Origin of the sequence: Streptomyces sp. NBC_01198 (assembly GCF_036010485.1) — a bacterium.
Taxonomy (GTDB): domain Bacteria; phylum Actinomycetota; class Actinomycetes; order Streptomycetales; family Streptomycetaceae; genus Actinacidiphila.
The window spans coordinates 970709-1028379 of the sequence record NZ_CP108568.1 but is presented as its reverse complement, the minus strand read 5'-3'; the positions used below and the strand labels follow the sequence as shown (position 1 = coordinate 1028379).

The 57671-nt window shown below is 70.0% G+C and carries 52 protein-coding genes and 2 pseudogenes (2 of these 54 running past the window's edge); 35 read left to right on the top strand and 19 right to left on the bottom strand.

The window, feature by feature from the left end:
* The 5 genes and pseudogenes from OG702_RS04635 to OG702_RS04620 form a co-directional block, all read left to right on the top strand.
* Positions 1–749: the 3' portion of an arabinofuranosidase catalytic domain-containing protein gene (locus tag OG702_RS04635; RefSeq protein WP_327293082.1), read on the top strand. The gene continues 640 nt to the left of window position 1, outside the view; only the last 749 of its 1389 coding nucleotides appear in the window; its start codon lies beyond the left edge, outside the window; its stop codon occupies positions 747–749.
* Between the two features lie 34 nt (positions 750–783).
* On the top strand, positions 784–1893 hold the full coding sequence (locus tag OG702_RS04630) for a ricin-type beta-trefoil lectin domain protein (RefSeq protein WP_327287596.1): 1110 nt from the start codon (positions 784–786) through the stop codon (positions 1891–1893).
* Positions 1894–2010: 117 nt separating this feature from the next.
* Entirely contained in the window at positions 2011–2367 is a 357-nt protein-coding gene (locus tag OG702_RS04625) for a PRC-barrel domain containing protein (RefSeq protein WP_327287595.1), read from the top strand.
* A gap of 703 nt (positions 2368–3070) precedes the next feature.
* Positions 3071–3562: pseudogene (locus OG702_RS35365) on the top strand (cellulose binding domain-containing protein); the annotation flags it as partial.
* Positions 3554–4552, top strand: a pseudogene (locus OG702_RS04620) (non-reducing end alpha-L-arabinofuranosidase family hydrolase); the annotation flags it as partial. The pseudogenes OG702_RS35365 and OG702_RS04620, both read left to right, overlap by 9 nt.
* Positions 4553–4718: 166 nt before the next feature.
* Here OG702_RS04620 and OG702_RS04615 read toward each other — a convergent pair.
* A complete protein-coding gene (locus tag OG702_RS04615; RefSeq protein ID WP_327287593.1) occupies positions 4719–5327 on the bottom strand; it encodes a hypothetical protein in 609 nt (202 codons plus the stop codon).
* 516 nt (positions 5328–5843) lie between these two features.
* Between OG702_RS04615 and OG702_RS04610 the strand changes: the two genes are divergently transcribed.
* Complete coding sequence (locus OG702_RS04610; protein ID WP_327287592.1) at positions 5844–7586, top strand: RICIN domain-containing protein; 1743 nt, start codon at positions 5844–5846, stop codon at positions 7584–7586.
* Positions 7587–7667: 81 nt separating this feature from the next.
* Here the strand turns inward: OG702_RS04610 and OG702_RS04605 are convergent, their stop codons facing one another.
* Positions 7668–8687, bottom strand: a complete 1020-nt coding sequence (locus OG702_RS04605; protein ID WP_327287591.1) for a LacI family DNA-binding transcriptional regulator — start codon at positions 8685–8687, stop codon at positions 7668–7670.
* Positions 8688–8951: 264 nt separating this feature from the next.
* Here OG702_RS04605 and OG702_RS04600 point away from each other — a divergent pair, with 264 nt between their 5' ends.
* From OG702_RS04600 to OG702_RS04550, 11 genes are all read left to right on the top strand, one after another.
* Entirely contained in the window at positions 8952–10919 is a 1968-nt protein-coding gene (locus tag OG702_RS04600) for a glycoside hydrolase family 127 protein (protein WP_327287590.1), read from the top strand.
* A 68-nt stretch (positions 10920–10987) separates the two neighbouring features.
* A complete protein-coding gene (locus tag OG702_RS04595) occupies positions 10988–12232 on the top strand; it encodes a sugar ABC transporter substrate-binding protein (RefSeq protein ID WP_327287589.1) in 1245 nt (414 codons plus the stop codon).
* A 216-nt stretch (positions 12233–12448) separates the two neighbouring features.
* Positions 12449–13435 carry a carbohydrate ABC transporter permease gene (locus OG702_RS04590; protein WP_327287588.1) on the top strand — a complete coding sequence of 329 codons (987 nt, stop codon included), beginning with the start codon at positions 12449–12451 and terminating at the stop codon, positions 13433–13435.
* Complete coding sequence (locus tag OG702_RS04585; protein WP_327287587.1) at positions 13432–14256, top strand: carbohydrate ABC transporter permease; 825 nt, start codon at positions 13432–13434, stop codon at positions 14254–14256. The genes OG702_RS04590 and OG702_RS04585 overlap by 4 nt, the downstream gene beginning before the upstream one ends.
* 161 nt (positions 14257–14417) lie before the next feature.
* Entirely contained in the window at positions 14418–15935 is a 1518-nt protein-coding gene (locus tag OG702_RS04580) for an alpha-N-arabinofuranosidase (RefSeq protein WP_327287586.1), read from the top strand.
* Positions 15936–16030: 95 nt separating this feature from the next.
* Positions 16031–17041, top strand: coding sequence for a LacI family DNA-binding transcriptional regulator (locus OG702_RS04575; protein WP_327287585.1), 1011 nt, complete (start codon positions 16031–16033; stop codon positions 17039–17041).
* A gap of 305 nt (positions 17042–17346) precedes the next feature.
* Positions 17347–17946, top strand: a complete 600-nt coding sequence (locus OG702_RS04570) for a hypothetical protein (protein WP_327287584.1) — start codon at positions 17347–17349, stop codon at positions 17944–17946.
* Positions 17947–18414: 468 nt separating this feature from the next.
* Positions 18415–19602 carry a polyprenyl synthetase family protein gene (locus OG702_RS04565; RefSeq protein ID WP_442814297.1) on the top strand — a complete coding sequence of 396 codons (1188 nt, stop codon included), beginning with the start codon at positions 18415–18417 and terminating at the stop codon, positions 19600–19602.
* The gene (locus OG702_RS04560) at positions 19599–21158 is read left to right on the top strand and encodes a phytoene desaturase (protein WP_327287583.1); all 1560 of its coding nucleotides are present in this window, start codon (positions 19599–19601) and stop codon (positions 21156–21158) included. Before OG702_RS04565 ends, OG702_RS04560 begins: the two co-directional genes overlap by 4 nt.
* Positions 21155–22147 carry a phytoene/squalene synthase family protein gene (locus OG702_RS04555; protein WP_327287582.1) on the top strand — a complete coding sequence of 331 codons (993 nt, stop codon included), beginning with the start codon at positions 21155–21157 and terminating at the stop codon, positions 22145–22147. The genes OG702_RS04560 and OG702_RS04555 overlap by 4 nt, the downstream gene beginning before the upstream one ends.
* Positions 22144–23160 carry a DUF5914 domain-containing protein gene (locus OG702_RS04550; RefSeq protein ID WP_327287581.1) on the top strand — a complete coding sequence of 339 codons (1017 nt, stop codon included), beginning with the start codon at positions 22144–22146 and terminating at the stop codon, positions 23158–23160. The genes OG702_RS04555 and OG702_RS04550 overlap by 4 nt, the downstream gene beginning before the upstream one ends.
* A 34-nt stretch (positions 23161–23194) precedes the next feature.
* Here OG702_RS04550 and OG702_RS04545 read toward each other — a convergent pair whose 3' ends face one another.
* Positions 23195–24754: an FAD-dependent oxidoreductase gene (locus tag OG702_RS04545; RefSeq protein WP_327287580.1), complete on the bottom strand. Its 1560-nt coding sequence runs from the start codon at positions 24752–24754 to the stop codon at positions 23195–23197.
* Between the two features lie 40 nt (positions 24755–24794).
* Entirely contained in the window at positions 24795–26060 is a 1266-nt protein-coding gene (locus tag OG702_RS04540) for a lycopene cyclase family protein (protein ID WP_327287579.1), read from the bottom strand.
* Between the two features lie 257 nt (positions 26061–26317).
* On the opposite strand from OG702_RS04540, the gene OG702_RS04535 reads away from it, so the two are divergent.
* From OG702_RS04535 to OG702_RS04525, 3 genes are all read left to right on the top strand, one after another.
* Entirely contained in the window at positions 26318–27028 is a 711-nt protein-coding gene (locus OG702_RS04535) for an SDR family NAD(P)-dependent oxidoreductase (protein ID WP_327287578.1), read from the top strand.
* A 167-nt stretch (positions 27029–27195) separates the two neighbouring features.
* The gene (locus tag OG702_RS04530; protein WP_327287577.1) at positions 27196–27753 is read left to right on the top strand and encodes an RNA polymerase sigma factor; all 558 of its coding nucleotides are present in this window, start codon (positions 27196–27198) and stop codon (positions 27751–27753) included.
* Positions 27740–28549: an anti-sigma factor gene (locus OG702_RS04525; protein ID WP_327287576.1), complete on the top strand. Its 810-nt coding sequence runs from the start codon at positions 27740–27742 to the stop codon at positions 28547–28549. The genes OG702_RS04530 and OG702_RS04525 overlap by 14 nt, the downstream gene beginning before the upstream one ends.
* A 324-nt stretch (positions 28550–28873) precedes the next feature.
* Here the strand turns inward: OG702_RS04525 and OG702_RS04520 are convergent, their stop codons facing one another.
* From OG702_RS04520 to OG702_RS04490, 7 genes are all read right to left on the bottom strand, one after another.
* On the bottom strand, positions 28874–29065 hold the full coding sequence (locus OG702_RS04520; protein WP_327287575.1) for a CsbD family protein: 192 nt from the start codon (positions 29063–29065) through the stop codon (positions 28874–28876).
* A gap of 149 nt (positions 29066–29214) precedes the next feature.
* Positions 29215–29385, bottom strand: a complete 171-nt coding sequence (locus OG702_RS04515; protein ID WP_327287574.1) for a hydrophobic protein — start codon at positions 29383–29385, stop codon at positions 29215–29217.
* A gap of 257 nt (positions 29386–29642) precedes the next feature.
* Positions 29643–30596 (bottom strand): C45 family peptidase, encoded by a 954-nt coding sequence (locus OG702_RS04510; RefSeq protein WP_327287573.1) that lies wholly within the window; start codon positions 30594–30596, stop codon positions 29643–29645.
* A 154-nt stretch (positions 30597–30750) separates the two neighbouring features.
* On the bottom strand, positions 30751–30990 hold the full coding sequence (locus OG702_RS04505; RefSeq protein ID WP_327287572.1) for a hypothetical protein: 240 nt from the start codon (positions 30988–30990) through the stop codon (positions 30751–30753).
* 369 nt (positions 30991–31359) lie between these two features.
* Positions 31360–31653 (bottom strand): DUF1330 domain-containing protein, encoded by a 294-nt coding sequence (locus tag OG702_RS04500; protein ID WP_327287571.1) that lies wholly within the window; start codon positions 31651–31653, stop codon positions 31360–31362.
* 111 nt (positions 31654–31764) lie between these two features.
* Positions 31765–33219 (bottom strand): MFS transporter, encoded by a 1455-nt coding sequence (locus OG702_RS04495; protein ID WP_327293080.1) that lies wholly within the window; start codon positions 33217–33219, stop codon positions 31765–31767.
* A 26-nt stretch (positions 33220–33245) separates the two neighbouring features.
* Entirely contained in the window at positions 33246–33608 is a 363-nt protein-coding gene (locus tag OG702_RS04490; RefSeq protein ID WP_327287570.1) for a MarR family winged helix-turn-helix transcriptional regulator, read from the bottom strand.
* A 278-nt stretch (positions 33609–33886) separates the two neighbouring features.
* Here OG702_RS04490 and OG702_RS04485 point away from each other — a divergent pair, with 278 nt between their 5' ends.
* Entirely contained in the window at positions 33887–34252 is a 366-nt protein-coding gene (locus tag OG702_RS04485) for a VOC family protein (protein WP_327287569.1), read from the top strand.
* Positions 34253–34424: 172 nt separating this feature from the next.
* On the opposite strand, the gene OG702_RS04480 is transcribed toward OG702_RS04485, so the two are convergent.
* Positions 34425–35075 (bottom strand): TetR family transcriptional regulator, encoded by a 651-nt coding sequence (locus tag OG702_RS04480; protein WP_327287568.1) that lies wholly within the window; start codon positions 35073–35075, stop codon positions 34425–34427.
* A gap of 71 nt (positions 35076–35146) precedes the next feature.
* Here OG702_RS04480 and OG702_RS04475 point away from each other — a divergent pair, with 71 nt between their 5' ends.
* Positions 35147–36130, top strand: a complete 984-nt coding sequence (locus OG702_RS04475) for a quinone oxidoreductase family protein (protein ID WP_327287567.1) — start codon at positions 35147–35149, stop codon at positions 36128–36130.
* 297 nt (positions 36131–36427) lie between these two features.
* Here the strand turns inward: OG702_RS04475 and OG702_RS04470 are convergent, their stop codons facing one another.
* Complete coding sequence (locus OG702_RS04470; protein ID WP_327287566.1) at positions 36428–37276, bottom strand: alpha/beta fold hydrolase; 849 nt, start codon at positions 37274–37276, stop codon at positions 36428–36430.
* A 139-nt stretch (positions 37277–37415) separates the two neighbouring features.
* Here OG702_RS04470 and OG702_RS04465 point away from each other — a divergent pair, with 139 nt between their 5' ends.
* Positions 37416–38048 (top strand): TetR/AcrR family transcriptional regulator, encoded by a 633-nt coding sequence (locus OG702_RS04465; protein ID WP_327287565.1) that lies wholly within the window; start codon positions 37416–37418, stop codon positions 38046–38048.
* A gap of 22 nt (positions 38049–38070) precedes the next feature.
* On the opposite strand, the gene OG702_RS04460 is transcribed toward OG702_RS04465, so the two are convergent.
* Entirely contained in the window at positions 38071–40854 is a 2784-nt protein-coding gene (locus tag OG702_RS04460; RefSeq protein ID WP_327287564.1) for an AAA family ATPase, read from the bottom strand.
* A 500-nt stretch (positions 40855–41354) separates the two neighbouring features.
* Here OG702_RS04460 and OG702_RS04455 point away from each other — a divergent pair, with 500 nt between their 5' ends.
* Positions 41355–42128 (top strand): IclR family transcriptional regulator, encoded by a 774-nt coding sequence (locus OG702_RS04455; RefSeq protein WP_327287563.1) that lies wholly within the window; start codon positions 41355–41357, stop codon positions 42126–42128.
* A gap of 85 nt (positions 42129–42213) precedes the next feature.
* Here OG702_RS04455 and OG702_RS04450 read toward each other — a convergent pair whose 3' ends face one another.
* Positions 42214–43014: an SDR family NAD(P)-dependent oxidoreductase gene (locus OG702_RS04450; RefSeq protein ID WP_327287562.1), complete on the bottom strand. Its 801-nt coding sequence runs from the start codon at positions 43012–43014 to the stop codon at positions 42214–42216.
* Positions 43015–43485: 471 nt separating this feature from the next.
* Here OG702_RS04450 and OG702_RS04445 point away from each other — a divergent pair, with 471 nt between their 5' ends.
* Entirely contained in the window at positions 43486–43941 is a 456-nt protein-coding gene (locus OG702_RS04445; RefSeq protein ID WP_327287561.1) for a hypothetical protein, read from the top strand.
* Positions 43942–44092: 151 nt separating this feature from the next.
* Positions 44093–44944, top strand: a complete 852-nt coding sequence (locus OG702_RS04440; RefSeq protein ID WP_327287560.1) for an alpha/beta hydrolase — start codon at positions 44093–44095, stop codon at positions 44942–44944.
* 188 nt (positions 44945–45132) lie between these two features.
* On the opposite strand, the gene OG702_RS04435 is transcribed toward OG702_RS04440, so the two are convergent.
* Positions 45133–46107 (bottom strand): alpha/beta fold hydrolase, encoded by a 975-nt coding sequence (locus tag OG702_RS04435; RefSeq protein WP_327287559.1) that lies wholly within the window; start codon positions 46105–46107, stop codon positions 45133–45135.
* 342 nt (positions 46108–46449) lie between these two features.
* Between OG702_RS04435 and OG702_RS04430 the strand changes: the two genes are divergently transcribed.
* Positions 46450–46695, top strand: coding sequence for a Smr/MutS family protein (locus OG702_RS04430; protein ID WP_327293079.1), 246 nt, complete (start codon positions 46450–46452; stop codon positions 46693–46695).
* Between the two features lie 112 nt (positions 46696–46807).
* Here the strand turns inward: OG702_RS04430 and OG702_RS04425 are convergent, their stop codons facing one another.
* Complete coding sequence (locus tag OG702_RS04425; RefSeq protein WP_327287558.1) at positions 46808–47074, bottom strand: rhodanese-like domain-containing protein; 267 nt, start codon at positions 47072–47074, stop codon at positions 46808–46810.
* A 97-nt stretch (positions 47075–47171) separates the two neighbouring features.
* Between OG702_RS04425 and OG702_RS04420 the strand changes: the two genes are divergently transcribed.
* Together OG702_RS04420 and OG702_RS04415 are read left to right on the top strand one after the other, a co-directional pair.
* A complete protein-coding gene (locus OG702_RS04420; RefSeq protein WP_327287557.1) occupies positions 47172–47789 on the top strand; it encodes a TetR/AcrR family transcriptional regulator in 618 nt (205 codons plus the stop codon).
* 126 nt (positions 47790–47915) lie between these two features.
* The gene (locus tag OG702_RS04415) at positions 47916–48368 is read left to right on the top strand and encodes an SRPBCC family protein (RefSeq protein WP_327287556.1); all 453 of its coding nucleotides are present in this window, start codon (positions 47916–47918) and stop codon (positions 48366–48368) included.
* A 54-nt stretch (positions 48369–48422) separates the two neighbouring features.
* Here OG702_RS04415 and OG702_RS04410 read toward each other — a convergent pair whose 3' ends face one another.
* The gene (locus tag OG702_RS04410) at positions 48423–49565 is read right to left on the bottom strand and encodes a Gfo/Idh/MocA family protein (RefSeq protein WP_327287555.1); all 1143 of its coding nucleotides are present in this window, start codon (positions 49563–49565) and stop codon (positions 48423–48425) included.
* A gap of 102 nt (positions 49566–49667) precedes the next feature.
* Here OG702_RS04410 and OG702_RS04405 point away from each other — a divergent pair, with 102 nt between their 5' ends.
* The 4 genes from OG702_RS04405 to OG702_RS04390 all read left to right on the top strand — a co-directional run bounded on the left by OG702_RS04405 (position 49668) and on the right by OG702_RS04390 (position 54723).
* Positions 49668–50291, top strand: coding sequence for a TetR/AcrR family transcriptional regulator (locus OG702_RS04405; RefSeq protein ID WP_327287554.1), 624 nt, complete (start codon positions 49668–49670; stop codon positions 50289–50291).
* 1355 nt (positions 50292–51646) lie between these two features.
* Complete coding sequence (locus tag OG702_RS04400) at positions 51647–52768, top strand: HesA/MoeB/ThiF family protein (protein ID WP_327287553.1); 1122 nt, start codon at positions 51647–51649, stop codon at positions 52766–52768.
* Positions 52765–54045: a PqqD family protein gene (locus OG702_RS04395; protein WP_327287552.1), complete on the top strand. Its 1281-nt coding sequence runs from the start codon at positions 52765–52767 to the stop codon at positions 54043–54045. Before OG702_RS04400 ends, OG702_RS04395 begins: the two co-directional genes overlap by 4 nt.
* A gap of 162 nt (positions 54046–54207) precedes the next feature.
* Complete coding sequence (locus OG702_RS04390) at positions 54208–54723, top strand: hypothetical protein (RefSeq protein WP_327287551.1); 516 nt, start codon at positions 54208–54210, stop codon at positions 54721–54723.
* A 158-nt stretch (positions 54724–54881) separates the two neighbouring features.
* Here OG702_RS04390 and OG702_RS04385 read toward each other — a convergent pair whose 3' ends face one another.
* Positions 54882–55781, bottom strand: coding sequence for an NAD-dependent protein deacetylase (locus OG702_RS04385; RefSeq protein ID WP_327287550.1), 900 nt, complete (start codon positions 55779–55781; stop codon positions 54882–54884).
* A gap of 450 nt (positions 55782–56231) precedes the next feature.
* Between OG702_RS04385 and OG702_RS04380 the strand changes: the two genes are divergently transcribed.
* Together OG702_RS04380 and OG702_RS04375 are read left to right on the top strand one after the other, a co-directional pair.
* Positions 56232–57506, top strand: coding sequence for a hypothetical protein (locus tag OG702_RS04380; protein ID WP_327287549.1), 1275 nt, complete (start codon positions 56232–56234; stop codon positions 57504–57506).
* Positions 57507–57596: 90 nt separating this feature from the next.
* Positions 57597–57671, top strand: partial view of a hypothetical protein gene (locus tag OG702_RS04375; RefSeq protein WP_327287548.1) — the beginning only. The gene runs 1206 nt beyond the window's last position; only the first 75 of its 1281 coding nucleotides appear in the window; its start codon is at positions 57597–57599; its stop codon lies beyond the right edge, outside the window.

Below are 57671 nucleotides of genomic sequence, written 5' to 3'. Positions count from 1 at the left end.
CGTGCGTGATCACCACCGTCTACGACCAGTCCGGCCACGGCAACAACGTGGGCTACCAGGGACCCGGCGGCGTCGGTGGGTCCGACACCGCCGCCAGCGCGACCTCCGAGTCGCTCACCGTCGGCGGCTCCAAGGCGTACTCGCTCTACATCAAGCCCGGCAACAGCTACTGGCGTGACGGCCACCTGACCGGCGTCCCCACCGGGAGTGCCCCCGAGGGCGCCTACATGGTGACCAGCGGCACCCACGTCAACAGCGGCTGCTGCTTCGACTACGGCAACAGCGAGACCGACCGCAGGGCCGACGGCGCCGGCGCAATGGACGCCATCTACTTCGGCACCAGCTGCTGGTTCGGCGGCTGCTCCGGCTCCGGACCGTGGGTCCAGGCAGACCTCGAATACGGGCTCTACTCCGGCGGCAGCCAGTCCTGGAACAGCAACCAGCGCGCCTTCACCAGCAAGTACGTCACCGCCATGCTGAAGAACAACGGCACCTCCAGATTCGCGATCAAGGGAGCCAACGCCCAGTCGGGAGGTCTGAGCACCCTCTGGGACGGCTCACTACCTCCCGGCTACAGCCCCATGAAGAAGCAGGGGGCCATCATCCTCGGCAGCGGCGGCGACTGCTGCAACGGCAACACCAACCAGTCCCAAGGGACCTTCTACGAAGGGGCCATCGTCGCGGGCTACCCCTCGGACGCCACCGACAACGCCGTCCAGGCCGACATCGCCGCGGCCGGCTACCGATGACCCCCATGCCCGCACCGGATCGGAGCGTGAACCGATGAGCAGACCACTGTCCGCCCTGCTGGTCGCCCTCGTCACCGCCGCACTCGGCGCGGCGGCCGGCCTGACCACGGCAGCCGCCGCCCCGGCGGCGTCGACGACAGCCTTGAGCGTGATGCCGCTGGGTGACTCGATCACCTGGGGGGTCGGGAGCAGCACCGGCAACGGCTACCGGGGGCCGTTGCACAACGAGTTGGTGGCAGACGGTCATCCGACGGACTTCGTCGGCACGTTGCGCAACGGCACGATGTCCGACCCGGACAACGAGGGCCACTCCGGCTACCGGATCGACCAGATCGCCGCTCTGGCCGACGCCTCGCTGGCCCGCTACCGGCCCAACGTCGTGACACTGGAGATCGGCACCAACGACCTCAACGGGAACTACCAGGTCTCCACGGCCACAGCCCGGCTGAAGTCGCTGGTCGACCAGATCACCGCCGACGTACCCGACGCCACCGTGCTGCTGGCGTCGCTGATCGTGTCCACCAGCTCCGGCGAGGAGCAGCACCGCGCCGCATACAACCAGGCCATTCCCGGCATCGTGCAGAGCGAGCAAGCGGCCGGCAAGCACGTCGGCTACGTGGACATGAGCGCGCTGACCAGTGCCGACCTTTCCGACTCCCTGCACCCCAACGACGGGGGCTACCAGAAGATGGCCGACGCCTTCCACCGGGGCGTCCAGGCCGCGGACAGCGCCGGCTGGCTGCACAACCCGGCATCGGCGGGCGCCCCCGTGGTGTCCGGGATCACCGGGAAGTGCCTCGATGTCAACGGCGGCAGCAGCGCCGACGGCACCCCGGTGCAGATCTGGAGCTGCGACAACGCCCCGGCCCAGGCCTGGTCCGCCTACCCCGACGGCACCCTGCGCGCGGTCGGCAAGTGCCTGGACGCCACCGGCAGAGGCACCGCCAACGGCACCAAGGTGGAGATCTGGACCTGCAACGGAGGGGCGAACCAGGTCTGGCAGACCTACAACGGCGGTTACCGCAACCCGGTCTCCGGCCGCTGCCTGGACGATCCCGCCTCGTCCACGACCAACGGCACGCAGCTCCAGCTGTGGGACTGCAACGGCAATGCCAACCAGAAGTGGACCCTCACCACCGGGTGAGGGTGAGGCAGGTGTGCCGGCATCCTGCTGGGGTAGCCGCGTCTGCGTGGAGCACCGACCGCTCACCGGCGGTCGGACCGCTCCGCGGCTTTGCACGGCAACGGAAGGACGCACGCTATGAGCGACAACATCTGGAGCTACGGAGCGACTTCCGGCTACCAGGCGGACGCGGATGTCATCGGCTACAAGGTCGAGGCGAGCGACGGCCACATCGGAAAGGTCGACAAGCACTCCGACGAGGTCGGCAGTGCCTACCTGGTGGTCGACACCGGGGTGTGGATCTTCGGCAAGTCGGTCCTGCTGCCGGCCGGTACGGTCGCGGCCATCGACCACGATGCCAAGGTGGTGCACATCTCCCGGACCAAGGAAGAGATCAAGGGATCGCCCGAGTTCGACAAGGAGAAGCACACCACCGACTCGGACTACCACCAGCAGGTCGGCGGCTACTACGACACGGACGTCACCCGCGGGTGACCTCTCCCGCAGCGCAGGGCGGCCCGGACGAGCAGCTGTCCGGGCCGCCCTGCTGCATCCGCCCGCCGACTCGGCGGCTTCAGCCAGAACGACTGGTGGCGACGGGCGTGACCTCGGGGCGGGCGCGAGTGTGGGGCGTTCACGCGGGGTTCTCCTTGCAGTGGGGGGTGGGCAAGGGGCGCGAGGGTATGTTAGCGCTAACACAGGTGACGGATACCGGTCCGCATAAAGTCGGTCAGCTCCAACGACCGCACTCTGCACCCGGGGTTGCGGGGTGTCAACCCTTCCCGCTGCCTGACTGCCGAGCCGCGTCAGCTCCGACAGCTGGTCACCGCCGCTGTCATTGACGCCCGGCGGGCCCGTCTGCTTACCTTGCTCTCCACAACCCGCTGGTGCTGCCGATTGCCGGATCGGAAGCCGAGTGGGAGAAGGGCGTCGACCCGCCGGCAGTGCGGGTCCGGCCTCAGCCCTTCCTTTCGCAGATCGCCCCTCCTAGCGGTTCGCGCGTACCTGACAGGTAATCGCTGTTTCGCGCTGCTGGAGGTTCCATGATCGCGATCGCGCGCACACGCCTTCGCTGTGGGTGCTCCCCGCCATGTCGTCCCGCCGCCGTCCGGGCACGTGAACCTCGAACCCGACTGGACTCCCTCGCGCACCCGCTCTCGGATCCCACCTCCGCGGCTCGGCCGAGCCGGGCTGCCGGATGCATGGCGGACTGCCGTGCCATTCGCGTGGGTGTCAGCGCAATCGATCTCCCACATGGCTCATCACTCAAGGAGTGTCCTCTGTGAAACGGACGCATGTGTTCAGAAAGTACCGGTCGTTGCTCATTGCTCTGCTCTCCACGGTGCTCGCAGCCGCGGGGGTCTCCTTCGTGGCGACGACATCGGCCCAGGCGGCCGGCGGCTGCCGGGTCGACTACAAGGTCACGAACGAGTGGCCAGGCGGCTTCGGCGCCGATGTGAGCGTTACCAACCTGGGCGAGCCGGTCACGGGCTGGCAGCTGTCATGGGCCTTCGCGAGCGGGCAGACCATCACGCAGCTGTGGAGCGGCTCCTACACCCAGACCGGCACCCAGGTCACGGTGACCAACACGTCGTGGAACGGCGCCCTGGCCACCGGCGCGTCCACCAACTTCGGCTTCAACGGCGCCTACAGCGGCAGCAATCCCGTCCCCGCCAGCTTCACGCTCAACGGCACCGCCTGTACCGGCGAGGTCACCACCAGCTCGCCCACCACACCCACGACGACGCCTTCCACCACCCCGCCGACGAGTGGTACCTGTGCCCTTCCGTCCACGTACCGGTGGTCGTCGACGAGTGCGCTGGCGCAGCCGGCCAACGGCTGGGTGTCGCTGAAGGACTTCACCAACGTGGTGTACAACGGCAAGCACCTGGTCTACGCCTCGAACGTGTCGGGCTCGTCGTACGGCTCGATGGCCTTCAAGCCCTTCACCAACTGGTCGGACATGGCGTCGGCCGGGCAGACCGGGATGAGCCAGTCCACGGTCGCGCCGACGTTGTTCTACTTCGCCCCCAAGAACATCTGGGTGCTGGCCTACCAGTGGGGTGCGTGGCCCTTCATCTACCGCACGTCCAGCGACCCGACGAACCCCAATGGCTGGTCGTCCCCGCAGGCGCTGTTCACCGGGAGCATTTCCGGGTCGGGTACCGGTCCGATCGACCAGACGCTGATCGGTGACGGCCAGAACATGTACCTGTTCTTCGCCGGTGACAACGGCAAGATCTACCGGGCGAGCATGCCGATCGGGAACTTCCCCGGCAACTTCGGCTCGTCGTACACGACAGTGATGAGCGACTCGCAGGCCAACCTCTTCGAGGCCGTACAGGTCTACAAGGTCCAGAACCAGAACCAGTACCTCATGATCGTCGAGGCCATGGGCGCCAACGGACGCTACTTCCGCTCCTTCACCGCCTCCAGCCTCAGCGGCTCATGGACCCCGCAGGCCGCCAGCGAGAGCAACCCCTTCGCAGGCAAGGCCAACAGCGGCGCCAGCTGGACCAACGACATCAGCCACGGCGACCTGGTCCGCAACAACCCCGACCAGACCATGACCATCGACCCCTGCAACCTGCAGTTCCTCTACCAGGGCAAGGCGCCCAACGCAGGCGGTGCTTACGACCAACTGCCCTGGCGGCCCGGCGTGCTGACCCTGCAGCACTGATGGGCCGGACCACGGTGACCGCCCTCCACCGCCCGCTGCCGACCAGCAGAACAGGCTGCTGAACGGTACCCGCGACCGAGGGACCCCGGCCATTGGCCGGCCGGGGTCCCTCTCCTGCCGTTCGGAGACCCTCCATCGTTGTCAGGCCGCCGTGCGTGCCGGCGGCTCACCCCGAGACAGGCTCGGGGTTCTCGACCGACTCCTTGTTGGCGGTGGTGTAGAAGACCGAGGAGCCTTGCCTGCTGCGTTCGGCCAGCCCCTTGGCGACCAGCGCCTCCACGGCATTGCGCACCACCGTGGCCTTGACGTCGCGTTCGGGGTGGCTCTGGCCGAGGGCGGCGGTGATCTCGGACGCCGAGTGCGGCTTCGAGCTCTGGCCGAGGTATTCGGTGACCAGGGCGACCAGCGTCGGCCTCGTGGCCTTCCCCGGCGACTTCGTCCGCGGACCGGGGATACGGCTGGTGTCGGGCCGGGTGGCCGCAGCCTTCTTGCGCCGCGACGGAGCGGACGGTGCGGACGCTGCGGGGGCCGACCGCGGCTCGGGAACCTGTGCGACCTCGGATTCGACCGGGGTCGCGGCCTCCCCGTCGCCCAGGGCGCGCTGCACGTTCAGCAGCAGATCCCGGTCGAATCGAAGTACCCGCAACTTCTCCTCGATCGAGGCGACTTCAGCGGCGAGCCGTTCCTGCTCCGCCGCGTTGTGTTCGAGGTCGGCGGCCACCTGGGCGGCGTAGTGCGCTTTGACACCTGCGGAGGGCAGTTGGTCTTCAGACATGGGCGTCCTTCAAGGTGGGGTATTGCGGGACTGGAGACGGATCGTACCCCGCATAACTCCCGCTACCAGCCGAAACCCGGTGCCTGGTGCCGGCCCTGTCAGTGGGATGGGGCGACCGGATTCGAACCCATGTCCTGCTGCACGCACTGAAAGTGCGACCACTCGTGCGCGGCGAACCGCACCCAGCACGCCAAGACATGAGCCGCCATCACCCTGCGCCAGTGCCCGGTTGGTCCGGCCCACGCAGCGGCTGGGGAAAACGTCTTCCTCACGCGGGTGGTGAGCTTCATACGGAGCCAATCGCCCTGCACCATGGGAGAAGTGGGCGTGTGCGCTCCCTTGACCCGGCGGTTGAGCCGTCCTACGGTGTGCGCCGGAAAACCGTTTGCTCGATTGCGCAGAGCGCACATGACGTAGGCCGGTCGAACCAGGTCCCGCAGGACGGGCGGGGCCCGGACATCGACGGCGCTACCGGTTGCACGACCTCACCTCAACTCCTCAGGAGGGCATTTCGCCATGCGTGGATTCGCGCATCTCCAGCCAGGGCGGCCGCTGGGCCGTACCGTCGGCCTGGGAGCCGCAGCACTGGGCGTGATCTCGACGGCGTTCCTCGGCGCCCCCGCCCAGGCCGCCCCGACCCCGTCCACGACCCTCGTGGTCAACGCCAACCAGGTACTCCGGCCGGTCACCCATGTCGCGACCGGCTCGCTGTACGGACTCGCCAACGCCAGTACGCCGGCTGACAACCTGGTGCAGGCGATCAAGCCGAACACCTTCGTGCAGAAACCGCAGGGTGGCCATCAGCAGGGGACCGGCGACGTCCTCACGGTGGCGCAGAAGGCGGCCAGGGCCGGCGCGAAGGTCGTCAACCGGCTCTCGGACTACTACGCCGGCTGGCCCTACCAGTTCAGCTGGAGCAACTGGCTGAGCGTGGTAGACGACCAGATCGCCCAGACCAAGGCGTCGGGCATCACCAACCTTGCCGCGTACGCACCGTGGAACGAGTCCGACAACACCTGGAAGACCGCCAACGGCACCTTCGAGGACTTCTGGACCAGGACCTACCGGGAGATCCGCTCGAAGGACTCCACGACGCCGATCCAGGGTCCGAGCTTCTCGGACAACATCGGCGACATGGACAACTTCCTGAAGAACGCGGTCGCCACCAACACCGTGCCGGACATCATCGCCTGGCACGAGCTGATCCGTTCCTCCAAGATCGCCGGTGACGTCGCCACCGTCACCGCGCTGGAGAACAAGTACGGCATCAGCCCGCGCCCGATCGCGATCGAGGAGTACGCCGCTCCCTCCGAGGTCGGCATCCCGGGCGCACTGGTCGGCTACGTCGCCAAGTTCGAGCGGCTGGGCGTCCACGACGCGGAACTGGCCTTCTGGAACCAGTCAGGAGCGCTCGGCGACCTGCTGACCGGCCAGGGCGGCAGCCCCAACGGCGCCTACTGGCTCTACAAGTGGTACGCCGACATGAGCGGCTCGATGCTCACCACCACCGCCCCCGCGCAGACCGGCATCGACGGAGCAGCCTCCCGTAACAGTGCGGGCAACGAGGTCGATGTCATCTTCGGCGGCGGGTCCGGCGACTCGGCCGTACAGGTGAACGGCCTCAACTCGCTCTCGGCGTTCGGCTCGACCGCGCACGTCAAGGTCGAGTACACCCCGTCGCGTGGCCGCACCACCGCGGTGTCCGGGCCGGTCACCCTGTCCGAGTCCAACTACACGGTGAGCAACGGCTCCATCACCGTCCCGGTGACCACCAACACGACTGACGGATACCACCTGGTGATCACACCGGGGACCGGTGGCGGAACCACGACCCTGGACGGCAACTACCGCATCACCAACAAGAACAGCGGACTCGCGCTCGACACCCAGAACGGGGGTACCGCCCAGGGCACCCTGGTCGACCAGGCCACCCTCAACTCCTCCTCCACCCAGACCTGGACCCTGGCGTCCGCCGGCTCCGGCCTGTACAAGATCCGCAACCAGGCCAGCGGTCTGCTGCTCGGCATCACCAACGCCGGGACCTCGGACGGCGGCACCGCGCTGATCTGGGGCGACAACGGGACCGCCGACCACCTGTGGAGCCTCGTGCCCGACGGCACCGGCTACTACAAGATCGTCAACAGCAACAGCCATCTGCTGCTGGGCGTGCAGAACATGAGCACCAGCAGCGGCGCACAGGTCCTGCAGTGGGACGACAACGGCACCGCCGACCATCTGTGGAAGCTCACCGCGCGCTGACCCCCGGCCGCCGGCGCCTGAACCGGCGGATCAGCCCGGCCGGTTGCCCCCTCGAAGTCCCTGGGGGCGACCGGCCGGGCGTCAGGCGGATTCGCGGATGACCAGCCGGCAGGGAACGGTCCTGACACCACCGGCCGCCGTGCCGTCGATGGCGTCCAGCAGCCGCAGGGCGGCGATGCGGCCGATCTCACCCAGGTCCATGTCGATCGTCGTCAGCGGAGGCCGGGAGGCCAGCGCCATGGTGTCCCAGTTGTCATAGCCGATGACGGCGATGTCGTCGGGAACGGCGCGCCCTTCCTCCCGGAGCGTGTCGGTGACGCCTCGGGCGATCTGGTCGTTCGCACAGAAGAAGGCGTCGGTGTCCGGCGCCGTGCGAAGAACCGTTCGGGCGGCCCGCCGTCCCCAGGCCTCGCTCCAGTCACCGAATTGCGCCTGCCCCCCCGAGAGGTCAAGACCGGCTCGGCCGAGCAGTTCCTGGGCGCGGTCTGCTCGCTGGCGGGCCGCCGCGTGGTGGGCGGGGCCGGACACGTGCGCGATGTGCCGCCGTCCCGAGCCGATCAGATACTCCACCGCCAGCTGTGCACCGCCCCCGTCATCGCTTGCCACCGACATGTCCGCGGGATCCGCGGACGGGGACAGCGCGTAGACGGTCGGGACATCCCGCAGGCCCCGCAGCGGCGGCCTGGGGTCCGTGCGCCGTCCGGTGACGATGATGCCGTCCACCCGGCGGGCCAGCAGGGTCTCCACGTAGTGGCGTTCGCGGATCGCGTCGCCGCGCGTGTCGCACAGCAGGACGGAGATCTTGCCCGCACCGAGCGCGTCCTCCGCGCCGAGCAGCACCGGAGTGCTGAAACGGCCGATCCCGTCGGTGGTGATCAGGCCCACCGTCCAGGTACGGCCCCCCAACAGGGCCCGTGCCTGCTCGTTGGGCTGGAAGTCCAGGCGCCGCGCAGCGTCGAGTACCCGCTCGCGGGTCTCGGGACGCATCCGGCCGTTGCCGCTCAGGGCCTTGGATGCCGTCCCCACGCTGACGCCCGCCGCGACGGCCACGTCCGTCAGCGTCACCCGCCCGACACGCAGGCGCCGATCAGTCTCAGTCACGGACAATCCTTTTCTCAGATACAGCTCTGCGGTCATCCTGCCAGCAGCCGGCCGGTATCCCAAGTGCTCTGAAGAGATCGGACGGTGACTGCGCAAGAGGTCTTGACGGCCTCGCTGGGCAACCCTAGGTTTCGTCCAAGAAAACCATTGCTCACGTTAGCGCAGGCTGATCCGTCGACGGCCGGTGACCGCCGCGGACTCGAACCGCCGTGCCACCGGCCGGGAGCGGCACCTCCCGGCGACCGTACTTCGAAGGGGAGATCCATGTCCCAGAGCAAACCGACATCACCCGCCCCTGCCGGGCCTGTGCGGCCGGGGCCGCTGGGCACCCTGCGTCCTGCGGCGGCGGCTGACATCCGGGGCGGCTTCTGGCGCGGCCGCCGTGAGGTCAACGCCCGTGTCGGAATCCCTCAGGGGCCCCGGCTGCTGGAGTCGGCCGGGAACCTGCAGAACCTGCGGCTGGCCGCCCACACGGCGGAAGGGGCCTTCCGCGGCGACCTGCCCTTCATGGACTCCGACATCTACAAGTGGCTGGAGGCCGCGGCCTGGCAGCTCGGCACGTCCGCCGCCCCCGCCGACGCAGGCCCGGGCGCGGGCACGGAGCTGGCCGCGGAAGTGGATCGCATCATCGCCCTGGTCGCGGACGCCCAGCAGCCCGACGGCTACCTGAACACCTGGTGCCAGGTGACCAAGGACGGCCGCCGCTACGAGGACCTGCGCTGGGGACACGAGCTGTACTGCGCCGGCCACCTCATACAGGCCGCGATCGCCCACCACCGAGCGACCGGCGGCAAGGAACTGCTCGACGTGGCAGTCCGGTTCGCCGACCACGTGGACTCGGTCTTCGGCCGGGACAAGCAGATCGACGGCTTCGACGGCCACCCGGAGGTCGAGACGGCACTGGTCGAGCTCTACCGGGAGACCGGCGAGCGGCGCTACCTGGAGCTGGCCGGCTACTTCGTGGAACGCCACGGCCACGGCCTGCTCGGCGGTGAGGCGTACTGCCAGGATCGGACACCGTTGCGCGTCCAGGAGAACGTCGAGGGCCACGCCGTACGCCAGTTGTATCTGCTGGCCGGAGCCGCCGACCTGGCCGCCGAGACGGGCGACGCCGGACTGCTGGCGGCGTGCGAGAGGCTGTGGTCGGCCATGGTGGCCACCAAGACCCACATCACGGGCGGGCTCGGCGCCCACCACGACGAGGAGGACTTCGGCGACCCCTACGAGCTCCCCAACGAGCGTGCCTACTGCGAGACCTGCGCCGCTGTCGCGTCAGTGCACTTCAGCTGGCGGATGGCGCTGCTCACCGGCGAGGCCCGTTACAGCGACCTGATCGAGCGCACCCTCTTCAACGGCTTCCTCGCCGGGGTCTCGCTGGACGGCGAGAGCTGGTTGTACGTCAATCCGCTCCAGGTACGCGACGGTCACACCGACACCGGCGGCGACCAGTCGGCGCGCAGGACCCGGTGGTTCCGCTGCGCGTGCTGCCCGCCCAACGTCATGCGGCTGCTCGCCAGCCTGGAGCACTACGTCGCCTCCACCGATGGAGCCGGGTTGCAGATCCACCAGTACGCCACCGGCCGCTACGCCGGCGACGTCGCGGGTGACGCGGTCGTTGTGAGCGCTCACACCGACTTTCCGTGGTCCGGGACCGTGCGGTTCACCGTCGAGGAGTGTCCGGTGGACAAGCCGTGGACCCTGTCCCTGCGCATCCCGCAGTGGTGCACCGGCCACGACATCTCGGTGAACGGACGGGAAGCCGCGCCCACGTCCACCGACGCCGGCTGGCTGCGCCTGGAGGGACGGTGGACCCCGGGCGACGAGGTCACGCTCGAACTGGCCATCACGCCGCGGCTGGTGTCGGCCGACCCCCGCGTCGACGCCGTCCGCGGCTGCGTCGCCGTCGAGCGCGGGCCGCTCGTGTACTGCCTGGAAGGTGTCGACAACCCCGGCGGACTGGACGGCCTCGTCATCGACACCGGCCGGCCGCTCGTGGCGGAAGCGCATCCCGAACTGCTCGGCGGCGTCATCACGGTGACGGCCGCGGGCTACCGGCGCAGCCTGCCCGACCGCGACTGGTGGCCGTATCCCGAGCTGGCCGGCGGCCCTGACCGCACCGCCGCCCGGCACACCACGCCCGAGGACAGCGCGGTGACCCTCACCGCCGTCCCTTACTACGCCTGGGCCAACCGGCAGGACGGACCCATGAGGGTGTGGATACCCACCCGCTAGGCCGCGGCCTTTCGCCCGTGCCCCCGCTCATTCGTCACCAACCCATCACGCACAAGCCAGGGACAACCATGAGACACACACGCTTCGCCATCGCCGCCGTCGCGACCTGTACCGCTCTGGTCGGAGTCACCGCCTGCGGTGGCTCCGGCGGCGGCTCGTCCTCCTCCGCCGCGTCGGGGACCTACACCTTCTGGGACCCCTACCCGCAGTTCGACGGTTCCTCGGCGTGGGGGAAGCTGGTCGCCGCCTGCGGCACCAAGGCCGGCGTCAGCGTCAAGCGCACCGCGTACGACACGACCGACCTGGGCAACAAGGCCCTGCTGGCGGCCCAGCAGGGCAACGCCCCCGACGTGATGCTCGTGGACAACCCCGTGGTGTCCACCCTCGTGCAGGCCCAGATCCTCAACAAGATGAGCGACGTCGGTGTCCCGACCACGTCGATCCAGGCCAACATCATCGGCGCCGGCACCTTGGACGGCCTGTCCTACGGCATCCCCATCGGGGCCAACACCCTCGCGCTCTACTACAACAAGAACGTACTCGACGCCGCCCACGTCGACCCGGCCTCGATCAAGGACTGGGACTCGCTGACCGCGGCACTGAAGAAGGTCAAGGCCGCGGGCAAGAAGGGCATCACCTTCTCCGCGATCGGCACCGAGGAGGGCAGCTTCCAGTTCCTGCCGTGGTTCTGGGGCGCCAAGGGCGACCTGACCCACCTGGACAACGCCGACGGACAGGCGGCACTGACGCTGTGGAAGGACTGGGTCTCCCAGGGCCTGGCGCCCAACGACGTGCTGAGCAACACCCAGACCACCAGCTGGCAGGAGTTCGCCACCGGCCAGTACGCGTTCGGTGAGAACGGAACCTGGCAGCTGGCCAACGCCAAGAAGGCCGGCTTCCCCTACGGCGTGATCAGCATCCCCGCCCGCGCCGGGGGCGCCGCTCCGGCGCCGACCGGAGGCGAGTTCGTCACCGTGCCCGTGCAGAAGGACACGGCACGCTACAAGGTGTCCGCGAAGATCGTCGCCTGCCTGACCGACAGCCCGAACCTGCTGGCGACCGACACCACCTTGTCCTACATCGCCCCCACCGGCGCGGTGCAGAGCCAGCAGGTCAGCGCAGACCCGGAACTGAAGCCCTGGAAGGAGGCGGTGGCATCCGCCCGCGGACGGACCAGCGACGGCCTCGGTGTGCGCTATCCGGTGATCTCCCAGCAGCTGTGGACGGCGGTGCAGTCGGCCCTGTCCGGAGGCGCGAGTCCCCAGGCGGCGCTGAAGGCGGCGCAGTCCGCGGCCGCCGGCCACAAGGACTGACCGAGCCGGCCTCCACGCCGGCATGCGCGCCACCGGATTCCAGGCCGCCCAGGCCCGGTATCCGGTGGACCAGACCCCGCCGTGCCGCCGCCCGTCCCGGCGGCACGGCGGGCCAGGCCCGTCCCGGCTCCCCCCGGGGGGGCGCGCGACGGCGGTGGCAGTCGCCCAGGGCGGTATCGCCGTCCGCCCAGGAAGCCCACCCCCTGAGGAGCACACATGTCCACCGCCCACGTCGACGGCCTCCCGCCGTCGCCGGCAGCGTCCGGAACGAGTCGTGAGCAGGCACGCTCCGCGCCACGTCACACGAGTCCTGGCCGTCCCGGTCGCCGTAACGCAAGCTTGGCCGCCTGGGGGTTCCTGGCGCCGGTCGTCGTGTATCTGGGGGCGTTCTACGCGTATCCGCTGTATCGCAACGTCGACCTGTCGCTGCGGCACTACACCGTGCGTTCGTTCGTGCAGGGCGGCGCGCCCTTCTCCGGCTGGGACAACTTCCAGCAGCTGATCGACGATCCGACGTTCGGCACGGCTCTGCGCAACACCATGGTCTTCACGCTGGTCTCGATCCTCTTCCAGTACGTCCTGGGGCTCGCGCTCGCGGTGTTCTTCCACCGCGGCTTCCGACTCGCACCGACGCTGCGGGCACTCTTCCTGATCCCGTGGCTGCTGCCGCTGATCGTCTCGGCCTCGACCTGGTCATGGATGCTCAACAGCGAGTCAGGCGTGGTCAACTACTTCCTGCACCTAGCGGGCATCGGCGAGGTCGACTGGCTGACCTCTCCGCACTGGGCACTGACCTCGGTGATCATCGCGAACATCTGGATCGGCGTCCCGTTCAACCTGGTCATCCTCTACAGCGGTCTGCAGAACATCCCCGGCGAGCTCTACGAGGCCGCATCCCTGGACGGCGCGAACCGCTGGCAGCAGTTCCGGCGCATCACCTTCCCGCTGCTGCGGCCGGTCTCGGCGATCACCCTGCTGCTCGGTCTGATCTACACCCTCAAGGTCTTCGACCTGATCTGGATCATGACCAAGGGCGGCCCCGGTGACTCGTCCACCACCCTGTCCACCTGGTCCTACCGCCTCGGCTTCGGCTCGCTGCTGCCCCAGTTCGGCCCAGGAGCCGCGGTCGGCAACATCCTCATCGTCGTCGCCCTGGCCTTCGGGCTCTTCTACATCCGCGTCCAAAGGAGCCAGCCGGCATGACCTCGCGCGAGTACCGCTTCCGCCGGAGCACGGTCATCGGCGTCATCCTGACCGCGATCATGCTCTTCCCGGTCTACTGGATGATCAACGTCTCGCTCACCCCGCAGCAGGACATGCGCAAGAGCCCGCCGGACCTGTTCCCGCTGCATCCCACGTTCACCGGCTACCGTGCCGTGCTCGACGACCAGTTGCCCTACTTGTGGGTGAGCCTGCTGGTCGGTCTTGGCACCGTCGCACTCACCCTGGTGCTCTCCGCGCCCGCCGGCTACGCGCTGGCCAAGCTCCGCCCGCGCGGCGGCGGTCTGGTCAGGCTGGTGCTGCTGATCGCCCAGATGATCCCGGGCATCGTGATGGCGATGGGTTTCTACGGCATCTTCCTCAACCTCGGCATCATGAACACCTGGTGGGGGCTGGTCGTGGCCGATTCCACCATCGCCGTGCCCTTCGGCGTGATGATCTTCGCCGCGTTCATGTCCGGCATCCCGGACGAACTCGTCTCCGCGGCCAAGGTCGACGGCGCGAACACCTGGCGTACGTTCACCTCCATCATCCTCCCGGTCTCGCGCAACGCGCTGGTGACGGTGTCACTGTTCAGCTTCCTGTGGGCCTGGTCGGACTTCGTGTTCGCCAACACCCTCGACAGCGGCGGCGACATGCGCCCCATCACGCTCGGCATCTACAAATACATCGGCAACAACAACCAGGAGTGGAACGCCATCATGGCCACCGCCGTCGTCGCCTCCATCCCCGCGGCGGTCCTGCTCGTCCTCGCCCAGCGCTACGTCGCCGCGGGTGTCACCGCCGGCGCGGTCAAGGACTGACGTCGGGGGCTTCCGACGACCGTCAGGTCGCGTTCGTTTCGCCCGTGCCCGGGTCGCCGACTTCAGAGCGGCTCCGGGCCACTCCCTTGACACGGCCTGCCGCGGGTGCAAATTTGTATCGATACAAATTGCGTCCACGACACCCCACCAGGAGCCCGTCCGTGTCCACGGCCACCGCTGTCATCAACCTCGACGTCGAGGGTCCGACGATCGACCGCCACCTCTACGGGCACTTCGCCGAGCACCTCGGCCGGTGCGTCTACGGCGGTTTCTGGGTGGGGGAGGACTCACCGATCCCCAACGAGGGCGGCATCCGGCTCGACGTCGTAGCGGCCCTGCGAGCGCTGAACATCCCCAACCTGCGGTGGCCCGGCGGCTGCTTCGCCGACGAATACCACTGGAAGGACGGCATCGGGCCCAGAGACCGCAGGCCCACGATGGTCAACACCCACTGGGGCAACGTGGAGGAGAACAACCACTTCGGCACCCACGAGTTCATGGCCCTGTGCGAACTGCTCGGCGCCGAGCCCTACATCAGCGGGAACATGGGCAGCGGCACCGTCCAGGAGATGAGCGAGTGGGTCGAGTACCTGACCCGCGAGGGCGACAGCCCCATGGTGCGGCTGCGCAAGGCCAACGGCCGCGAGGAACCCTGGCGGGTGAAGTTCTGGGGGATAGGCAACGAGACCTGGGGCTGCGGCGGCAACATGCGCGCTGAATACTCCGCCGACCTGTCACGGCAGTACGCCACGTACTGCCGTGACCACGGCGACAACACGCTCTACCGCATCGCCTGCGGCGCGGCCGACGCGGACTACAAGTGGACCGAGACGCTGATGCAGCAGATCAGCTGCTTCGGCTGCGAGGCCGCACCGCGGACCTTCTTCCAGGGGCTCTCCGTCCACTACTACACGCTTGCCGGACCGTGGTCGGCCAAGGGCAGCGCCACGGAGTTCGACACCGAGGACTACTACCGGACGATGCTCTCCGCCCGGAAGATCGACCGCATCCTCACCGGGCACTCCAGCGTCATGGACTGCTACGACCCCGGCAGGACGGTCGGCCTGGTCCTGGACGAGTGGGGCACCTGGTGGGACGTCGAGCCCGGCACCGACCCCGGCTTCCTCTTCCAGCAGAACACCCTGCGCGACGCCCTGGTGGCCAGCACGCACTTCGACGTCTTCCACCGGCACGCCGAGCGGCTGCGGATGGCCAACATCGCCCAGACCGTCAACGTCCTCCAGGCGATGATCCTCACCGACGGCGACGCGCTGGTGCTGACCCCGACTTACCACGTGTTCGAGATGAACAAGGGGCACCAGGACGCCACCTCGCTGGCCGTCCACCTGCGCGCCCGCGACGCCCGCCGCCGAGTGGGCGACGCCGAACTGGACACGCTGTCGGTCTCGGCGAGCGTCAAGGAGGGCAGGGTCCTGGTCTCGCTGACCAACCTTGACGCGGAGGGCGCCGCCGAGGTGACGCTCGACCTGCGCGGCGGCTCCGTCGGCGAGGTGGTGGCCCGGGTGCTGACGGCCGACCGGCTGCAGGACCACAACACCGCCGCATCGCCCGACGCCGTGCGCCCGCGGGCCTTCGACGCCGTGACGGCGACCGACCGGGGTCTGGTGCTGACGGTGCCGCCGCACTCCTTCGTCACGCTGGGGGCCGCGCTGTCCTGAGCGCGCGGCCGGCGCAGCCCTGCCGTCGGCCGTCGGGGGCGGGCTGCGGTGTAATGGCGTCGAGGCGATTCGGCACCAGCACACCGGGAGCGGGCGTGGCAACGATCCAGGATGTCGCGAGGGCGGCCGGAGTCTCGGCGATGACCGTCTCCAACGTCATCAACGGCCACTCCAATGTGCGGGCGGCGACGCGGGACAAGGTCCTCGACGCCATGGCCCGGTTGGACTACCGCATCAACATGGCGGCTCGCAACCTTCGCAAGGGCAGGACCAGCACCATCGGGCTTGCCGTTCCCGAGGTCCACAGCGCCTATTACGGTCGGCTGGCCGCCGCCGTCATCACCGCCGCCGAGCGGCACGGCCTGCGGGTGGGCATCGAGCAGACCGGCGCCGTACGGGAGAACGAGCTGGAGGCGCTGACGTTGTCGCGCACCCGGCTCTACGACGGCCTGGTCCTGAGCACCGTGGGGATGGGACCCGCTGACGGCGAGTGGCTCAAGGTCGACTACCCGGTGGTGATCCTCGGCGAGCGGATCTTCGGTGGCCCGGTGGACCACGTCGCCATGCCCAACATCGAGGCCTCGCAGGCCGCCACACGCCACCTCGTCGACCGGGGATGCCGCCGGGTGGCGATCGTGTGCGGGGTGGTGGGGGAGGAGCCCGATGTGTCCGGCCTGCGCTTGGCGGGGTACCAGCGGGCACTGGCGGAAGCCGGGCTGCCGCTCGACCCCGGCCTCGTGCAGTGCGTGGACAGGCTCACCATGGGCGACGGCGCGGAGCGAGCCCGGCAGATGGTGCGCACCGGCCTCGACTTCGACGGCGTCTTCTGCATCACCGACTCGCTGGCGGTGGGTGTGCTGCGCGGCCTGGCCGACGCAGGGGTGTCCGTTCCCGGCCAGGTCAAGGTGATCGGCTTCGACAACGTCGAGGTGAGTGAATTCCTCGTCCCCTCGCTGTCCACGATCGACCCGGACCACGACATGATGGCGCAGGCCGCTGTCGACCTGCTGGTCCGCCGGATCGAGCAGGTGCGCTTGCCGTCCACGGACCACGAAGAGGTCGTCAGCCCCTTCACCCTGGTGGCCAGGGAATCGACCGGCCCATGAGGCAGGTCGGCCCCTTCTCTGCCGCGGGCGGTCACGGGGCCGGTACGTCGGCCGGCCGGCCCGGCAAGGCCCGGTCCCGGCCGTTGCCGGCGAATTGCCGACGCCTTTCCGGCGAATGGCCGGCGTATAGAGACGCGTCCCCGACGCGTCGCCCGCGTATCGGTTTCGCGTCCGGGTGAAGGAAATCCCCGAGCGCCGACCATGGGTGTCGTGACCGTCGCGACGGCATAGGGGGCGGGAACTGACCGGGTGTCTTCGTGATAGGGTGATGAGTAATTCAGAGGCGTCGAAAAAAGGGGAATGGCGTGAATACTGAGAAGGTTGTGGCTCGACGTCTCACGGCTGAGGAGGTCTCGGAGTTGGGTCTCCAGGACGTCATTTTCGTTCCCGCGCGGACGGACAGCCTTCCTGTCGACTGCTACGCCCAGGCCAGCCTCACGAAGCCGGGCCAGAATTTCGAGGGGGGCTCCTTCACCGCGCGCACGATATTCGGTGACGAGATGACGCTCCTCCCGGACAATGCGGAGGAGCCCGGGGTCTGGGTCGCAGAAAAGGCAGGGGAGGAAATAGAGGTCCTCCAGAGCGCGGGCGTACTGCTGAATCTCGCCCTCTTCGTTCCCGGCGGCGACATAAAATCGCTTGAGGCGCTTTATGCCGCCGCGCGGGACGCCTTCGGCGCCGGGATCGTCCAGCGCTGGAGGGAGGAGTCCGTCGCGGTGCCGGATGTCAAGGTCGACCTGTTCGAGGAGCCGATCCGGGGCCGGAAGAGCGCGGGCAACCAGAACCGCGACCGCCGCGCCCTGGACATCTACCCGCCTCGCGTGCGGTTCCTGGAGCCCAGCGACGGCTGGAAGTTCGTCGTCGAGCCGCACCAGGAGATCGTCGACGACACCCCCACGATCTGACCCGTGGACCAGCCGTTCCACCGGCGCCGTGAAGTCCCGTCCCCGGTGACGGATGTGCGGTGACGAAGATCCGGTGACGGACCTCGGACCCACGGGACGGTGGTGAGCGGTCACGCACGTCGGCTCGTACGGAACGCCCGACCGGATCTCCCGGCCGGGCGTTCCGCTGTCCAGCGGCGGACTCCTCGCCTGGTAGGCGCTGCCGCCGGCGGCGGAGAAGAAAGCGGCATCGCACTGCATCCGACGGAGGTACCGGTTCGGAAGAGTCTGAGAACCGTGCGCCGAGCACCCCGACCGGAAGGACGTGTGATGCGCCGTCGTAGGGGCCAGTCCTCCGCCGACCGTCCGTCTCTTCCGGACCAGAGTCCGCGGGGCCCGGTGGCTCCGGTCCGGGCGCTGCCCCAGTGGCGCGCCGGCAGCACGCCCGAGGGCGGTGTTGCCACATCTGGCGCCGTCGACGCCCGGACCGTGGACGCGGACGTCGCCGGAGCCGTACTCCGTACCGCAGGCGTCGTCCTGGGTGAACGGATCGCCCAGACGGCCGCCATCGACGCCGACTTCTCCCGCGACCTGGCCGAAGGTGTGGCGGACTTCACCCTCTCCGGGGGCAGGCGTGCGCGCCCCCAGCTGCTGTGGTGGACGATGCGCGCCTGCGGCGGGGGCGCATCTGCCGCCGACACCGAAGCGGCGCTGCGGCTCGGGGTGGCGATCGAACTCATCCAGACCTGCGCGCTCGTCCACGACGACGTGATGGACAGGTCGCTGCTGCGCCGCGGCCGCCCCGCCGTGCACATCGACCTCGCGAACCGGCCGGGCCCCGTGCCCGGCTCGGTGCTGGGGGAGGCCTTCGGTACGTCGGCGGCGGTGCTCGTCGGGGATCTCGCGCTCGCCTGGGCCGACGACACCGTGGCGGACACGGACATGTCCCCGGCCGTCCGGCGGCAAGTGCAGGGTGTCTGGCGGGCGATGAGGACCGAGATGGTGGCCGGGCAGTACCTCGACCTGTACGGGCAGGCCACGGGAACGCGCTCGGCAGCCGCCGCCATGCGCACCGCGTACCTCAAGAGTGCCCTCTACTCCGTGGAACGCCCCCTCGTGCTCGGCGCCGCGCTCGCCGGCGCCGACCAGCGCACCACCCGGGCACTGTCCTCGGCCGGCCGTTGCGCCGGCATCGCCTTCCAGCTCCGCGACGACCTGCTGGGCGTCTTCGGAGATCCGGCCGTGACCGGTAAGCCCTCGGGAGGCGACATCCGGGAAGGCAAACCGACGTATCTGCTCGCCCTGGCGCGGGCCCGGGCGCAGGAGTCGGGTGACCGGCGGACGCGGTTCCTGCTCGACTCGGCGGTGGGATGCGCCGACCTGTCCGAGGCCGCCCTGGCCGAGGTGCGCGAGGCGTTGACGTCCACCGGGGCACGTGCCGACGTGGAGGACCGGGCTGACCTGCTGATGCGGCACGCCGGACGGCACCTCGCCGAAGCCGACGTGGAACCGGGGGCCGGACACCGGCTCCTCGGGTTGCTCCGCACCATCGCGGGAGCACCTGCCGTGCCGCTGCCGGAACGGTCCACGGCCGGATCACAGGCCGCCGGGAACAACGCTCCGATCCCTGCGGAGCCCATTCTGACGGCCGCAGCAAAAGGAGGCACCGCCCGATGAGGACCGTGAAGGGACCCACCGATCATGTGGTGGTCGTCGGCGCCGGACTTGCCGGCCTGTCCGCCGCTCTGCACCTGCTCGGCGCCGGCCGGCAGGTCACCGTGGTGGAACGTGACCTGCTGCCCGGCGGCCGGGCCGGGCTGCTGGGGCGCGGCGGCTACCGCATGGACACCGGGCCGACCGTGCTGACCATGCCGGACCTGGTCGAGGACGCTTTCGCGGCGGTCGGCCACCGTCTGTCCGACCGCTTGGAGCTGATCCCGCTGCATCCCGCGTACCGGGCACGGTACGCCGACGGAACGCAGCTGGACGTCCACACCGACGCCGCGGCGATGGAGGCCGAGATCGAGCGGTTCGCGGGTGCCCGGGAGGCGGTCGGCTACCAGGCACTGCGCACCTGGCTGGAGCGTCTGTACGCGGTCCAGATGCGACGCTTCATCGACGCGAACTTCGACTCACCCCTGCAGCTGCTGCACCCCGACCTCGCCCGGCTCGCCGCCCTCGGCGGATTCGGCCGGCTTGACGCGCGCGTCGGGCACTTCATCAAGGACGAGCGGCTGCGCCGGGTGTTCACCTTCCAGGCCCTCTACGCCGGAGTGCCCCCGTCCCGCGCGCTCGCCGCCTACGCCGTCATCGCCTATATGGACACCGTCGCCGGGGTGTACTTTCCCCGAGGCGGTATGCACGCGCTGCCGCGGGCGCTTGCCGACTCGGCCGCCGAGGCGGGAGCCGAATTCCGCTACGGACACACCGTCAGCCGGCTGGAACGCTCCGGGGAGCGGATCACCGCCGTCGTGACCGACCAGGGCCGCTTCCCCTGTGACGCCGTGGTCCTGACACCGGATCTGCCCGACAGCTACCGTCTCCTCGGCCGTGCCCCGCACCGGCCGCTGGCTCTGCGGCACTCGCCCTCGGCGGTGATCCTGCACGCCGGGACCGACAGGACGTGGCCAGGGCTGGCCCACCACACCATCTCCTTCGGTGCGGCCTGGAAGAAGACCTTCCACGAACTCACCCACGGATCGCTGATGTCCGACCCGTCGCTGCTGATCACCCGTCCCACGTCCACCGACCCGGACCTCGCCCCTCCGGGAAAGCACCTGCACTACATCCTGGCACCGTGCCCGAACACCGACGTCGGCCCCGGCACCGAGGAGTGGCGGCAGCTCGCACCGCGGTACCGCGACTCCTTGCTCAACACCCTCGAACACCGCGGGATGGCCGGACTGGCCTCCGCGATCGAGGCGGAGGGCATGGTCACCCCCCTCGACTGGACCGCTCAGGGTCACGCCGCCGGCACCCCCTTCTCCGCCGCGCACACCTTCTCCCAGACCGGGCCCTTCCGGCCGCGCAACCTCGTGCGCGGCACAGACAACGCCGTGCTCGCAGGGTGCGGCACGACGCCGGGTGTCGGCGTGCCGACCGTCATCATCTCCGGGAAGCTCGCCGCCGCCAGGATCACCGGCACCCGCCCCGCGCGCCCGTCGCCGCGACCCGTGCGGCAGGCGCCGCGACCGGTGGCGGCACCGGACGCAGCCACGGGGGCCCCCGCATGACCGCCCGTGAACTCGACGCCGCGGGCATCCGCGAACCCGCCCTGCGTGAGGCGTACACGGCGTGCCGTCGGCTCAACGCGCGGCACGGCAAGACGTACTTCCTCGCGACCCGGCTGCTGCCGGTCGAGCGCCGCCCGGCGGTGCACGCCCTTTACGGCTTCGCCCGGCGGGCCGACGACATCGTGGACGACCTCGGCAGCGGCGCCACCGCCCAGGAACGCGCCGAGGCGCTGAACGGTCTGCAGGACCGCCTCGACGAGGGCCTGCGATCGGGCGAAAGCGCGGAACCGGTCATCCGCTCGCTCGCGCACACCGCCGCCGTCTACGCCATCGACCACCGGCACTTCACCGACTTCATGGCCTCGATGCGCAGCGACCTGACGGTCACCGGCTACGCCTCGTATGACGACCTGGGCCGCTACATGCACGGATCGGCCGCCGTCATCGGCCTCCAGATGCTGCCCGTCCTGGGCACCGTCGGCCCCCGGGACGAAGCCGCACGGTACGCGGCGGCCCTCGGCGTCGCCTTCCAACTGTCCAACTTCCTCAGGGATGTGGGTGAGGACCTCGACCGCGGCCGCCTCTACCTGCCTGCCGACGTCCTGGCGGCGCACGGGGTGGACCGGGAGCGGTTCCGGTGGAGCAGGGACACGGGACGGCGGGACACCCGCATCACCGCCGTGCTGCGGTCGGTCGTCGCCCACAACAGGAGCGTCTATCGCGAGGCGCTGCCCGGGCTGGCCCTGCTCGCGCCTGTCTCCCGGCCCTGCGTGCGCACCGCGTTCGTCCTCTACAGCGGCATCCTCGACGCGATCGAGGACGACGGCTACTCCGTCCTGCACCGACGAGCCGTGGTCTCCAGAAAGCGCCGCGCCGCCGTCGGGCTCGACGGGCTGGCACGCGCGCTGGCCGCGCGCGCCATGGCCGGCCGCCGTATCCCGGCGGCACCTTCCCTCAGGACATCCGCCCCTCGCGAGGAGGCCCCGTGACCGGTGAAGGAAAGACGGGAAGGCGCCGCGTCCCGCTGCGGCTGCGCAAGGCCCCTGTCCCGTGGGAGCGACAGCGCCCCACCTGGCGGGACGCCAAGCCCGCGATCATCGCGGACGCCCTGAAACGCTCCATGGACCGCCCGTCGGGCAACTGGTATGTGCTGGGCGCCTCCCGGGCGCTCGGTGCAGGACGGCCGATCAGCCGCACCGTGGCCGGCAACGAGGTGGTGGCCTGGCGCGACAGCGCCGGGCGCCTGCGGGCCGGGCCAGGCGCCTGCCCGCACCTGGGGGCGCCGCTGCGGGACAGCCCCGTGCGGTGCGGTGTCCTCGTCTGCCGTTGGCACGGACTCGCCCTGAACGGCGAGCCGTTCGCCGGATGGGAGCCCTATCCCGCCCACGACGACGGGGTCCTGGCCTGGGTGCGCCTGGACCACATCGGCGGCGAGAGCCCGCTGGAGGCCCCTGCCGTACCACCCCGCCCGCGGGCCGGGGACGCCGTCGACGCCGTCTACGAGGGCGTCGGGGTGTGCGAGCCCGAGGACGTGGTGGCCAACCGGCTCGACCCCTGGCATGGCGCGTGGTTCCACCCGTACTCCTTCGTCGACCTGGCGGTGACGGGCACACCCGCGAGAGGCGAGGTGGCAGGCGAGGACGGCTTCACCGTCGACGTCTCGTTCAAGCTGGCAGGCCGGATCGTCGTCCCGGTGCGGGCGGTGTTCACCGCCCCGGGGCCCCGGACCGTCGTCATGCGCATCACCGAGGGCGAGGGTCTGGGCTCCGTGGTCGAGTCGCACGCCACGCCCTTGGGGCCGGGCCGGGACGGCAGGCCGAGGACCGCGGTGACGGAGGCGGTCCTGGCCGCGTCCGGCCGGCGCGGATTCGCCGTGGCGCGGGCCGCGGCCCCACTGCTTCGCCCGCTGATCCGGTCCTCGGCCGGCCGGCTGTGGCGCGACGACCTCGCCTACGCCGAGCGCCGCTGGGAACTGCGCAGCAGCGGCCGCTTCCCCGGCTGACCGGGAGCGGGCTTCTGCGGCCGGCGGTTCTGCGTCAGTCCGCGCCCAGCGCGGCCAGTCTCCGCAGCACCGCGGAGCGCCCGGCGGCCGGCACCGTCCACAGGGTCTGGCCGCGCACGCCCCACCGCTGCAACAGGGCGTTGGCAGCCAGGTATCCACTCGTCGCGGCCCGTTCCATCAGCGCCACCGGCAGGTCGGTGCGGACCAGGTCGCCCGCCACCATGACCGTGGGTTCGGGCGTGCGCACCGTGGGCCGGTCGCGGTAGCCGCCGACCGGGAACAGCGGGCAGTCCGCCCGCCATTCGTGCCGGGCGTCCACGATCCGGGCGTCGCGCGTCTCCGGGTAGACCCGGTGCAGCTGCTCGACCGCGGCCGCCTGCACCGTGTCGCGGTCCGCGTCGGGGGCGACCGCGTAGGCGTGCAGTTCCACCACCGCGCCCTGGTTGCTCCGTGCCCAGCGGGCGGCCTCGCCCTCCCAGTGGTTGAGCACGCTGACGTTGTCCAGGGGGCCGTAGCCGCTGGTGCCGAGGAAGCCCGGGCGGTCCGTGGCGACCGGCCGGTCCAGCCACAGGCGTGACACCAGGAAGGGCGGCGCGGTCCGCAGCCCGTCCACCCGGGCGCGCCAGGCCGCGTCGCCCAGCGCGGGCGAGGCGGCCACCACGGTCCGCAGCCCGCCGGTGTCCAGCGCCAGGACGAGCGCGTCGTGGCGAACGGTGTGCCCGTCGGCGGTGACGTCGAGCCCGCCGCCGGGCGCGGGTGTCACGCACTCGACCGTCGAGCCGGTGCGCACCCGCACCCCGTGGCCCTCCAGATAGCGGCCCAGCGGATCCCAGAGCGCCTGCGGGAACGGCTCGGCCGGCACGTCGAAGAGCAGTCCCTCGCTCGAGCCGAGGAAGTAGATGTGGAACATCAGCACCAGTTCCGCCGCCGACAGTTCGCGCGGGTCGGCGAAGAAGCTCCGCGAGAAGACCTCGAAGGCGAGGTGATGGGCGGCCTCGGGGAACCGGATGCGGGCGAGGAGGTCGTGCGCGGATACCCCGTCCAGCCGGTCGTAGACGTCCGGCACCCGTACGTCGAGCAGGGGAAGCGCGGCGCGCGGGTTCATCCGGACCAGATCGCGCCAGCCGAACGTGGGACTGAGCGCGACGAACCCCAACGCGCTCCACGGCGGTGTCCGCGGCACCCGGGCGAAGCTGTCGTGCAGGCCGGCGCTGTGCCGCAGCGGGTAGTCGGGCAGCCGGGTCAGCGTTTCGAGTCCGGGGTCGACGCGGCGCAGCAGACCGCGCAGGTTGTAGTACTGCCGGAAGAAGGCGTGGAAACCCCGGCTCATGGTGACCGTCGCGCCGTCGGCGAGTTCGGTCGGCCAGCCCGAGAGCCGGCCTCCGAGGCTCGACCGGCGTTCGTGGAGCGTCACGTGCGCGCCGCGTTCGGCCAGCAGCGTCGCCGCGGCCAGTCCGGCGATGCCCCCGCCGATCACGGCGACCCCAGGCGCCTGGCCTTCGAACCGGTCTCGCCCGGCGGGCGCCGCGATCGTCGCGGCACGCCGGTCGCGACCCCGCCGGTGGCCGCCCGCGGCGGACGGACCGTACCTCACGCCGGGCAGCCGTGATCGGACGTGGTGGAGCGGGGCAGCGTCATAGGTCGCTCTTTTCCGGGTCGGGAGTTGGGCCGGCCTCCGGGGCGGCGACGGCGGCCGTCGCGGCCCCGCGAACGGGGGGCGCCTCGCGCCGTGGCCGGAAGGGGAGTTCGGCAACGGTGCGGAGCATGGGGGCCACCGGGGTGCGCAGGCCGACGAGGACGTCCTCGTACCAGTGGGACGTGCCGTCGAGGAAGCGCAGCAGGCGGGTCGCGGGGACGGCGCCGAAGAGACCGCTGAAGAACTGGTCACCGTCCACCCGGCCACTGTCCAGTGCCCGCAGCATGACGGCGTCCATGGCGCGCGGCCACCGGCCGTACGGGGGCGGCATCCGGAACCTCCCCCCGGCCCGGAGGCGGGCGGCGATGGACCGGCTCTGCCGCTGCACGGCGGCGAACGTGTAGCCCGTGGAAGGGCGGGTGGCGCCGCCCGCCGTTCCGACGCGGAACACGGAGGAGCAGGCCCGGCCGGGGAACCGGCCGTCGGTCATCGGGATGACACCCCGCTCCACCGACGTCACCCGGTACGCGCCGATACCCAGCACCGCGCCGGTGTAGTTCCGCAGCGCGCGCTCGTAGCCCCGGGCGTCCAGCACAGTGCGGGAGAATTCGGTGTATTCCACCAGGGCCGTACGCGGTCCCAGGGGCAGCACGTAACCGAACGACAGCCCGCGGGCCGGCTGCCGCGTGCGGAAGTCCATCAGATCCGCCGTCGCCGGGTCGAAGACGGGCCGCTCGGTCTCCACGAACCAGCCCGTGAAGTGCTGGAGCAGCGTGGTGCGCGCCGCCGGCAGCCGGTGCGGCGGCCGGGAGTCGAAGACGTACCTCGCGTGCAGCACGATCCGCTTGCCGCTCTCGTCGCGCGCCACCACCCGGCCGCCGCCGCCCGGCGCGTCGCCGATCCCGGTCACCGTCGCCGTCACCCGCCGGAAACCGGGGCAGGCCGCCAACCGCCGCTCGACCAGCGTCTCGAAGGCGTCCGAGCGGAGCATCTTGTAGCTCAGCGGAGCGGGCCGCAGCACCGTTTCCGACCCGTTCGCGCCCCGGACCCGCAGCCGGTCCCAGGACGCCGACAGCGCGCTGTCGTACTCGCCACCAGGTGCCTCCCAGAAGCACCAGGTGCGCGGCGGCGGGCGCAACGGTCCCGGGGGAGCGTCGACGAGGACGACCGGTACGGCGGCTCCGCCGGTCGGCGCGCACAGCTGGTACGCCAGGCTCAGCCCGGCCGCGCCGGCACCCACGATGACGACGTCCGATTCAGGCACGGTCCACCCTTCCGCCCGTCGGGCTCTCGGCGTCGGCTCCGCGATCAGGAGGACGCCGCAGGCCGGCACTGACGATACTTCCGCCGTCGACCGCTGCCCGGATGCACGCGACGCGCGCGGAAGCGGGAATTGAGCGTGCCCGCGCGGAGGATGTGGTCTCCTCGGCCGTGCGACGCGCTGCCGGCCCCTGATCTGCCGCACGGCGCGGTGTCCAAGCGTGCCCGGTACGGCAGGAGTCCGAGAGGCAGAGGCGGAAGATGGAGCTCGACGGATGCCGAGCCCTGGTGGTCGGCGCCACCGGGGTCATCGGCGGTGCCCTCGCCCAGGCGCTGCTCGGACGCGGGGCAGCCGTCGCCCTCGCCGGGCGCGACCGGACGGCACTCGACGCCGTCGCGTCGAGGTGCGGCGACGCGCCCGCAGCGACGTTCGACGCCTACGACCTCGCCGCGGTGGCACGGCTGCCGGGGTGGGCGGCAGACCGCCTGGGGGGACTCGACCTGGTGGTCTGCGCGATCGGCACGGTGGCCTTCGGCGAGGCGTGCCGGACGACGGACGCGGTCGCGGAGCACCTGGTGACCGTGAACGCGCTGGCCCCGGCGGCCCTGGCACGCGGCGCCCTGCCGCTGCTCGAAGCCGGGGGCACGTTCGCCGCGATCACCGGGGTGGTGGCCGAGCATCCGCAGCCGCTGATGGCCGACTACAGCGCGTCCAAGGCCGCGCTGGCCGCGTGGCTGCGGGCGGTGCGCCGCGAGCAGCGAGGCCGCCGGGTGAGGGTGCTGGACATCTGCCTGCCGCACCTGGACACCGGCTTCGCGGACAGAGCCGTACACGGCACCCCGCCGTCGCTGCCGCCGGGCGCCGACTTCGACCAGGCGGTGGCGCGCATCGTCGCCGCCCTTGCGAACGGCGCCGAGTCGGTCAGGCCCGGCGCGGACGGCACGCTCGTGGCGGAGGGCCACGCCCGCTGACGTGGCACGGCCTGCTGTCTCCCGGCCCGGGGCTGCTGGCGTCGCCCGCCTGGGCGACCGGGCCCGGATCGACCGCGGCGCCCTCACCTACGGATCACCTGGTATTCGGGACCGGGACGGGCATGCCGCGGGGCTGGTGGCTCGGGCAACGGGCTAACCTGTCAGACGTGCCGCCGATATCCGACGACGAGATCGCCAAGGGCTTCGCCCAGGGCGACGAGTCCTCCCTCAACGAGGCCTACCGTCGGTGGGGTTCGCTCGTCTACACCGTGGCCGTTCGATCGCTGGACGACGCCGACGAGGCGAAGGACGTGACGCAGCAGGTCTTCGTCGGTGCCTGGCGGGGACGGCAGGGATACCACCCCGAGCGCGGCTCCTTCCCCGGCTGGCTCATGGGCATCACCCGCAACAAGATCGCCGATGCCCTCACCCAGCGCTCGCGACAGCGCCGCGAGGTGGAGGCGGTGACCTCGCAACTGGTGGAGACCGTAGCCGCCTACGACTCCACACCCGACGCGGTGGTGGACCGTGTCCTGGTGCTGGACGAACTGTCCGGACTCCCGAGCCCCCAGCAGCAGATCCTGCGCATGGCGTTCTTCGAGGACCTCACCCAGGTCCAGATCGCCGAGCGGACGGGACTGCCCCTGGGCACGGTCAAGAGTCACACACGGCGCGGGCTCATCAAGCTCAGGCGCAGGCTGGAGGTGGACGGTGCAGCACACTGATCAGGAGACACTGGCCATGCTGGCCCTCGGAGAAGCGCCGTCGGACACCGAATCGGCTCACCTGGGCGGCTGCCCCCGCTGCACGGCGGAGCTCGACGCGCTGCGCAGAGCGGTCGGCGCCGCGCGCTCGGCCACACCTGGCGACGCGCCCCTCGCGACACCCCCCGACGAGGTGTGGGCGGGCATCTCCGCCGAGCTCGGTCTGACCTTCGACGGCCCGGAACCGGTTGCGCCGTCCATGGCGGGGGAGCAGGAACGGCACTCGCGGCACGAGCAGTACGACTGGCACTCGCGGCACGAGCAGTACGACCGGCACTCGCAGTCTGACCAGCACAGTGAGACCGCGCGGCGAATCCGTCGGCCACTCACCCGGGCGGCTGTTGCCCTGGCCGCGTGTGCCGCGCTCCTCGGTGCCGCAGCCGGCAGTGGCGCCACCTGGTGGCTCTCGGACCACGACAGGCCGGCCGTCGCAGGGCCGGCCGAGCCCCTGAAACCGCTGATACCTGCGGCTGTCGGGTCGGTGCGTCTGGGGGACACGGCGGGCCATCGCAAGTTGGACATCACTGTCCACGGACTGCCCAAGACCTCTGGTTACTTCGAGGTGTGGCTGATGGACCGCAACCACAAGAAGCTCATATCCATGGGCGTGCTCGGCCCGGACGGGCACGCCGTCCTGCCGGTACCGGACAACGTGGACCTCTCCGACTACACGGTCGTCGACGTCTCGGCCCAGGCCTACAACGGAAGCCCGGCCCACTCCGGCAGGAGCATTGTGCGCGGACCCTACTCCGGCTGACCGTGCGGGCCGCTCCCTTCAGAATTCCCCCCCCACACCCGCCGCAACGCGTCCGCCGGGAGCCGGTGCCGCGGTGCGCCAGGAACACCCGGTCGCCCACTCTGAAGCCGACGCTCTGGCCGTCCAGCCGCAGGCGCAAGCGTGAACATGTCCCACACCGCGGAGACCGACACATGATTCGCGCTGGTCAGGCGACGAGGCAGCGGCCCTGCCGGCCGGCTGCGGGCACATGTGGCGCCGGCGTTGATGGTTCACCATCGGGGGACACACACGACGTGCCCGCCCAGAGGTGTTCCTCCGGACGGGCACGTGTGACCCGCAAGTTCAGTCGTGCGGGTGGAAGACGTCCTTGGCGGCGTCCTTGGCCTTCTCGCCCGCCTGGCGGACGTCGGCCCCCGCCTGTTCTGCCCGGCCCTCGGCCTCCAGGCGCTCGTTGCCGACCGCGTGGCCGATGGTCTCCTTCACCTTGCCCTTGATCTGATCGACCTTGGCGTTCAGCTTACCGTTGTCGCTCATGATGTGATTTCCCTTCGCAGTATTGTGACGGTCCCGCACGAACTGACCTCATCGGAAGGTCGGGCCGTTTTGCGTTCGAGGTCATCCCGAATGTCGTTGGCTGCCACGGGTCCGGATCTGTCCACCGCACCGGGGCTGCGGCCGGCTGCCTACCAGCGGTACCAGCGGCCGCGGTTTCCGCTGGGACCGGTGGAGCGCACGAGGAACCCGAGCGCCCACAGGACCAGCACCACAATGCCGATCCACAAAAGCAACTTCACTGCGAATCCCGCGCCGATAAGGAGCAGCGCCAGCAGAAGAACAATGAGCAACGGTGCCATGATGATCAACCTCCCAGAGCGCGCTTGCCCCCGGATCCACCGGCCAATCCAGAGAATTCCTGATCGGTCGTCGACCCGGTGCTGCCGCCCGACTCAGGCGCACGCGACGCGGGTTCCCGGCGACCGCTACGGGCGGAGACCGATGCCGGAGCCGGCCTTCCCGACCGGCGGTCGGCCGGCCGCGGATCAACGATCGTCTCAACTACGGGGACCTTGAGCTGAGTGTCTGCCGCTTGGGCGGGGGTCCGGGAGGCCTCTCAACTGGCCGGGCCCAAGGTCACGGTGCGGGATCCGGGTGTGAAGTCTTCGAAGCACTGGTGCCAGGACTCACCGGGCCAGTAGTACGTCACCCGACCCTCGACGGGCCGGTAGTGGGCTGTGTAGAGGGTTCTGGACCCCTGCTCGTCGACGGATCGGTACAGCGGCGGTTTCAGCATCGCCGCCACGTCCGTACCCGCGGCGCGAATGGCGCTCAGCCGCTCCTGCGTCTGCAAGGCCCGCTCCTGCTCGTCGGTCACCGGCAGGTGCTGGTGGTTGGCGGCGCAGGCGTCCGGTGCCAGCATCGGTGACATATCCGGTCCCACGAACACCGTCACCGCCTTCACCGGATCGACAAGGGTGAGGTTTTGGGGGACGGCGACCGGCAGGGACCGCAGCCTGTCGACCGCCTCATCGACGGTGTCGCACGTCTCCAGCAGGTAGCGCACCACGATGAGAATGGAGAAGCCGTCTCCGTAGGCGGAACGTCCGCCCCAGGTGAGCGAGACCGCCAGACCCGCGTCGTTCATCCCGTCCAGCAAGCCCCACAGCATGTCCTGCATCCCGATCACGGGGCGCAGGAAGCACGTGGAGACGATGGCCCCCTCGCACTGGTCGGGCGGCAAGTCGTAGTTGCGCAGCAGAGTGCCGTTCTGGCCGATCTGGGTGCAGCCCGGGGAGAACGGCCGCAGTGCCGCGTGGGTGAGGAAGGCTTCCGCCTTGGGCTGGTCGAGTTGGCCGGCCAGGCGGTCCAGAACCGGGACCAGCTCTGGCATGTGTGCACGGAACAGCGCCTGAACTCGGTCCGCGCCCTGCGGAGTCCGGCCCTCCTCGGTCAGCAAGCCCTCCATCTCCTGCCACAAGGCCCGGGCGTAGGCGGCCCACCGCCCGTCACCACCGTCGCCGACCTCGATCGACCGGAAGGTCTTGTGCTGTTGCCGCACGGCCGGCACTCCCCTGTGAGAATCGGACCAGGTCAGGGCAACCTAGCCAATTGGGCCGGTATTCACCAGGTGGCCGCCAACGTCCTCCGATCTGCGGGTCGGTCCTCCGGCCGGTCGCGGATGGGCGAGGCCAGGCCCCTTCGGCAACTCCACGTCGTCGTGATCATCTCCTGGTGACGAACTGGCAGTTGGCCTGCCACCACGCGATGAGCGAGTCGTCTTGCGGGCCGTCCGCGATCGCACCGATCAGGTCGGCCGAGTCGGTCCAGAAAATGCGCAGGTCCCCGGGGTCTTCGAGCCGGCACGCCACTCCGCCGCCGGACCAGAGGCCCTGGTAGTTACCGCCGAGGCAGTTCCGGCTGGATGCCGATGGTTCCTGCGTACGGTCAAGCCAGGCTGCCATCGACGATTTGTCGGAGAACTTCAGGATGAGCAGAGGAATGGAGACAGGCCCAGGGCTGACTGCGGTGCAATTGAGGACTGCTGTCACACCGTTACGTTCAGCACACTCGGGTCGTTCGAGCACGGGCTGAGCACGGCGCCGGAGGTGCGATAGAGGCGGATCTGACTCTCCGACGCGATGACCAGAACAGGACCTCGGAGCCGCCGGGACAACGCGTCTACCGGAGAGCGAAAGCGAACATCGAAAGCGGAGGACAGGACTACGCGGTCGATGCCGGTCGGCGTGATGGCACGGATCGATAACGCCCGCCCTGATGACCGGCATCGGCCGCTGGAACCTCGGCGAACGCACGCCCGCCGGCGTCGAGTGTCAGTCGAGGCCTTCGATGATCCGGAAGTCGCGCTCGACGCCGTCGGCAAGTGCGGCCAGCGCCTCCTGGTAGGCCGCGCTCGCCCGTGCGGCGACCGCCTGTTCGAAGCTGTCGAACTCGATCAGGATGGTGCGCCCGGCGATTCCGGCGTCGTGTGCGACGACCCGGCCGTCGCGGGCGAGCACCCGGCCGCCCGCGGCCTTGACGGCTGGACCGGCAAGCTTGTTGTAGGCAGCCAGCTTCTCGGGGTCCGCAATGGTGCGGTAGGCGCTGACCCAGTAGCCCTTGGCCACGGTTCCTCCTGTGTTCGGAATTGATGCTCGGAAGCATGCTCGAATCCATGCCGGCGCGCTGTGGGCCAGCGAGCCGACGGGGACGGCGTCGAAGTCGGACGGCGTCGATCCTCAGGTTCCGGTTCGACTCGACCGGCCCAGGCCCGGCACACCCGCTGGGGCCGTGCTCGGATCGGTCTCGGGTGAGCGTCGGCGGGCGAGGGCGAGGCTGGCCATCGCTGTGACCGCCATCGCGGCGACGCCGACCAGCGCCGCGGTCGTGTAGGCGGCGTCGTCCGGGAAGAGGTGGCCCGTGGTGGTGCCGGCGGCCAGGACCAGACCGCCGATGGCGCTGCCCAGGGAGTACCCGACGCTGCGGACCACGTAGTTGAAGCTCATGGCGCTCGACGTCTCGCTCTTGGGGGTGACGGCCAGGATGACGCCGGGCATGGCGGCCGAGAAGCTGCCGACGCCGAAGCCCAGCACGCTCATCGCCGCGAGCAGTTCGGCCAGGTTGGACCGGGCGGCGGCGAACAGGACGAACCCGCCGCCGACGATGGCGGCACTGCCGGCCAGGAGCAGGGGGCCGTCGATCCGTTCGCGGACCCGTGGGGTGAGCTTGCCGGCGACGAACCCCAGCACGGAGAACGGGATGAGGACCAGCCCCGCCACGAAGGTGCTCAGTCCGAAGCCGTAGCCGGCGCTGTGCGGCGTCTGCGCGTAGCGGGTGATGAGCGTGAGCAGGAGGTACATGCCGCTCCCGCCGACGAACATCGCGATGTTCGCCCCGGCGACCGCCGGGTGCCGTACCGCCCGGACGTCGATCAGGGGCGTCCTGCTTCGCAGTTCGGAAACGGTCCAGACGCAGAGCAGGAGTACGGCGGCGACGGCAAGGGACACCGCCACGGCGAGGTGCCGGCTCCACAGGCTCCGCTCGCCGGCCAGGAACAGGACGATGAGCAGTCCACCCGCCAGGACGAGCGCACCGGTCACGTTCACGTGAGCGGAGCGGCCTTCGGGAGCCGCGGGCATCGAGCGCCACGCGGTCACGAAGGCGACGGCGGTGACGAGCAGGCCGAGGCCGTACGCGGCCCGCAGTCCGCCGAACTCGGCGAGCAGCGCGGCCAGCGGGTAGCCGACGCCGGCCCCGATGATGGAGACCACCGAGATCAGCGCGATCACGCCCGCGCTGCGCTCCTCGGGAAGATGGTCGCGGGCCACGCCCATCATCAGCGCTGTGAGGCCGAGTCCGACGCCTTGGGCCGCCCTGCCCACGAGCAGCCAGGCGAACGGCAGCGGCAGCACGGTGAGCGCGCTGCCGACGACGACGATCGCCAGCGTGGCGAGAGTCGTGGCCCGCCGGTGCGGACCGGCTCCGAGCCGGCCGAGGACGGGGGTGGCTACGGCGCCGCTGAGCAGGGCGATGGTCAGCGTCCACTGCGCGCTGTCGAGGGAGACGTGGAACGTGGTCGCCACGCTGGTGATGAGCGGCGTCCCGAGGCTGGCGACCGCTGCCACGACCAGGGCGATGAACATCAGGGCGGGGACCAGCAGACGTGCCTCGGAAGGTATCGGGGGAGTGCTCATGGGCTGGTCGTGAGCCTGGGGCGCGGTCACCGGTCCGACTCCTCTCCTGCGTGACTTTCGAGCTCTGCCAGATGCAGTAGGGCCGGAAGCGCTGCTGCCAGGGCCTCGACCTCGTCATCGGTGAGTTTGTCGACCAACCGCGCGTACGCGTCGACGCCCGCCTGGCGTCGCGTCCGGACATACGACGCGCCGGCCTCGGTCAGGCACGCCAGCGTGACCCGCCTGTCGGACGGGTCGCCCTTCCGCTCGACCAGCCCGGATTCCTCCATCACCCGGACCAGGACGGTCATCGCGGGCTGGGTGACGCCCTCGGTGACCGCCAGATCGGTGATCCGTCGCGGACCGGTCTTTTCCAGGGTGGCCAAGGTGGCGGCTGAGGTCAGGCTCATGTCGCGAGGGAGGCGTCTCACGGCCCTGGTGGCCAGACCGTAGAGGGCTGACGGGATGGCATCGGATGCGCCGTGCGCGGCGTCTCGGCGACTCATGCCTGAAGCATAGCAGATTTATATGAAGTCTTTATGTATCACCGGTCGGGGTTCGGCGGCGCCGACCTCGACCCGACCACGTTCGAAGACCCCGGATCAGCCCGCGTCTGCTCGATGATCAGCTACGGGAGAAGCCTTAGGGTTGGCGTCACGAAGATCCGTCGATCGGTCCGCGAGGTGCCATGCCCCTGCAGATGACGTTGACCGCGATAACCCTCGATTGCCCTGATCCGCTGGCTCTGGCGGCGTTCTATCAGCAGGCCACCGGCCTCGAACCTCATCCGAAGTCCGATGCCGACTTCGCCGGTCTCACTTGTGAGGACGGCCTCTTCATCGGATTCCAGCGGGTCGACGACTATCGTGCGCCCCGCTGGCCCGATCAGAGCCTGCCTCAGCAGTTCCACTTCGACTTCAAGGTTGACGACCTGGACGACGCCGAGGCCCGTCTGCTGGAACTGGGCGCGGGGAAACCGGATCACCAGCCGGATGTGAGATGGCGGGTCCTCACCGACCCAGCTGGGCATCCCTTCTGCCTGGTCAAAGGCTGACAACAGCTCAGGCTGCGGCCCCTCAAGGGGCATCCGGCGCAGAGGGATGACTCGGGGCTCCGGATGCCCAGGATGGCTGCCGCGAGGGAGATGGCCCGACCGCGGCAACGGACCTCGACGTCCCAAGGACCGGCCGGCCGGGGACAGGCATCGCGCCGGGGACTGCCGGTGATCACTCGCCCTGGGCGGCGAGGCCGATGGCGGTGGCCTGGAGGAGGCGCATGAGGCGGGGTGCGAAGTCGAGGGCGGCGTGGCCCCAGCGTGGTTCCTGCGTGTAGAGGTGGGCCAGCGTGGGGGTGGGGTGGGAGATCTGCCAGAGGTTGGCCGTCACCCCCAGTGCGACGGTGACGAGGTCCTGGACCTGCGCCGTGGACAAGGTGCCCGATCGCGTCAGGCATGCGACGGCCTGGTCGTAGGCCGCGAAGGAGTTGGCCTTGTAGCGACGGGCGCGTTCGATGCCGACGTCGCCTTCGAGGCTGAGCGGCACGTGGGTGAGCAGGTCGCAGAACAGCGGCATTGACGTCAGGGTGGTCGCCACCGCTGCCGCGGTCCCGGGGGGCGGAAGACCCCGGACTCCTTCCAGGTGGACGTCGAGGCTCTCGCTCCACTCGCGCCAGCCGCGCTCCGCGAGTTCGAGCAGCAGCTCTTCCTTGCTCGCGAAGTAGCGCAGGACGGCCGAGGGATGCAGGCCGATCGATTTCGTGATCCCGGCCAAGGTGACGTGGCGTACACCCCCGCGCTCGGCCGCCAGTACGCGAGCGGCGTCGAGCAGGTCTTCTACGCGCTGGAGTTTCGCCGCGGCTGAACGGGCTCTCGGTTGCACGGCTCCACCATAACGCAATCTGATTGTGTTAGCTTTCCGTAACGCAATGACGTTGTGTAGAGGAGTTCGAGATGCAAGCAGCAGTCGTGTCACGCTTCGGGGAACCCGGCGTGTTCGAGCTCACCGAGCTCCCGGACCCGGTCCCGGGTCCCGGCGAGATCGCGATCGACGTCAGCCACGCGGCCGTCGGCCTGGTCGACGTCTACATCCGGCAGGGCCTCTACCAGGAGCGGGAGGGCATGCCGCAGCCCCCCTACGTACCGGGGCTCGAAGTGGCAGGCACCGTCCGGGCGCTGGGCGAGGGGGTCACGGACTTCCGCGTCGGGGAAGCTGTGGTGACGCTGTCCGGCACCGGCGCCGAGGGCGGCTACGCGTCGATCTCCGTCGTGGACGCGGCGCTGACCGTGAGCCTGGAGGGATCCGGCGTGGATCCGGCGGCGGCGGTGGCGGCTGTGCCCAACGCGGCCACTGCCTACCTGGCGCTGACCGAGGTGGCCCACCTCAAGCAGGGCGAGCGGGTTCTGGTGCACGGCGCCCTGGGCGGTCTGGCCTCCACCTTTCCCGGCGTGGCGCGCGGTCTCGGGGCTGCCCGAGTGGTCGGTACCGCGCGGCGCGCCTCGCTGGCCAAGGCGCAGGCGTCCACGCTTCCGTACGACGAGGTCGTATCGAGTGACGATTTCGCCGACACGCTCGGCGAACAGCGCTTCGACGTGGTGATCGACCCCGTCGGCGGACAGGTGCGCACGGACAGCCTGCGGGTGATGGCGCCGCTGGGCCGGATGCTCTTGGTGGGCAACGCGAGCGGAGACTGGGAGCACACCGTGCCGACCAATGCCCTGTGGGGCGCCAACCACGCCCTGCTCGGCTTCTCGATCGGCTTCTACCTCCCCAATCGCCCGGACATGGTACGCCCCGCCGCCCGGGGTGCACTGGAGGCCGTCCGCCAGGGCCTGGTCGCCATCGACGCCCGGACCCTGCCGTTGTCCGAGGTGGCCGAGGCCCACCGCCTCCTGGAAGAAGGCGGCGTGGGCGGCCGTCTCCTCCTGACGACCTGACCACACCTCGGCCCGCGAGGCTGCTACGTCCTGTACGGAGGTTCGCCTGTCCCGGTGGCGCGCGCCGCCGTGCAGTCAAAGGTTGCGCGAACTGATCGGCGCGTCGCAGGGCCTGGTCATCGCGGTGCGTTCATCGCTGCCCTGTCGATCGTCCCGCAGGAACGCGCTGATCAGTACGGTGGTGCTCATCCCGCCCGTGCCGCCTGTCGCCTCCCCGAACCCGCGTAACGACCCAGGCCGCGGCCGGCGGGTCCGGGCGGCCGCGGTTGTGGGGGGTCGAGGAATGCCTGGTGCGACTCAGTTGCGGAGGAAGTCCAGTGCCTGCTGCACGAAAACCTCGTGGTACTGGAAGATGCCGCCGTGTCCGGCGTCGGGGTAGATGGCCAGTTTGGCATCGGGCAGCAACTGGGCGAGGCGGAGCGTGCCGGTCTCGGTGGGCCACATGGTGTCGTTGTCGCCGTTGACGACGAGGACGGGCTGCCTCACGGCTGCCAGGCCGTCCGGTGAGGTGTTCTGCTCCCAGGCGGTGAGCGCGGCCAGTTGGGCGCCGATGGTCTCGTTGGAGACCGCGGCGTCGCGGTCGTCGGTGGTGCGCTCGTCCAGGCGGCCGAGGAAGGCGTCCGCGGCGTCCTGGCTGGACCGCGAGGGTTCGAAGAACAGGAAGTGCTTGGGGTGCTTGCCCTGCTCGGTCGCCTTCTGAATCGCCCCCTGGAGGGTGGCGCCGGTGGCTGCGGGACCCGGCGCGCCGGCGGGCGCGGTGCCGGCCAGGATCAACCGCCGGACGCGGTCGGGGTGCTGCTGGGCCACGACCTGGGCGACGATGCCGCCCAGGGAATAGCCGAGCAGGTCGACCGTGTCCAGGCCGAGTGCGTCCAGGAAGGCGACGGTGTCGGCGGCCATCGCCTCGAAGGTGTCGGGGGTGGTCCCGCCGGAGCGGCCGACGCCGCGCAGGTCGACCAGGATCACACGTCGCTCGGCCGCCAGGCCGTCGACCACGGCGGGGTCCCATTCGTCCAGCGCCGCGGTGACGTGGTGCAGGAGTACCAGGGGTACGCCCGCGGCCGGGCCCACCTCGCGGTAGGCGAACGGAGTCTCCGCGACGTTCACGGTCTGGGTGGGCGCGGTTGCTGCGGTTGCTGCGGACATGCTGGGGTCCTCTCCCTCTTCGCTCGGCGCCGGCGTGGTCGCCTGGCGCTCATTGGATAACGGTCGTTATGGAACGATCGCTATTCTATAACTGGGGTGGAGTTCGAAGCGCGCACGGCAGCAGCGGAAGGGGATCAGGATGAGGTACGCCCAGGACCACAAGGTGCACGCGAAGGCGGAGATCCTGCGGGCAGCCTCCGGCAAGCTGAAGGAGAAGGGCTTCCACGCGGTCGGGGTCGACGCACTGGCCGCTGCGGCCAACGTCACCTCAGGGGCGCTCTACTCCAACTTCACCGGCAAGGAAGGGCTGCTCGAAGAAGTCGTCGCCGCCGAACTGGGCCTGCAGTTCGCCGGCATCGCCGATCCCGAATCGGATCCCGAATCAGGTCCCTCGTCTGCCCCCGACTCCCACCCCGACTCCGACCCCGCCGAACGAGGCCGCCGGCTCGGCGACATACTCCACGTCTACCTGAGTGACGAGCACCGCACCGATCCCGCCGGCGGCTGCGTGATGCCGTCGTTGAGCGCCGACGTCGCACGAGCGGGCGACTCCGTCCGCGAGACCTACCGCCGCCACATGGTCGATCTGGTCGCCACCCTGGCCCCCGCCATGCGCGGCGCGCCGGAAGAGCAGACCAAGCACGCCTGGGCCATGATCGCCTCCATCGTCGGCGCCGTCACCATAGCCCGTGCACTCCCCTCGGGCGACGAGTCCCGTGCCGCCCTGGATGCGACCCTCGAAGCTGTCATGCAGGCCATCGACCGCGAGTGAGGGCGTAAGCGCCCGCCACGTATCACCCGTCCGCCTCGGCAAGTGCGTCGCGAAGTGCTGCTCGCGACGAAATACCGAGCTTCGGAAAAATCTGGTAGAGATGCGCACCGATGGTCCGGTGGGAGAGATAGAGCCGCTCGGCGATCTGCTTGTTACTGAGGCCGGACGCGGCCAGCTCGGCGATCTGCCGTTCCTGGGGCGTGAGTATCTGACGCACCGCCGCATCGGCTCTCGGTGCGGTCCATCCGGAGGCGCGCAACTCCTTGGACGTACGCTCCGTCCAAGGCCGGGCTTTGAGCAGGGTGAAGGCCTCGTTGGCCTGGCTCAGCGGTCCCCGGCAGTCCGAGTTCGCGCGTGCCCGCCGCAGTCGTTCGCCGTAGGCGAGCCGCACCCGGGCAAGATCGAACGGCCATCGCTCGACACCCGGCACCGCCAGCGCCTTGTCGAAAAGACGTATCGCGTCCTCGTCCCGCTCGGCGGACAGTGCCGCCGAGCCGCCGGCGAGCAGAGCCAGCCGGGGTGAGAGCGCCGCCATGTCGATGTCCTGCATGGCGCGTACGTGAGCGGCCGCCTCCGCACGGCGGCCGGTGCGGACCGCCGCTTCGACGAGGTCCATCGCCACCCACAGCGCGTGCGGTGCATGGGAGGCGAAGGTGCCCGGAGGACTGATGGCCGCAGCCTGCTGGTAGGCGCTCTCGAAGTCCCTACGCCCGATGGCCGCGACGGTGCGTACGTGCCGGGCGTAGTGCAGTGCCGTCCCGACGCCGCGTGGTGTCGCGAACCGGGTGATCCGGTCGGCAAGACGCTCGGCGGAGCCGTCGTCACCACGTACGGCGGCCACGACGGCTCGGCAGTACCAGAAATACCAGGTGAAGAAGCGGTATCCCGAGTCCTCGCACAGCTGCAGCCCCTCAGCGGCCAGTTCATCGCACTCGTCCCAACTGCCGCTCAGGTAGTCGCCCAGGCACAGGTGCATCAAGGCGCCGAGGGATCTTCGCGGCGGGCCCCCGTCCCGCCCCTGGAGGACGACCCTCCAAGAGGACTCGCGCAGGTCCGCCAGTCGGTCCGCGTAGAGCGACGCGGTCCCGATCCGCACGATCCGTCCGGGGTCGGTCTCATGGGGGAGGCCGTCCAGGATGGGCCCCAGCTGCGCCAGGGCGGCCACACCTGACCGTGCCGGGTCGGAGAAGGTCTTGCCGGCCACCGACAGCAGAGGGGGCGGCTCCGGACGCAACCGGGCGAGCGCGGCGTAGAAGGGAGGCCACAGTTCCGCACGGCCGCTGTAGAAGCACAGGAGCAGGAGCAGGTGGATCGCCTCGATGAGAGCGGCGTCCTTGGCGTCATAACGGTGGGTGTCGGACTCGATCGCGGTCACGAGCATGTGGTGGGCGGTGTCGACGTCCCCGCCGCCGTTGATGGTCAGATAGACGGCAGCGGCAGCGGAGTGCAGGGAGTCCGTCAGGTCCGGGTCCGCCCGGCGCGCGTGGGCCAGCAGGTCCGAGACGCCGAGCAGGTCCCCGGTGGCGTCGGCGCCGATGTAAGCGGCCTCGGTGAGCCTGCGCGCCCGGTCCTCCCCGCGGGGGCTCAGGTCGGCGCTGCGCACGAGGGCCGCCACGGCGCCGCTGGCGTTGCCGCGGCCTGAGATGAGGCGGGCCGCCCGTTCGAGCAGGATCGCCACGTCCTCGTCCGGCTCGACGGATGCCTCTCCCAGATGCCAGGCCCGGCGCTCGGGCTGGTCAAGCAGCACCTGGGCCAGAGCCCGATGAGCCGTGCGGCGCTGGGCAGTGGTGCAGGCCTCCACAACCGCCGAGCGGATCAGGGGGTGCCGGAAGACCAGCCGCCTGGTGCCCGCGTCGAAGTGCACCAGCCTGTCCTCCTCGGCAGGGGTGAGGGCCTCGATACCGCCCTCGTGTCCGGCCTCCCGCGCCGATGCCTGGAGGACACCGAGATCACCGGTTCCGTCGAGTGCGGCCAGCAGCAGCAGATTCCGCGCGGCATCGCCGAGTGCGGAGACCCGGGAGACGAACAAGGCCTGCAGCCGCTGGCTGAGCGGCAGCAAGGGTGGAAGGCCCTCCGAGGCGATGAGTTGCGGTCCGCTGAGCGCGGTCGGCAGCTCGATGAGCGCCAGTGGGTTGCCCTCCGCCGCCACCAGCAGCCGCTCCCGTACCCGTTCAGCGAGGTCGGGAAAACGTGCGTCGAGCAATTCCCCCGAGGCGGCCCCGTCCAGCGGCGGAACTTCGTACTCGGGAAGCCCGAGGCGGTCGAAGGGAGTGTGGCTCCCCGACCGCATGGCTCCCAGAAAGCCGACCTGGCTGCCCGCGAGCCTGCGGGCGACAAAAGCGAGAACGCCCGCGCTGGCGCGGTCGAGCCACGGCAGGTCGTCGACGATGAGGAGCAGCCGGTTCGCGGTGGCCACCTGGCGCAGGAGCAGCAAGGTCGCACTGGACACGACGAGCCGGTCAGGCGGCGGTCCGCTGTCGAAGCCCAGTGCCGTCCGCAGGGCTCCCCTGTGCGCGCTGTCGAGCTCGCCGAAGAATTCGGCGAGGGGGAAGAGAAGCTGGTTGAGCCCGGAGTAGCTCACATCGGCTTCGAATTCGACTCCGGCGGCACGCACGACCTGCGTCCCCGCCGAGGACACCGCTTCCGCCGCAGCGTCGAGGAGAGCTGTTTTCCCCACTCCGGCCTGTCCGGAGAGCAGGAGAGCACCACCGCGATGGGCGGTAGCGAGGAAGGCGCAGATGTCTTTGACCTGCCGCGCGCGTCCCACCAGGGAATGGGAGAAGTCGGCCTCGAAAGGGTCCTTCAACGGTCACACTCCGCCTCGGCCACCACTACTGTGCGCAGGCCTCATTGAAGCCCGGCTCTGCTCTGAAATGGATTACGGATGCCGAATGCTACCGCTGGATCACCGACCGGCAAAAAACTTTCACTGAATGAAAGTCCGGTGCGGGCGGCACTCCGGTGCGGCATCCGCGTTTGCCCGGATCGCGGTCGGTCGTGATGACGGCGACCTGCGCTGCTGTCTCTCCGATGAGCTCCCTGGCCCACCGGTGAGCAGGAGTCCACGGGTCGTCGGGGCCTGCCTGGGAATGCGTCGTCAGCGTTTCAACCCCACGCCGGTCGCATGCTGTGGCGCCGTCCTATGCGGGCCCGAACCGGCAATCGTGGCGATGGTAGTCTGGTAATCATCTATGCCATCTGGGGCCCAGCGATCCGTCGCCCACAGGTGTCGCGACGACCCCCCATTGACCGCGGGCTGCGAGTGGGCATTCAACAGCAGACAACCATATGCGAAAGGTGGAGCAGGTGTCAGGTGAGAACGGCGCGTCGGTGACTGGTAAAGTCCTGGCCCTGCTGGATGTGTTCTCGCATGAGACTCCCGCGCTGACGCTCACGGAATTGTCGAGGCGGACAGGACTGTCGCTGCCCACTGTGCACCGCCGTGTCGCCGAACTCGTCGCCTGGGGGGCGCTCGAGCGCGGCCCAGACCGGCGGTACAGAGTGGGTTTGCGACTGTGGGAACTGGCGGCCCTCTCTCCGCGCGGCCACGGTATCCGGGATGTCGCCCTGCCGTTCATCCAGAATCTTTACGACCCGACGAAGCAGCAGCACATCCATCTTTCCGTGCGCAACCACCTCGACGTCGTCATTCTGGAGCGTCTCAGCACACCACGGGCCCCGGACGTCATCGGTCAGACCGGCGGACGCTTCGGCACCTTCGCCACCGGGGCCGGGCTGGTGTTGCTCGCCCACGCCTCCGAGGACGTGCGCGAGGAATACCTGAGCGGCCCGCTGCCGCGCTATACCGAGACCACCGTCACGGATGCCGGCCTCTACCGATCCACCCTGGCCGCGGTCCGCAGGCAGGGCTACTCCTCCAGCGACCGGATGATGGGCCCCGACATCCACTGCGTGGGCGCGCCGATCTACGGGCCTGACCACTCCGTGGTGGCGGCTGTTTCCATCTGCTTCCGCACCGGGACCCGATCCGTGCAGGAGGTCGCTCCTGCTGTCCGTGCGACCGCCCGCAGCATCTCCCGGGCTCTCGTCGACCCCGTCCCGCCGCCGAGCGGTCAATAGCGTCCCGGCCGGCGGGAGTCGGCCGGAGCAGCGCAAGGTCGACGGCGCCACCGACCGCGCCGCCGAAGCCGCGGCGCCGGGCGCGTCACTCGCGGGGGGTGCCGATGAAGACTCGGCGCCCCCCGCTCACCTTCGGACTGTTCACCACCCCCACGATGGCTTCGGCAGTCCGGGCGATGTCCGCTTCGTCGGCGGCCTGGTGCGCGAGAGCCGTGTCCACGCTGTCCACGAGACCGGGATGCCGCACGTCGTAAGCGGCGAACGTCTCGTCGTCGTCAGGATGGATCAGACTCGGGTGCCGGCCGATGCCGGCTGTGAGCGATCCGTACGTGACGGTGGAGACCTCGACGCCGAAGCCGGCCAACTCCCGCGCGTAACTCGCCGCCAAGTGGCCGATCACGGTGACGGCCTCCGAATGCAGCGCGAGATACGGAGTCGCATCGCCGCGGTGCAGGGAAGGCACCACCCAGATGAGCTGCCCGTCACGGCGCTCACGCATGGCAGGCAGTACGGCGCGGTTCACCCGCTGGCTGGAGAGCACGTGCGCGTCGTAGATCTGCCCGAGCTGGTAAGGGGTGAAGGATTCAACCGGTCCCCGCGGCACGGGCCCGAGAGCATGAACCACCGCGTCGATGCGGCCGGAACACCTCGTGACCTCGCCGATCGCGGCGGAGACCGAGCGCTGGTCGGCGGTGTCGAGCGCGAGGGGATGGAGGTGTGCGTCCTGTGAGAGCACCTGATCCCCCACCGCGGTGAGTTCACCGGGCAGCACGTCGCGGGCCGGCCCGAATCCGGCGTAGACGGTGTGACCGGCACTCGCCAACGCCAGGGCTGTCATCGCGCCGAGTCCGGTGGATGCCGCGGTGACAAGAACGATCTTCGACATCAGACTCCTCGGGACGGGGGCCCGCTCGGCCCGTGCGGGACGCGACTGACCATGTCGGCCAGTATCGGCGCGGGCCGTGTCCACCCGCCTACGTCGAATGACGGTCGTCTTGACTGTGCTTCCCGCCGCCTCGGTCAGGACGGTCCGGGAGCCGCATCCGCGATCCGATCCTCCTGAAGTGGTCGCGGGGCCGGTCCTTGCGCACACCCCGGGAGTTCGCTCGTGTGCGGGGTGGGACGAACGACTGCCGAGCGTCGGGCGACGCGGTGGTCGATCGACAGATGCAGCGCCGAGCGTGCCGGGGAATTCTGAGGTCGCGCCTTCGGCCTGGCCGGCTTTCCGCCGCCGCGAGAACCGTGGCGCCGGACTTCCAGGACAACGCCGGAATGAACAACCTCTTCAGAAGCGGAGTTTCCGCATGAGCGGCACGGACGACGACTCGGCGGGCACGATCGTGCTCATCCACGGCCGGTGGGTCACCCCACGAAGTTGGGAGGGCTGGAGACACCACTACGAGGCCCGCGGGTACCGGGTCATCACCCCGGCCTGGAACAGTTCCACTACGCCGTCACCAACACCCTCAGCGAGACCGAGTCGGCGGCCCACTACGAACGCTACGCCGCCCCGGGACCGGCCCGTGTCCTCTTCCAGGGAGCTTTCGCCAACTTCAACCCCAGGGCCGCCACCAGGATCAACTTCCGCAACCACCGGCGGGCCCCGCTCCTGTTCATCGCAGGTGGGGCGGACCACATCGTCCCTCCCAAGGTGAACAAGGCCAATTGGCACCTTTACCGGAAGTCGCCCGCCGTCACCGACTACCGGGAATTCGCGGGGCGCTCGCACTTCATCGTGGGCCAGAAGGGCTGGGAGGAAGTCGCCGACTACGCCCTGGACTGGGCGGAGGAGCACGCCACCGCCCGTGCGTGACCACGGCGCCGCCGCGGTCACGCTCCACACGGCCGCCTCCGCCCAGCGGCTCCCGGCCGGCCGCCGTACCCCGTAACGCCGTTCCGCGCCGGTGACGCGGAAGGCATCCACCCCACCGACGATCACCACACGACGAGTCATGGAGACAGACATGCCCAAGCCCCGCACCTTCCGCATCGCCGTACTAGGCGCGACCAGCGTCGCTTTGGCCGCCGGCGTGACCACGTGGGCGTCGGCCGCGCCGTCCCACGAGGGCAGTTCGGCCCCGAAGCCCACTGTCGTCCTCGTCAACGGAGCCTGGTCCGAGCCGGGCAGCTTCGACGGCGTGATCAAGAAGCTCCAGAACGACGGGTACCCGGTCGTCGCTCCGCCCACCGCCCTGCGCAGCCTGTCCGGTGACTCCGCCTACCTGAGCTCGTACCTCAAGACCATCGAGGGCCCCATCGTCCTGGTCGGCCAGTCCTACGGCGGATCCGTCATCACCGACGCGGCCGACGGCAACAGCAATGTCAAGGCGCTCGTCTACGTCTCGGCCTTCGCCCCCGACCAGGGTGAGAGCGCACAGGACCTGACCGCGAAGTTCCCCGGCACCCACATCACCGACGATCCCAGCGCGCCCCTCCCCACCGCCCTCAGCGCCGTCCCCTTCACCTCCGCCGACGGCACCACCGGCGTCGACCTCTACACCAAGCCCGATCACTACCGCGACCTCGTCCTGAGCAACCAGCTGGGCAAGAAGGAATCGGCCGCACTCGCCGCCGAGCAGCACCCCATCACCCTGCAGGCCCTTCAGGACCGCTCCGGGGACCCCGCCTGGAAGACCATTCCCTCGTGGTTCCTGGTGTCCAACGACGATCACCTCATCCCCGCGGCCACTGAACGCTTCATGGCCACCCGCGCCCACGGACACATCACCACCGCCAACACCCCGCATGCCGCGCAGGTCACCGACCCGGGCATCGTCACCGGCCTCATCGAGCAGGCCGCGCACGCGACCGACTGACCGCCCGGGCCGGTCGATCACGTCGCGCACGGAATGCCGTGTCGTCAGGGCCTGCCCTGGGATTCCCGCACGGCTGTACGCGGCACGCCACGGACCGCCGGCAAAAGGCCCGCGCGGAGCGACGGACAAGGTCCGATCTCTCCGCGCGGGCCCCACGCGGTGAGCCTACGGCGTTGCCTGCGCGACGGTCACTCGCTTCCCTGGACGGCGCTGATCACCACGTCGGTCACCGCGTCCGGGTTGGAGATCATCGACAGGTGCGGTGCGTTCACGCTGACGGTGTGCGAGCCGGCTCGGGCCGTCATGACCCTCTGTTCCGCCGGGGGAAGCACTCTGTCCGCCGTGCCGATCAGGGCCCAGGACGGAATGGTCTTCCAGGCGGGCTGACCCGACGGCTGGGTCAGAATGCTGGCGGCGAAAGGCCTCTGCCCCGCGGCCAGCACCGCGGACTTGTTGAGGGGGACGCCTGCGGCGAAGAAGCCGGGAAACAGATTCGGCTTCACAAACAGGTCCGCGTCCCCATTGCTGCCCGGAATGGGAACGGAGTTGAAGACCGTGCTGGGATCCGATACGGCCAGCACCGATCCGGGCTGGGCAGCGGTCAGCTGCCCCACCGTGTCACCCGTGTCGGGGATGTAGGCATCGACGTAGACGAGTGCCTTGATGTTCGAGAGGCCCGTCGCGGCGTTGGTGATGACGAACCCGCCGTAGGAGTGGCCGGCGAGCACCACAGGCCCGGTGAGGGTCTGCAGGAACGCCCGCAGGTTGGCCGTGTCCGTGGCGACCCCGCGGAGCGTGTCCGGGGGAGCCAGGACGGTGAACCCGCGCTTCTGCAGGCGCTCGGTGACCTCCGCCCAGCTGGAGGCGTCCGCCCAGGCGCCGTGCACCAGAACGATCGTGGGCGTGGGGGCGTGCGCCGGCCCGCCCTCGGGCGCCTGCCTGCCGCTGGCGAGTACGTGACTGCCGCTGACGGACGGATGACTGCCGTTTGCGGAGGCGCAGCTCGCCGCCGAGGTGATTGCTGCCGCTGTCGCCAGCACGATCAGACTGAGCCGTCGCCTGCGCTTCACGTGAGCCTCTCCTTCGTGGGATTCTTCTACTGAGCTCGGATTCCATATGCCCGGCGACAATTCGGATTTCTGAAACTGCTCCCGATCGACCATGGAGTACGTTTCGCAATTTCGGGGCGTGCCGATTCCAGCGGGCTGAACAGGCCGAGGAATCCTCGAATTTTTGCACGCTTGTGGACGTGAGTTTAGTTTGGAATTTCCGGGCCCGCCTGCCGGCCGAGGCATATGCGAGAGGGATCCACCGGGATGGAGCAGGCGGTCATCGATCGGCTCAACCTGATATGCGCTCCGCCGGTCCGCGCGCTAAGGATTTTCCCGTAACGAATGATCTGAGGTGATCTCGCGGGGGCCGCTCCGATCACGGCGCCGGAGCCGTCGCTGCGCCGTGGCTGCCGTACGCTGCGACCGTAACGCTACCCGTGGGAGGCGGTCACCCTGATCACGCTCGACCTGCATCCGATCTTCCGCAACAATCGCGATCTCGACGTCGCGCTGCGTCAGGCGCTTTTCAGGGCTGCTGCCACCGGGGTCGACGTGCTGCAGGTCATCCCGGGGAAGGGGACGGGCGCGCTCAGGCAGCGGGTGTTGACCACGCTGGCGCAGACGCATCTGAAGAAGCTCTACGCCCGGGTCGAGGTCGACCCGGCCAATCCCGGGCGGATCCTGGTCCACCTGCGCTGATCATGGGCGCACTCCCGGGTCCTGCGCCGCACCGGCGGCCGCCGATCGCCGGTCCGCCCGCACGCGGAAGGGCGAAGGCTCCGCGCGGAGCCTTCGCCCCTGGGAGCGGAGGTCAGGCGGATTCGGTGGGAAGGCCGGCCTCGACCCAGTCCTCGATGCCCTCGCGGTACTTGCGGACGTTGGTGTAGCCGAGGCCGGTGAGCCGGTCGGCGACCTGTCCGCTGTTGGGGCACGCGGGGTTGGTGCAGTAGGTGACGATCGCGGCGTCGCGGTCGGGGGAGCACGGTGGATGCCTGGGCGTCGACGTCGGCCAGGACCAGCGCCACAGCGCCGGGCAGGTGCTGCTGGGCGTAGAACTCGCCGCCGAGCGCGTCGACAAGGGTCACTGTGCCGTCCTTGACTGCTGCTTCCAGCTCGTCGCGGGTGATGAGTGCGGTCATGTCGTACCTCCAAGGGAATCGGACTACAGTCCTCTTATGGCTCACCACGGTAACGGACCGCGGTCCGGTTCGGCAATCCCGCTGGAACTTCTGCAGGCGCCGCCGCCGAAGGAGCGCGCCGACGCGGCCCGCAACCGGGTCGCGGTGCTGGAGGCGGCCGCCAGGCTGTTCGCCGAACACGGCGTCGAGGCGGTGTCCATGGACCAGGTGGCCGCAGCCGCCGGCGTCGGCAAGGGCACCCTGTTCCGCCGGTTCGGCGACAAGTCGGGCCTGGCCGCCGCGCTGTTGGACGCCCGCGAGCGCGTGCTGCAGGAGGCCGTCCTGCACGGGCCGCCCCCGCTCGGCCCCGGGGCTCCGGCCGACGAGCGCCTGGCGGCGTTCCTCAACGCCTACTTCGACTACCTGCTGGAACACCTGGCGCTGGTCCGGATGTCCGAGACCGCCAGCCCCGGAGCCCGCTACCGGATCGGGGCCTACCGGTTCTGGCACCGACATGTGGCGATCCTGCTCGCCACCGCACCGGACCCCGACCACACCGCCCACGCCCTGCTCGCCGCCGTGGCAGCAGACCACGTCGCCGCACTCCTGCCGGAACTCGGCGAAGACCGCATGCGCACCGGCCTGCTCCACCTCGCCCGCCGGTCGGCGCGATGACGCCATCGTGGGGGATGGGCATCGGACACCTTCGCTGAAGACGCCCTCGGTGGACCGATGACTTTCCGCGCGCGGGTCCGTCTACCGATGTGACAGCACACCGAAGTCGAGACCAGGAGACGAGACATGGGCACTGACCAGACCACCGCGGCCGACGGCTTTCCCTACACGCTGACCCGCACGCTGGACGCCCCCGCGGCAGCGGTGTGGCGGGCGTGGACGACCCCCGAGCAGTACACCCAGTGGGCCTACGCCGCCGCCGGCTCCGTCGAGATGGACGTACGGCCGGGCGGTGCGTGGAAGGCCACGATGGTCACACCCGACGGTGACCGGTTCCCGCTGACCGGCTCCTACCTCGAGGTCACCGAGAACCGGCACCTGGTGGTCGGCATGGACGTACCCGGCAAGCCCGACCCCTCGGTCATGACCGTCGAACTCGACGAGCACGACGGCCACTCCATGCAGATCGTGCTCCGCCAGACCTGCGACAGCGCCGAGGAACGCGACATGGCCGAGCAGGGCAGCACCATGCTCCTGGACAGCCTGACGGCGTTCCTGTCCGGGAAGGCGGGGGACTGACCCTCTCGGAACCCGCCGGCGAGCCGTGAATCCCGTGGGGGAGCGGCGTTCCGGTCACCCGGTCGGCCCGGAGCCCCCGGCGGGGGACTGGCGGGTGCCCGTGTCCGCGGAGAGCCTGATGGCATCGAGGAGGCGGTGCAGCCGCAGGCCTGCATCGAAGTCGGGGGAGCTGTGTGCGCCGGTGCGGAGGTCAAGGGCAAGCCGGCGGTACGTCTGGGCCACGTTGAACGCCTCGTTCGCCGGGCTGATCCCCGGGGCCAAGCGGTATCGGTCGGGGATGGGCAGCTCCCGGTAGCTGCCGTCCGAGTCGTTCGTGCCGAGCAGCCGCAGCTGAGCGATCTGGATGCCCGCCGGGCCACCTGCTCCGGTGGAGACGATGGACAGATCTCCCTCGGTGCCGGAGATCTCCAGCCGGGTCCCGGCGTCGGTGGCCTTGCCGTCGTGGATGTGGGCTGACACGACTGCGCCGCTGGTGAGGGTCGCGTTGAGGAGCAGGTGGTCCGGGCTGGTCGCCTGGACCGCGGCACCGGTCTCGGCGATGGTGTAGACGCGGCGCCGCACGGCCAAGGTGGCCGAGAGGTCGCTGATGCCGCCGAGCACGTACTGCAGGGCGTCGAGCGTGTGGCCGCCCGCGACCTCGAGTGTCCCGGCGCCGTTGTCGCGATCGAGGGTGTACGCCGCCCAGGCGGGGATCCGGTCGCCCGTGGCCTTGCCGCGGGTGGCGTGGACGGTCGCCGAGGTGACGCGTCCGACGTGACCGTCGGCGACCAGGTCGCGGGCGTAGGCGATCGCGGGGGCGTAACGCGCCTGCAGCCCGATCACGTGGTGCACGCCCGCGCCATGTGCCGACTCCGTGAGGGCGTCGGCCTCCCGGGTGGTTCGGGCCAGCGGCCACTCGCAGTAGACGTCCTTTCCTGCTGCCAGCGCCGCCCCGACCAGCTCGGCGTGCGCGGGAACCTTCACGGTGATGACGACCAGGTCCACCTCGGGGTGCTCCGCCAGTCGCCTTGCGTCGGTGAAGGCGTGTGCGGCACCGAACGTGCCCGCTGCCGCACGGGCGCTCTCGGGGCGACTGGTGCCGACCGCGGTGATGTCGTACTCCGGCAGCGCCGTCAACGCCGGCAGGTGTGCGCGGGCGGCCCAGCCCCGGTCCGGGTTCGCTCCGACGACGCCGACCCGGATCTTCTGCGGTTCCATCCCCGGACTCCCCTCGGTAAACGGACACCTGTTGTCCGTTTGATGTTCTCCCGACCCTAGCTAACCGGACAAGATTGGTCCAGTTACCGGTAGGATCGGCGCATGGACCAATCCCGCAGCGCGGTGGACCGCCTGCTCGTCGACGCGTCAGGACGTCGCCCGCGCGCCGACGCCCGGCGCAACGTCGAGCGTCTGGTGGAGGCGGCCCGCATCGCGGTCGCCGAGGTCGGCGTCGGCGTCTCCGCGCACGAGATCGCGCGCCGGGCTGGCGTCGGCGTCGGCACCTTCTACCGGCGGATCCCCGCCCTTGACGTCCTGCTGACGGCAGTGCTCGACGAGATCCTCGACGAGATCATGGACCTGGCCGACCAGGCGCTGGAGGACCAGGATCCCTGGAACGGGTTCCGCGGATTCGCGGGAGCCTATGTGCGCCTCCGGGCAGAGAGCTGCGGCGTCAGCGAGGCACTCGGCGGCGCCTGCGAAGAGGCGCTGGCCCAGCGCCTGGAGGACCTGCGCGGCCGGATCCGGTGCCTCGTGGAACGTGCCCGAGCAAGCCGCGCCATACGCAGCGACGTCACCTGGCAGGACGTCGCCTTCCTGCTCGCCGCCGCTGCGACCGGTGAGCGCACCCTGGGCGTGCAAGCGGGCGCACAGCAGTGGGAGCGCAACCTCCAGGTCATCCTCGACGGACTGCGCCCGACCCGGCCGGCCGCTCCCGCAGGCTGACCCCGTCGCCTACCTCGCATCCGACCGGGCCCAGTGGGTCACCGGCGTAGGCCTGACCGTCGACGGCGGTGAACTCGAAGCCAGAGCGGTTGCAGGACGGGCGACGGGACTGGCGACCGGACCCGGGGGCCCGCAGTGATCAGGGGCCGCCGCGAACAGGCAGTACGCAGTACATGGTTGGCAAGTGGTTGACCCAGAGGGAAGAACGGAGGATGTGAGCGCCATCGGGATCGCCCGGGCGGATGTCTTGCGCCCGGGTACCGCAGGACATCGATAGGGAGGTGGTCTCCGGTCAAGCAATCGCGATCCCCGCACACGCCGCCATCCCCTTTGCGGCAGTGCGGACACAGCAGGCCGGCGCAGTAGTAGGGCCGGTAGATGGTGTTGCAGTTCCTTCGGGGCCTTGGCGCCGACACGGCGCCAAGGCCCCTCCACGCGTTCCACACACGGCGCACTGCCGCACCCGTGACGAATTGCGCGACCTCGTCGCCGGCCAGCGGTCGCCCACCGGGTGAGGAGCAGTCATCCGATCGTACGACACGCTTGGCAAGGGAAACACCTCACGGAGTGCTTCCGGCTCGACATAAGCACCCTTCTCCTAGCTGAACGCCCGCACAGGTGGGAACTCATAACCATTCGGTGTGTTCCTCTCGAACGCACTCATTCAGACGACTCTGCGGCAGGCGTCATCGGCGATAAAAGCCGAACTTCGGAGTTCGTGTTCTGTTCCTCGGGGCGTCGGGCGGGGCAGGTTTCGTTACGGACCGCAAAATTCCGCATTGCGCGCCCCCTATGTTTCGGTGCCAGACCGCACCCGAAGCGTCGGAGGTGAGCTGCCGCCATACCCCATCTGAGCAGCCACTCTACGCGCATGGCCGGATGCCGGATGAGCGACCGTGCGGCACCGTCGGCCATGATGGAGCCGTGTCCGCGTCCCGCCAAGAAGCGGTGACGGCCTCGATCTTCCCTTGATCTTCCCTCCGTGACCTGGCAAAGTGCCTTTCACGGTGACGGGCAACGTTCACCGAAAGTCGGCCGAATAGCCCCGGGGTGACTGCGGGGATGGTGGCCCTGGCCGCCTTCTTCTCCGCACCGGGAATGGCTGCGTTTCTCCCGGCCCAGTGGGTCGGCGGAACAGGCCGGTTCGTCCGCCACACGAAAAGAAAGAGGGAGAAATCATGACGATCACTGTCCGCAAGGTAGAGCCCATCAAGTCGACCGGTCTCAAGGACGGCTCCTGCTGACTCGGCGGAACCGTCGCACGGGGCGGGTCGGGACCCGAGGGTGTGTCTCCTCGGTCCCGGCCCCCTCGGCCGTAGAGGGGGCACGGCCCCTCTGAACGTGGAGGGGGAACGATGACGGAACTGGTGCGGCTCAAGGACGTCGCATGGGAACGCTATGACGACCTGCTGCTGGTCGTGCACGACCCGAGCAAGCAGATCGAACTCGCCGACCCGGACGGCCACGCGGAGAGAATGCTCACCGCCCTGTCGGCCGGACCGCAGAGCCCCGCCGACCTGCGGCAGCGGCTGGCCGCGGACGGAGTGGACGTGACGCTGCAGGAGGTCCGCGACGCACTGGACGTCCTCGACTCGCTCGCCCTGCTCAGGAGCGGCGACGGACGGACCGCCGACGCCGTGGCCGACGACGGCCGCTATCGCAGCAACCTCGCCTTCTTCGACCTCTTCTCGACCCGGGCCCAGCCCCCGGCCGCCACGCAGCGGGACCTCATCGACGCACACGTGCTCCAACTCGGGGTCGGCGGCGTCGGATCGAACGTGCTCCAGCACCTCGCCGGACTCGGTGTCGGGCGGCTGACGGTGCTGGACTTCGATCTCGTCGAGCCTGGCAACTTCGCGCGCCAATACGCCTTCAGGCACCAGGACGTCGGCCGGTCGAAGGTACGCCGGGCCGCGGAATGGGTCCGCGAGTTCGACCCGCGGATCAGGGTCGACGCGGTGGAGTTGAGGGTGACCGGGCCGCAGGACATCGCCCCGCTGCTGACCGGGGTCAGCGCGGTCTCCGGCATGATCGACCAGCCGGACGGCGTGAACCACTGGGTGAACGAGGCGTGCGTGGCGGCCGGCGTGCCCTGGGTCAGGGCGGGAGTCAGCGGCAGCCGGCTCAGTTACTTCTCGGTCGATCCCGGCCGCAGCGCCTGCTACGCCTGCTACCGGCGGCCGGCGGACGGCGTCACCGGCCCCGAAGCGGTGGCCGGCCGGCTCAACGCCCGGGCGGCGGACGCGATGCCCAACACCGCCATCGGGCCGGTGGCGGGCCTGCTCGCCGGCTACGCGGCCTTCGAACTGCTCCGCTACCTCACCGGTTACGAGCCCCCGCACGTCGCGGGCGCCCACTTCTTCCTGGACGCCACCGACCACCTCGCCCCGCACCGCGAAGCGTGGGACGCCGACCCCGACTGCCGGGTGTGCGCCCTGGCCCCCAGCAGAGGCCTCCTCGCCGGGACCGCGCGATGAGCACCCCGGCCACCGAGGACCGGACCGTACGGCTGCGCCCGCTCACGGTGGTCGAGGACGGCGAGGACTCCTTCGTCGTCGGCGACTCCGAGTCGGGCACGTTCATCAACGTGCCCGCGGTGGGTGCTCTCGTCATCCGCGAACTCCAGGGCGGGGCGACCGTGGCGGAGGCCACCGGTGTGGCCGAGGCGTACGCGGGCGAACCGGTCGACGTGCCCGCGTTCCTCGACGCCCTGAGCGAGGTGGGGTTCCTGGCCGAGGAGACCGCCGGCAGCTCCGGAGGCCCTGAGGGTTCTGAGGGCCCCGGCGACGGACCCCCGGCGGACCGGCCGGTGCCGCACCGTACCGCGCCCATCCAGCAGCGCCGCTGGCTGATCCGGCCGGACCGCCGGTGGGTCTCGGCGCTCTTCTCGCCCGCGGCCTGGGCGGTCTACGCCGCCGCCGCTGTCTTCAGCGCCTGCTGCCTGGCCCTGCGGCCATCCCTCTTCCCCAGCCCGCATGACGCCTTCGTGACCGGCGCCCCCGGCCCCGGCATGCTGCTGCTCATTCCGCTCACCTACGGCATGACCGCGCTGCACGAATACTGGCACTGGCTGGCTGCCCGCGCGGCCGGGCTCGGCGCCCGTTTCGGCGTCGACCGCCGGCTGGTGTTCCTGGTGTTCGAGACGGACCTGTCCCAGTTGTGGACGCTCCCGCGCAGGAAGCGCTACGGTCCTCAACTCGCCGGACTGGCCATCGAATCCGTCATCCTCGCGGCCCTGCTGGTCTTCCGGCTGTGCGCCGCGGGACACCCCGGGATCCCGCGGCCGGCCGACCACCTGGCGGCGGCGCTGGTGATGGCCACCGTCATGACCTGCGTCTGGCAGTGCCTCATCTTCCTGCGCACCGATCTCTACAGCGTCCTGCTCACCTGGACCGGTTGCTACAACCTCTGGGAAACCCAGCGGCTGCTGCTGCGCCGCGCGTTCGGCCGGCTCTCGCCCGAGCAGGCCGAACGGCTGGCCGCCGCACACCCCCGGGACCTCAGCGTCGGCCGCTGGTTCCGCTGGCTCTACCTCGGCGGGCTTCCGCTGGCGATCTGGTTCTACGCCCACTTCACCGGCCGCATCATGCTCACCACCGGCGAGTGGGCGGCGCACGGACTCGCGACCGACCCGTTGCGGCTGCGTTTCTGGACCACTCTGGTCACGGCGGGGCTCCTGTTCGTCTCGCCGATCCTGGTCGCAGTGACCTGGTGCCTCACCTGGCTCCGCCGCCGCACCTCCACCCCCGCGTGAGGCGCGGGATCAAGGGGCCCCAGGTTCGGATCCCGCCGTCCGGGCGGCGCCCCGGTGGAGAATGGTGCCCTCATCCAACGGCCGGAGCATCCGGCTGCGTGGCGACCCGCGGAGTCGGCCGGCCCGAAGGCCGTGGCAGGAACGTGGAGAGGAAGTCCAACGGTGGCCATCTGCTTCGAGTTGGTAGTGAATTTCGGCGACAACCTCGAAGCGGCACAGGGTGCCGCTCTCACCGACCCCAGCCCGCGGGTGCTGCGCGCGGGCACCCGTCAAGTCCCGCTCCATCGGCCGATACTCCGCACCACGGGCCCGTACATCGAGCTCTCCGTCCTGCCGGTGGCCGTCGGACGGCGCGTCGCCCCCGACGGCAGCCTGCCCCCGTTACGGCTCACCCCAGCCGAGCTCACCGAGCTCGGACACCAGCTGTACGCGCTGCTTGCGAAGTTCGACGGGTACGTCGCCGCGCGGGTCGGCTGGGATCCGGAACCGCTGCTGGATCCCGATGAACTCAGGGCTGAGTGGTCGGAGGAGCTTGCCGACGGCAGCCTCCACGGGCTTGTCCTCTGCGAACAGCTGCACCGTGAGCTCGGCCTCGGCGACCTCTACGTTCCGTTTCGCCCCGGATATCGCCGGCTGCCGTATCGAGGCGAGAAGCCGAGCAGCCTCACGGTCGACTGACGACGCCGGGTGGTCGAACCCGACAGCCGGCTGGATCGTGGAGCCGAGTGGTCCGCGGGCTGCTGGCCGCCAGGGTCCGGATCAACGAAGAGGTGCCGCACGCCCGGCTGTGGCTGCGCCGGCTCGCCAGGTTCCACGGCTGCGCAGGTCGCTGTCCGTCAAGCGCCGAGATCGTCGGCGAGGGCGGTGAGGGTCCGTCCGAGCGGCAGATCGAGCCGAAGTGCGGCGAGTGCGTCCCCCCGGGTGGGGCCCTGGTTGACGATCGCCACCGGAGTGCCCTGGCGGGCCGCGCGCCGGGCGAAGCGCAGCCCGGACATCACGGTGAGGGAGGAGCCCAGGACCAGGAGCGCCAGAGACGTGTCGACCAGGTCGTAGCACCGCTGGACGCGCTCGGCGGGCACGTTCTCCCCGAAGAAGACCACGTCGGGCTTGAGCGTTCCAACGCGGCATGCCTCGCAGGCCACGATGTGGAACTCCGCGACACGGTCGGGCGGGAGTTCGGCGTCCCCGTCCGCCTTGGTGGCGGCCGCGATGTCGCGGAAGCCGGGATTGGCGCGCGCCAGGCGTTCGTCCAGCCGCGTACGGTCGCTGTGGTCACCGCAGTCGAGGCACACCACGCGGTCGAGCCTGCCGTGCAGGTCGATCGTCTCAGCGGCTCCGGCGGCGCTGTGCAGGCCGTCGACATTCTGGGTGATCACCCCGGAGACGAGGCCCGAGTGCACCAGACGTGTCACTGCCAGGTGACCGGCATTGGGCCGGGCCTGTGCGACGGCCCGCCAGCCCAGATGGCTGCGAGCCCAGTACCGGCGCCGGTTCGCCTCGGCGGCGGTGAAATCCTGGAAGGTCATCGGCACGGACGGCCGCCGGCGACCGGTGACTCCGCGGTAGTCCGGGATACCCGATTCCGTGGACAGACCCGCCCCGCTGAGGACGAGCACCGGGCCCCGTCCGGCCAGGAACCGGACCAGGGCTTCGGCGCCGCCTTCCCGGCTGTCTGCGGCGCCGCCTGCCGTGCGAGGGGTTCGGCCGGCCGGACCGGTCGCGGTACCGATATCCATCACAGAAGCCTACGCCCACAGCCTGTATCGCTACCTCGGTCACCCGTGGGCAGCGTTGACATTCCGAGCCTGGCAGGCATGACCCGCTGATCCCACGGCGGGTCTCGGCACTGACTTTTTAGTGAAAAAAACCGGCCAATGAGCAGTCCAGATGCCGGCTGCCGCAATATCGCGGATTCATGCCCATATCGCCAGGTCATCGCCCCTGGAAGCGCCATTGCGTGCCTATTTGTCCAGTCGGTCCGACAGGGAGTTTCAGCCATCTCGCGGCAGCGCCGTTTTTCACTAAAGATTGACTAGCCCTCGATCGGGCGTGAAAGATGCACGCTCGTGACCACCCGTCACATCGGCGTTTCGCGGGGGGACCCGGGTGACCGCCACGACGGGAGGGCGCGGTCTGCCCGGGATCCGGGTGGGTCTCACGTGCTCATTCTCCTTGGGGGGAGAACCGTGTTCCATACGCATGCCCCGCGGCGCACACTCGGCATCGCCGTCATACTCCTCGGCACCCTTGCCGTCACCGCACCCGCTTTCGCCGCTCCCGGCGCCGGCACACCCTCGGCGTCCTCCGTCGCCGCCCGGGACAAGGGAGGTGCCGGCCAGGGCGCGTCTGTCGCTGTCGCACCGAACACCGCCGGTCCGCAGATCACCCGGAGCCAGGTGCTGGCGCGGGCGCAAACCTGGGTCGGCATCGGGCTCGACTACAACCAGGGGAGCACCTACCAGGGCTACCGCACCGACTGCTCGGGCTACGCGTCCATGGCCTGGCACCTCGGCACCCCCGGACTCGACACCACCAGCTTCGTCCCCAGCGGCGTCGCCTCCTGGATCGGCAAGAACGACCTCAAGCCCGGCGACGCCCTGCTCAACGACTCCGCCGGCAACAGCGGCCATATCGCCATCTTCGGCGGCTGGACCGACTCGTCGCACACCTCCTACGACGGCTACGAGTTCACCGGCAGCGGCGTCCACCACCGCACCATCCCGTATCCGTACTTCAGCGGCTACGGCACTTTCAAGCCGGTCCGCAACAACAGCGTGGTCGACGACGTCGTCGACCCCGGGCCGGACAACGTCGGGATCTACCGCCCCTCGGAGCACACCTTCTATCTGCGGATGGACGACGGCAGCACCAAGACGATCGGCTGGGGAACGGTCGGCGACCTCCCCGTAGCGGGGGACTGGGACGGCGGGCCGGACAACGTCGGGATCTACCGCCCGTCGGAGCACACCTTCTACCTGCGGATGGACGACGGCAGCACCAAGAAGATCGGCTGGGGCACCACGGGCGATCTGCCGGTGTCGGCGAACTGGGACGGCGGCACCGCGGACAACGTCGGGATCTACCGCCCCTCGGAGCACACCTTCTATCTGCGGATGGACGACGGCAGCACCAAGACGATCGGCTGGGGAACGGTCGGCGACCTCCCCGTAGCGGGCAACTGGGACGGCGGTAGTGCGGGCAACGTCGGGATCTACCGCCCGTCCGAGCACACCTTCTACCTGCGGATGGACGACGGCAGCACCAAGACCGTCGGCTGGGGCACCACAGGGGATCTGCCGGTGTCTGCGGACTGGGATGACGCGGGGCCGGACAACGTCGGGATCTACCGCCAGTCCGACCACACCTTCTATCTGCGGATGGACGACGGCAGCACCAAGACCGTCGGCTGGGGGACGGTCGGCGACCTCCCCGTGACCGCGAACTGGGACGCCCGCTCCTGACACCGCGTCCGGTGGCGCGGCGCGGTTCCGCCGGGCCGCGCCACCGGACCGTCCGCCCTCCCCAGCCGACCCGGAAGCGAGCCGCACCCCGTGAACCGCAGCCTGCGCCGTCCCCGCGCCCTTGCCCTGTCCGCCGTCACGACCCTCGCCGTCACGTTGCTGGCC

What these genes read in the sequence shown, in the direction of transcription:
- OG702_RS04630 (WP_327287596.1), top strand. Translation starts at nt 784, where the DNA reads ATGAGCAGACCACTGTCCGCCCTGCTGGTCGCCCTCGTCACCGCCGCA.
- OG702_RS04625 (WP_327287595.1), top strand. Translation starts at nt 2,011, where the DNA reads ATGAGCGACAACATCTGGAGCTACGGAGCGACTTCCGGCTACCAGGCG.
- OG702_RS04615 (WP_327287593.1), bottom strand. Translation starts at nt 5,327, where the DNA reads ATGTCTGAAGACCAACTGCCCTCCGCAGGTGTCAAAGCGCACTACGCC.
- OG702_RS04610 (WP_327287592.1), top strand. Translation starts at nt 5,844, where the DNA reads ATGCGTGGATTCGCGCATCTCCAGCCAGGGCGGCCGCTGGGCCGTACC.
- OG702_RS04600 (WP_327287590.1), top strand. Translation starts at nt 8,952, where the DNA reads ATGTCCCAGAGCAAACCGACATCACCCGCCCCTGCCGGGCCTGTGCGG.
- OG702_RS04595 (WP_327287589.1), top strand. Translation starts at nt 10,988, where the DNA reads ATGAGACACACACGCTTCGCCATCGCCGCCGTCGCGACCTGTACCGCT.
- OG702_RS04590 (WP_327287588.1), top strand. Translation starts at nt 12,449, where the DNA reads ATGTCCACCGCCCACGTCGACGGCCTCCCGCCGTCGCCGGCAGCGTCC.
- OG702_RS04585 (WP_327287587.1), top strand. Translation starts at nt 13,432, where the DNA reads ATGACCTCGCGCGAGTACCGCTTCCGCCGGAGCACGGTCATCGGCGTC.
- OG702_RS04560 (WP_327287583.1), top strand. Translation starts at nt 19,599, where the DNA reads ATGAGGACCGTGAAGGGACCCACCGATCATGTGGTGGTCGTCGGCGCC.
- OG702_RS04555 (WP_327287582.1), top strand. Translation starts at nt 21,155, where the DNA reads ATGACCGCCCGTGAACTCGACGCCGCGGGCATCCGCGAACCCGCCCTG.
- OG702_RS04535 (WP_327287578.1), top strand. Translation starts at nt 26,318, where the DNA reads ATGGAGCTCGACGGATGCCGAGCCCTGGTGGTCGGCGCCACCGGGGTC.
- OG702_RS04520 (WP_327287575.1), bottom strand. Translation starts at nt 29,065, where the DNA reads ATGAGCGACAACGGTAAGCTGAACGCCAAGGTCGATCAGATCAAGGGC.
- OG702_RS04515 (WP_327287574.1), bottom strand. Translation starts at nt 29,385, where the DNA reads ATGGCACCGTTGCTCATTGTTCTTCTGCTGGCGCTGCTCCTTATCGGC.
- OG702_RS04505 (WP_327287572.1), bottom strand. Translation starts at nt 30,990, where the DNA reads ATGGCAGCCTGGCTTGACCGTACGCAGGAACCATCGGCATCCAGCCGG.
- OG702_RS04495 (WP_327293080.1), bottom strand. Translation starts at nt 33,219, where the DNA reads ATGAGCACTCCCCCGATACCTTCCGAGGCACGTCTGCTGGTCCCCGCC.
- OG702_RS04490 (WP_327287570.1), bottom strand. Translation starts at nt 33,608, where the DNA reads ATGAGCCTGACCTCAGCCGCCACCTTGGCCACCCTGGAAAAGACCGGT.
- OG702_RS04485 (WP_327287569.1), top strand. Translation starts at nt 33,887, where the DNA reads ATGCCCCTGCAGATGACGTTGACCGCGATAACCCTCGATTGCCCTGAT.
- OG702_RS04475 (WP_327287567.1), top strand. Translation starts at nt 35,147, where the DNA reads ATGCAAGCAGCAGTCGTGTCACGCTTCGGGGAACCCGGCGTGTTCGAG.
- OG702_RS04470 (WP_327287566.1), bottom strand. Translation starts at nt 37,276, where the DNA reads ATGTCCGCAGCAACCGCAGCAACCGCGCCCACCCAGACCGTGAACGTC.
- OG702_RS04465 (WP_327287565.1), top strand. Translation starts at nt 37,416, where the DNA reads ATGAGGTACGCCCAGGACCACAAGGTGCACGCGAAGGCGGAGATCCTG.
- OG702_RS04450 (WP_327287562.1), bottom strand. Translation starts at nt 43,014, where the DNA reads ATGTCGAAGATCGTTCTTGTCACCGCGGCATCCACCGGACTCGGCGCG.
- OG702_RS04440 (WP_327287560.1), top strand. Translation starts at nt 44,093, where the DNA reads ATGCCCAAGCCCCGCACCTTCCGCATCGCCGTACTAGGCGCGACCAGC.
- OG702_RS04435 (WP_327287559.1), bottom strand. Translation starts at nt 46,107, where the DNA reads ATGGTCGATCGGGAGCAGTTTCAGAAATCCGAATTGTCGCCGGGCATA.
- OG702_RS04420 (WP_327287557.1), top strand. Translation starts at nt 47,172, where the DNA reads ATGGCTCACCACGGTAACGGACCGCGGTCCGGTTCGGCAATCCCGCTG.
- OG702_RS04415 (WP_327287556.1), top strand. Translation starts at nt 47,916, where the DNA reads ATGGGCACTGACCAGACCACCGCGGCCGACGGCTTTCCCTACACGCTG.
- OG702_RS04410 (WP_327287555.1), bottom strand. Translation starts at nt 49,565, where the DNA reads ATGGAACCGCAGAAGATCCGGGTCGGCGTCGTCGGAGCGAACCCGGAC.
- OG702_RS04405 (WP_327287554.1), top strand. Translation starts at nt 49,668, where the DNA reads ATGGACCAATCCCGCAGCGCGGTGGACCGCCTGCTCGTCGACGCGTCA.
- OG702_RS04400 (WP_327287553.1), top strand. Translation starts at nt 51,647, where the DNA reads ATGACGGAACTGGTGCGGCTCAAGGACGTCGCATGGGAACGCTATGAC.
- OG702_RS04395 (WP_327287552.1), top strand. Translation starts at nt 52,765, where the DNA reads ATGAGCACCCCGGCCACCGAGGACCGGACCGTACGGCTGCGCCCGCTC.
- OG702_RS04385 (WP_327287550.1), bottom strand. Translation starts at nt 55,781, where the DNA reads ATGGATATCGGTACCGCGACCGGTCCGGCCGGCCGAACCCCTCGCACG.